General features: G+C 64.9%; 59 protein-coding genes (1 of these 59 cut by a window edge). 33 read left to right on the top strand and 26 right to left on the bottom strand.

The annotated features are described in order from the left end of the window. The 5 genes from pstA to purE form a co-directional block, all read right to left on the bottom strand. Positions 1-209 carry the 5' end (the start) of a phosphate ABC transporter permease PstA gene (gene pstA, locus ABMA59_RS15460; protein ID WP_349006259.1) on the bottom strand. Its footprint begins 1,108 nt before the window's first position, so only the first 209 of its 1,317 coding nucleotides appear in the window; its start codon is at positions 207-209; its stop codon lies beyond the left edge, outside the window. Beyond that, positions 206-1,666, bottom strand: a complete 1,461-nt coding sequence (pstC, locus tag ABMA59_RS15455; RefSeq protein WP_349006403.1) for a phosphate ABC transporter permease subunit PstC — start codon at positions 1,664-1,666, stop codon at positions 206-208. The genes pstA and pstC overlap by 4 nt, the downstream gene beginning before the upstream one ends. Positions 1,667-1,769: 103 nt before the next feature. Beyond that, positions 1,770-2,795 carry a PstS family phosphate ABC transporter substrate-binding protein gene (locus tag ABMA59_RS15450; RefSeq protein WP_349006258.1) on the bottom strand — a complete coding sequence of 342 codons (1,026 nt, stop codon included), beginning with the start codon at positions 2,793-2,795 and terminating at the stop codon, positions 1,770-1,772. 264 nt (positions 2,796-3,059) lie between these two features. Beyond that, entirely contained in the window at positions 3,060-4,136 is a 1,077-nt protein-coding gene (locus ABMA59_RS15445) for a 5-(carboxyamino)imidazole ribonucleotide synthase (RefSeq protein ID WP_349006257.1), read from the bottom strand. Further along, complete coding sequence (purE, locus tag ABMA59_RS15440; RefSeq protein WP_349006256.1) at positions 4,133-4,627, bottom strand: 5-(carboxyamino)imidazole ribonucleotide mutase; 495 nt, start codon at positions 4,625-4,627, stop codon at positions 4,133-4,135. The genes ABMA59_RS15445 and purE overlap by 4 nt, the downstream gene beginning before the upstream one ends. 130 nt (positions 4,628-4,757) lie before the next feature. Between purE and ABMA59_RS15435 the strand changes: the two genes are divergently transcribed. Beyond that, positions 4,758-5,669 (top strand): acetamidase/formamidase family protein, encoded by a 912-nt coding sequence (locus ABMA59_RS15435; protein WP_349006255.1) that lies wholly within the window; start codon positions 4,758-4,760, stop codon positions 5,667-5,669. 74 nt (positions 5,670-5,743) lie between these two features. Here the strand turns inward: ABMA59_RS15435 and ABMA59_RS15430 are convergent, their stop codons facing one another. Further along, the gene (locus tag ABMA59_RS15430; protein WP_349006254.1) at positions 5,744-5,947 is read right to left on the bottom strand and encodes a YdcH family protein; all 204 of its coding nucleotides are present in this window, start codon (positions 5,945-5,947) and stop codon (positions 5,744-5,746) included. Between the two features lie 234 nt (positions 5,948-6,181). On the opposite strand from ABMA59_RS15430, the gene ABMA59_RS15425 reads away from it, so the two are divergent. Beyond that, on the top strand, positions 6,182-6,355 hold the full coding sequence (locus ABMA59_RS15425; protein WP_349006253.1) for a YdcH family protein: 174 nt from the start codon (positions 6,182-6,184) through the stop codon (positions 6,353-6,355). Positions 6,356-6,516: 161 nt separating this feature from the next. On the opposite strand, the gene ABMA59_RS15420 is transcribed toward ABMA59_RS15425, so the two are convergent. The 3 genes from ABMA59_RS15420 to ABMA59_RS15410 all read right to left on the bottom strand — a co-directional run bounded on the left by ABMA59_RS15420 (position 6,517) and on the right by ABMA59_RS15410 (position 8,337). Then, positions 6,517-6,777 carry an ArsR/SmtB family transcription factor gene (locus ABMA59_RS15420; protein ID WP_349006402.1) on the bottom strand — a complete coding sequence of 87 codons (261 nt, stop codon included), beginning with the start codon at positions 6,775-6,777 and terminating at the stop codon, positions 6,517-6,519. 31 nt (positions 6,778-6,808) lie between these two features. Next, on the bottom strand, positions 6,809-8,056 hold the full coding sequence (locus ABMA59_RS15415) for an MFS transporter (protein WP_349006252.1): 1,248 nt from the start codon (positions 8,054-8,056) through the stop codon (positions 6,809-6,811). An 89-nt stretch (positions 8,057-8,145) separates the two neighbouring features. Next, the gene (locus tag ABMA59_RS15410) at positions 8,146-8,337 is read right to left on the bottom strand and encodes a DUF1192 family protein (RefSeq protein ID WP_349006251.1); all 192 of its coding nucleotides are present in this window, start codon (positions 8,335-8,337) and stop codon (positions 8,146-8,148) included. Between the two features lie 91 nt (positions 8,338-8,428). Here ABMA59_RS15410 and ABMA59_RS15405 point away from each other — a divergent pair, with 91 nt between their 5' ends. Continuing rightward, on the top strand, positions 8,429-9,439 hold the full coding sequence (locus ABMA59_RS15405; RefSeq protein WP_349006250.1) for an NAD(P)H-quinone oxidoreductase: 1,011 nt from the start codon (positions 8,429-8,431) through the stop codon (positions 9,437-9,439). A gap of 92 nt (positions 9,440-9,531) precedes the next feature. On the opposite strand, the gene ABMA59_RS15400 is transcribed toward ABMA59_RS15405, so the two are convergent. The 3 genes from ABMA59_RS15400 to ABMA59_RS15390 form a co-directional block, all read right to left on the bottom strand. Continuing rightward, positions 9,532-9,792 carry a DUF2312 domain-containing protein gene (locus tag ABMA59_RS15400; RefSeq protein WP_308060297.1) on the bottom strand — a complete coding sequence of 87 codons (261 nt, stop codon included), beginning with the start codon at positions 9,790-9,792 and terminating at the stop codon, positions 9,532-9,534. Positions 9,793-9,994: 202 nt separating this feature from the next. After that, a complete protein-coding gene (locus ABMA59_RS15395; protein ID WP_349006249.1) occupies positions 9,995-10,303 on the bottom strand; it encodes a DUF1244 domain-containing protein in 309 nt (102 codons plus the stop codon). 65 nt (positions 10,304-10,368) lie between these two features. After that, complete coding sequence (locus ABMA59_RS15390; RefSeq protein ID WP_349006248.1) at positions 10,369-11,166, bottom strand: N-formylglutamate amidohydrolase; 798 nt, start codon at positions 11,164-11,166, stop codon at positions 10,369-10,371. Positions 11,167-11,402: 236 nt separating this feature from the next. Between ABMA59_RS15390 and ABMA59_RS15385 the strand changes: the two genes are divergently transcribed. After that, complete coding sequence (locus ABMA59_RS15385; protein WP_349006247.1) at positions 11,403-11,882, top strand: DUF1036 domain-containing protein; 480 nt, start codon at positions 11,403-11,405, stop codon at positions 11,880-11,882. Continuing rightward, positions 11,879-13,309, top strand: coding sequence for a pyruvate kinase (gene pyk / locus ABMA59_RS15380; RefSeq protein ID WP_349006246.1), 1,431 nt, complete (start codon positions 11,879-11,881; stop codon positions 13,307-13,309). The genes ABMA59_RS15385 and pyk overlap by 4 nt, the downstream gene beginning before the upstream one ends. 77 nt (positions 13,310-13,386) lie before the next feature. On the opposite strand, the gene ABMA59_RS15375 is transcribed toward pyk, so the two are convergent. The 4 genes from ABMA59_RS15375 to ABMA59_RS15360 all read right to left on the bottom strand — a co-directional run bounded on the left by ABMA59_RS15375 (position 13,387) and on the right by ABMA59_RS15360 (position 15,826). Beyond that, entirely contained in the window at positions 13,387-14,451 is a 1,065-nt protein-coding gene (locus ABMA59_RS15375) for an alpha/beta fold hydrolase (RefSeq protein WP_349006245.1), read from the bottom strand. Positions 14,452-14,503: 52 nt separating this feature from the next. After that, positions 14,504-15,106 carry a tetratricopeptide repeat protein gene (locus ABMA59_RS15370; protein WP_349006244.1) on the bottom strand — a complete coding sequence of 201 codons (603 nt, stop codon included), beginning with the start codon at positions 15,104-15,106 and terminating at the stop codon, positions 14,504-14,506. A gap of 98 nt (positions 15,107-15,204) precedes the next feature. Next, positions 15,205-15,330: a type B 50S ribosomal protein L36 gene (gene ykgO / locus ABMA59_RS15365; RefSeq protein ID WP_188824503.1), complete on the bottom strand. Its 126-nt coding sequence runs from the start codon at positions 15,328-15,330 to the stop codon at positions 15,205-15,207. Between the two features lie 196 nt (positions 15,331-15,526). Further along, the gene (locus ABMA59_RS15360) at positions 15,527-15,826 is read right to left on the bottom strand and encodes a DUF1905 domain-containing protein (RefSeq protein ID WP_349006243.1); all 300 of its coding nucleotides are present in this window, start codon (positions 15,824-15,826) and stop codon (positions 15,527-15,529) included. A 96-nt stretch (positions 15,827-15,922) separates the two neighbouring features. Between ABMA59_RS15360 and hmgA the strand changes: the two genes are divergently transcribed. After that, positions 15,923-17,239: a homogentisate 1,2-dioxygenase gene (gene hmgA, locus ABMA59_RS15355; protein WP_349006242.1), complete on the top strand. Its 1,317-nt coding sequence runs from the start codon at positions 15,923-15,925 to the stop codon at positions 17,237-17,239. Between the two features lie 35 nt (positions 17,240-17,274). Here the strand turns inward: hmgA and ABMA59_RS15350 are convergent, their stop codons facing one another. From ABMA59_RS15350 to hemC, 6 genes are all read right to left on the bottom strand, one after another. After that, entirely contained in the window at positions 17,275-17,994 is a 720-nt protein-coding gene (locus tag ABMA59_RS15350) for a glutamine amidotransferase (RefSeq protein ID WP_349006241.1), read from the bottom strand. After that, on the bottom strand, positions 17,987-18,466 hold the full coding sequence (locus ABMA59_RS15345; protein WP_349006240.1) for a tellurite resistance TerB family protein: 480 nt from the start codon (positions 18,464-18,466) through the stop codon (positions 17,987-17,989). The genes ABMA59_RS15350 and ABMA59_RS15345 overlap by 8 nt, the downstream gene beginning before the upstream one ends. Positions 18,467-18,490: 24 nt before the next feature. Beyond that, a complete protein-coding gene (locus ABMA59_RS15340; RefSeq protein ID WP_349006239.1) occupies positions 18,491-20,116 on the bottom strand; it encodes a heme biosynthesis protein HemY in 1,626 nt (541 codons plus the stop codon). A gap of 9 nt (positions 20,117-20,125) precedes the next feature. After that, complete coding sequence (locus ABMA59_RS15335; RefSeq protein WP_349006238.1) at positions 20,126-21,589, bottom strand: COG4223 family protein; 1,464 nt, start codon at positions 21,587-21,589, stop codon at positions 20,126-20,128. A 92-nt stretch (positions 21,590-21,681) separates the two neighbouring features. Further along, entirely contained in the window at positions 21,682-22,401 is a 720-nt protein-coding gene (locus ABMA59_RS15330; protein ID WP_349006401.1) for a uroporphyrinogen-III synthase, read from the bottom strand. 10 nt (positions 22,402-22,411) lie between these two features. Then, positions 22,412-23,341, bottom strand: coding sequence for a hydroxymethylbilane synthase (gene hemC / locus ABMA59_RS15325; RefSeq protein ID WP_349006237.1), 930 nt, complete (start codon positions 23,339-23,341; stop codon positions 22,412-22,414). 105 nt (positions 23,342-23,446) lie between these two features. Between hemC and tsaD the strand changes: the two genes are divergently transcribed. From tsaD to ruvB, 15 genes are all read left to right on the top strand, one after another. Continuing rightward, positions 23,447-24,532, top strand: coding sequence for a tRNA (adenosine(37)-N6)-threonylcarbamoyltransferase complex transferase subunit TsaD (gene tsaD / locus ABMA59_RS15320; RefSeq protein WP_349006400.1), 1,086 nt, complete (start codon positions 23,447-23,449; stop codon positions 24,530-24,532). Beyond that, positions 24,529-25,506, top strand: a complete 978-nt coding sequence (locus tag ABMA59_RS15315) for an NAD(P)H-dependent glycerol-3-phosphate dehydrogenase (protein ID WP_349006236.1) — start codon at positions 24,529-24,531, stop codon at positions 25,504-25,506. The genes tsaD and ABMA59_RS15315 overlap by 4 nt, the downstream gene beginning before the upstream one ends. 68 nt (positions 25,507-25,574) lie before the next feature. Further along, a complete protein-coding gene (locus ABMA59_RS15310; RefSeq protein ID WP_349006235.1) occupies positions 25,575-25,868 on the top strand; it encodes a YciI-like protein in 294 nt (97 codons plus the stop codon). A 28-nt stretch (positions 25,869-25,896) separates the two neighbouring features. Beyond that, a complete protein-coding gene (locus ABMA59_RS15305; RefSeq protein ID WP_349006234.1) occupies positions 25,897-26,322 on the top strand; it encodes an EVE domain-containing protein in 426 nt (141 codons plus the stop codon). Between the two features lie 65 nt (positions 26,323-26,387). After that, positions 26,388-26,987, top strand: a complete 600-nt coding sequence (locus tag ABMA59_RS15300) for a class I SAM-dependent methyltransferase (RefSeq protein WP_349006399.1) — start codon at positions 26,388-26,390, stop codon at positions 26,985-26,987. Between the two features lie 185 nt (positions 26,988-27,172). Beyond that, positions 27,173-28,357, top strand: coding sequence for an OpgC family protein (locus ABMA59_RS15295; RefSeq protein ID WP_349006233.1), 1,185 nt, complete (start codon positions 27,173-27,175; stop codon positions 28,355-28,357). Between the two features lie 112 nt (positions 28,358-28,469). Continuing rightward, positions 28,470-30,128 carry an acyl-CoA synthetase gene (locus ABMA59_RS15290; protein ID WP_349006232.1) on the top strand — a complete coding sequence of 553 codons (1,659 nt, stop codon included), beginning with the start codon at positions 28,470-28,472 and terminating at the stop codon, positions 30,126-30,128. A gap of 209 nt (positions 30,129-30,337) precedes the next feature. Beyond that, the gene (locus ABMA59_RS15285; RefSeq protein WP_349006231.1) at positions 30,338-30,739 is read left to right on the top strand and encodes a hypothetical protein; all 402 of its coding nucleotides are present in this window, start codon (positions 30,338-30,340) and stop codon (positions 30,737-30,739) included. 346 nt (positions 30,740-31,085) lie between these two features. Next, positions 31,086-31,604, top strand: a complete 519-nt coding sequence (gene rcdA / locus ABMA59_RS15280) for a protease adaptor protein RcdA (protein ID WP_349006230.1) — start codon at positions 31,086-31,088, stop codon at positions 31,602-31,604. 194 nt (positions 31,605-31,798) lie between these two features. Then, a complete protein-coding gene (gene ruvC / locus ABMA59_RS15275) occupies positions 31,799-32,311 on the top strand; it encodes a crossover junction endodeoxyribonuclease RuvC (protein ID WP_349006229.1) in 513 nt (170 codons plus the stop codon). Positions 32,312-32,444: 133 nt separating this feature from the next. Continuing rightward, positions 32,445-33,818: an RtcB family protein gene (locus ABMA59_RS15270; RefSeq protein ID WP_349006228.1), complete on the top strand. Its 1,374-nt coding sequence runs from the start codon at positions 32,445-32,447 to the stop codon at positions 33,816-33,818. Positions 33,819-33,922: 104 nt separating this feature from the next. Further along, complete coding sequence (locus tag ABMA59_RS15265; RefSeq protein WP_349006227.1) at positions 33,923-34,192, top strand: AbrB/MazE/SpoVT family DNA-binding domain-containing protein; 270 nt, start codon at positions 33,923-33,925, stop codon at positions 34,190-34,192. Next, on the top strand, positions 34,170-34,589 hold the full coding sequence (locus ABMA59_RS15260) for a type II toxin-antitoxin system VapC family toxin (RefSeq protein ID WP_349006226.1): 420 nt from the start codon (positions 34,170-34,172) through the stop codon (positions 34,587-34,589). Before ABMA59_RS15265 ends, ABMA59_RS15260 begins: the two co-directional genes overlap by 23 nt. Next, positions 34,586-35,206, top strand: coding sequence for a Holliday junction branch migration protein RuvA (gene ruvA / locus ABMA59_RS15255; RefSeq protein ID WP_349006225.1), 621 nt, complete (start codon positions 34,586-34,588; stop codon positions 35,204-35,206). The genes ABMA59_RS15260 and ruvA overlap by 4 nt, the downstream gene beginning before the upstream one ends. A 126-nt stretch (positions 35,207-35,332) precedes the next feature. Next, on the top strand, positions 35,333-36,373 hold the full coding sequence (gene ruvB, locus ABMA59_RS15250; protein ID WP_349006224.1) for a Holliday junction branch migration DNA helicase RuvB: 1,041 nt from the start codon (positions 35,333-35,335) through the stop codon (positions 36,371-36,373). Between the two features lie 125 nt (positions 36,374-36,498). Here ruvB and ABMA59_RS15245 read toward each other — a convergent pair whose 3' ends face one another. After that, positions 36,499-37,413: a hypothetical protein gene (locus ABMA59_RS15245; protein WP_349006223.1), complete on the bottom strand. Its 915-nt coding sequence runs from the start codon at positions 37,411-37,413 to the stop codon at positions 36,499-36,501. Between the two features lie 554 nt (positions 37,414-37,967). On the opposite strand from ABMA59_RS15245, the gene ABMA59_RS15240 reads away from it, so the two are divergent. Beyond that, positions 37,968-38,888: a metallophosphoesterase gene (locus ABMA59_RS15240; RefSeq protein WP_349006222.1), complete on the top strand. Its 921-nt coding sequence runs from the start codon at positions 37,968-37,970 to the stop codon at positions 38,886-38,888. Between the two features lie 184 nt (positions 38,889-39,072). Here ABMA59_RS15240 and ABMA59_RS15235 read toward each other — a convergent pair whose 3' ends face one another. After that, a complete protein-coding gene (locus tag ABMA59_RS15235; RefSeq protein ID WP_425475925.1) occupies positions 39,073-40,323 on the bottom strand; it encodes a glycoside hydrolase family 5 protein in 1,251 nt (416 codons plus the stop codon). Positions 40,324-40,374: 51 nt separating this feature from the next. On the opposite strand from ABMA59_RS15235, the gene ybgC reads away from it, so the two are divergent. Next, positions 40,375-40,860, top strand: a complete 486-nt coding sequence (ybgC, locus tag ABMA59_RS15230; protein ID WP_349006221.1) for a tol-pal system-associated acyl-CoA thioesterase — start codon at positions 40,375-40,377, stop codon at positions 40,858-40,860. Here the strand turns inward: ybgC and ABMA59_RS15225 are convergent. After that, positions 40,857-41,324 (bottom strand): acyltransferase, encoded by a 468-nt coding sequence (locus tag ABMA59_RS15225; protein ID WP_349006220.1) that lies wholly within the window; start codon positions 41,322-41,324, stop codon positions 40,857-40,859. The genes ybgC and ABMA59_RS15225 overlap by 4 nt on opposite strands. Before the next feature lie 567 nt (positions 41,325-41,891). Here ABMA59_RS15225 and tolQ point away from each other — a divergent pair. The 9 genes from tolQ to ftsH all read left to right on the top strand — a co-directional run bounded on the left by tolQ (position 41,892) and on the right by ftsH (position 51,397). Continuing rightward, positions 41,892-42,608 (top strand): protein TolQ, encoded by a 717-nt coding sequence (tolQ, locus tag ABMA59_RS15220; protein WP_349006219.1) that lies wholly within the window; start codon positions 41,892-41,894, stop codon positions 42,606-42,608. A gap of 10 nt (positions 42,609-42,618) precedes the next feature. Continuing rightward, the gene (gene tolR / locus ABMA59_RS15215) at positions 42,619-43,077 is read left to right on the top strand and encodes a protein TolR (RefSeq protein ID WP_349006218.1); all 459 of its coding nucleotides are present in this window, start codon (positions 42,619-42,621) and stop codon (positions 43,075-43,077) included. Between the two features lie 7 nt (positions 43,078-43,084). After that, positions 43,085-44,302 carry a hypothetical protein gene (locus tag ABMA59_RS15210; protein ID WP_349006217.1) on the top strand — a complete coding sequence of 406 codons (1,218 nt, stop codon included), beginning with the start codon at positions 43,085-43,087 and terminating at the stop codon, positions 44,300-44,302. A gap of 35 nt (positions 44,303-44,337) precedes the next feature. Next, positions 44,338-45,654: a Tol-Pal system beta propeller repeat protein TolB gene (gene tolB, locus ABMA59_RS15205; RefSeq protein WP_349006216.1), complete on the top strand. Its 1,317-nt coding sequence runs from the start codon at positions 44,338-44,340 to the stop codon at positions 45,652-45,654. A 223-nt stretch (positions 45,655-45,877) separates the two neighbouring features. Continuing rightward, positions 45,878-46,381: a peptidoglycan-associated lipoprotein Pal gene (gene pal, locus ABMA59_RS15200; protein WP_349006215.1), complete on the top strand. Its 504-nt coding sequence runs from the start codon at positions 45,878-45,880 to the stop codon at positions 46,379-46,381. Between the two features lie 87 nt (positions 46,382-46,468). Next, complete coding sequence (locus ABMA59_RS15195; protein WP_349006214.1) at positions 46,469-46,819, top strand: hypothetical protein; 351 nt, start codon at positions 46,469-46,471, stop codon at positions 46,817-46,819. Between the two features lie 158 nt (positions 46,820-46,977). Next, positions 46,978-47,982, top strand: coding sequence for a tol-pal system protein YbgF (ybgF, locus tag ABMA59_RS15190; RefSeq protein WP_349006213.1), 1,005 nt, complete (start codon positions 46,978-46,980; stop codon positions 47,980-47,982). Continuing rightward, positions 47,976-49,346 (top strand): tRNA lysidine(34) synthetase TilS, encoded by a 1,371-nt coding sequence (gene tilS / locus ABMA59_RS15185; RefSeq protein ID WP_349006212.1) that lies wholly within the window; start codon positions 47,976-47,978, stop codon positions 49,344-49,346. The genes ybgF and tilS overlap by 7 nt, the downstream gene beginning before the upstream one ends. 107 nt (positions 49,347-49,453) lie before the next feature. Continuing rightward, complete coding sequence (gene ftsH, locus ABMA59_RS15180; protein WP_349006211.1) at positions 49,454-51,397, top strand: ATP-dependent zinc metalloprotease FtsH; 1,944 nt, start codon at positions 49,454-49,456, stop codon at positions 51,395-51,397. A gap of 520 nt (positions 51,398-51,917) precedes the next feature. Here ftsH and ABMA59_RS37220 read toward each other — a convergent pair. Next, positions 51,918-52,661, bottom strand: a complete 744-nt coding sequence (locus ABMA59_RS37220) for a hypothetical protein (RefSeq protein WP_425475924.1) — start codon at positions 52,659-52,661, stop codon at positions 51,918-51,920. 1,380 nt (positions 52,662-54,041) lie between these two features. Between ABMA59_RS37220 and glmM the strand changes: the two genes are divergently transcribed. Next, positions 54,042-55,394: a phosphoglucosamine mutase gene (gene glmM / locus ABMA59_RS15170; RefSeq protein WP_349006209.1), complete on the top strand. Its 1,353-nt coding sequence runs from the start codon at positions 54,042-54,044 to the stop codon at positions 55,392-55,394. Positions 55,395-55,406: the final 12 nt, after the last annotated feature.

Here is a 55,406-nt window from a genome sequence, read left to right as displayed (position 1 = left end):
GGCAGCAGCACCGAGGTCTGGAAGAACGAGGTGTAGCCCTTGGAGACGATCGAGACCAGCATCACCGCCAGGAAGATGATGCCGACGGAGATGGCGACGCGGCCGTACCAGCGGAAGCGGGTCTCGGCGGCATAGCGCCGCTTCAGGCCGATGTCGCGGCGTGGCGGGGCCTTGGCAACCGGAAGAGTGCCGAGCGTGGCGGCGGTCATTCGTACTGCTCCCGATATTTGCGCACGATGTAGAGCGCGACGATGTTCATGATCAGCGTCACCACGAAGAGCGTGATGCCGAGCGCGAAGGCCACGAGCGTCTGCGGCGAGTTGAACTCGAGGTCGCCGGTGAGCTGGTTGACGATCTTGACGGTGATGGTGGTCATCGCCTCGAACGGGTTGAGCGTCAGGTTCGCGGCGACGCCCGCCGCCAGCACGACGATCATCGTTTCGCCGATGGCGCGCGAGGCAGTCAGCAGGATGGCGCCGACGATACCCGGAAGCGCGGCCGGCAGGATCACCCGCTTGATCGTCTCGGAGCGCGTGGCGCCGAGGCCGAGCGAACCGTCGCGCATGGCGCGCGGCACCGCCGTGATGATGTCATCCGAAAGCGACGAGACCACCGGGATCAGCATGATGCCCATGACCAGGCCTGCGGTGAAGATCGACTGCGCCTGGATGAAAGGCGTGCCGCCCGTGAGCGCGGCGCTGAGGTCGCGCAGGAACGGCCCGAGCGTCACCAGCGCGAAGATGCCGTAGACGATGGTCGGGATGCCGGCCAGCAGCTCCAGCGTCGGCTTGACGATCGAGCGCACCCGGCGGGAAGCGTATTCGGCCATATAGACCGCCGACAGCAAGCCGATCGGAACCGCGACCAGCAGAGCCACCAAGGCGATGTAGAGCGTGCCGGCGAGCAGCGGGATCAGGCCGAACTGACCGGCGGAGGCGCCCGCTCCGGCCGCTGCGAAGCGCGGATCCCAGACGATGCCGAAGAAGAAATTGGTGAGCGGCACCGCGGCGAAGAAGTGGAAGGTCTCGAACAGCATCGACAGCACGATACCGACGGTTGTCAGGATCGCGATGGTCGACGACCCCAGCAAGGCCCACAGCACGATGCGCTCGACATTGTTGCGGGCCCGCGTCCTCGGCTGAATGCCACGGATGGCGAGGGCCGCGCCGGCGAGCGACAGGATCAGGCCAAGGATGCCGCCCGTCAGCCTCAGGCTGTCGCTGGCGCGGTTGGTCTCCACCGCGATGGGGATCATGTAATCCTGGGTGTCGGGCGCCAGCGCCACACCCTTGGCGACCAGAAGCGGCTGCAATTCGGCGAATGTCGCGGGAAGCTTGTCGAGGGTGGCCGCGTCGAGCCGGCGCAGGCCGTTTGCGAGGCTCCTGACCAGGCCGAGTTCGAGGCTGCGGTTGGGCACCGCGCTTTCGGCCGTGTGTGGCGGAAGCTGTGCTTCGACATGGCGTTCGAGATAGACGGAGGAGCCGACGCTCCAGACGATGAGCAGGAGCAGCGCCGGCATCGTTGCCAGCAGAAATGCCCACCAGGCATGATAGTGCGGACGAGAATGCTGCTTGACGGCACCGCCGGTATGCATTGCGGCACGCTGGCGGCCGATGAAGTAGGCGACCACACCGATCACAAGGATGATGGCGATAAAATAGGTCATCGGCATGCGCGAGACTCCCGGCGCCTGTGGCCTGAAAGGGAGAACAAATTCAACAACAGAAAATCGCCGCGCGGCCGGATGGCCGCGCGGCGGATACTTTAAATTACATGGTCTTGCCGGCGGCGAAGTCGTCGCGCTGCTGCTGACGCTCGGCGTCCGGCGCGGCAACCAGGCCGTACTCGGCCAGCGGGCTCTCCGGGCCGACCATCTGGTCGTCGAGGAAGAACTCGACATATTCCTTCAGGCCGGGAACGACGCCGAGATGCGCCTTCTTCACGTAGAAGAAGAGCGGACGCGACACCGGATACTCGCCCTTGGCGATGGTCTCGGTCGACGGCACGATACCGTCGACGGTCGCGACCTTCAGCTTGTCGGCGTTGTTCTCGTAGAAGGCGAGGCCGAACACGCCGACGCCGGTCTTGTTGGCGTCGATGCGGGCCAGCGTCTCGGAATAGTCGCCGTCGATGTCCACGGCCTTGCCGTCCTTGCGGACCGCGACGCAGGCCTTGGTGACTTCCTTCTCGGCAACACCGGCGGCCTTCACGGCATCCTTGTCGCAGCCATGAGCCATCAGCTTCTCTTCGAACACTTCGCGGGTGCCGTGCTTTTCGCCGGGGATGTAGGCGACGATATCCCAGTCCGGCAGGGCCGGATTGACCTGGTTCCACTTGGTGTTCGGGTTGGCGACGAGCTTGCCGTCGACGACGAGCTGCGCGGCCAGCGCCTTGTAGATGTCGGCCGGGGTCAGCGCCCAGTCCGGACCCTTGATGTCGGTGGCGAAGACGATGCCGTCATAGCCGATCTTGACTTCCTGCACGTCCTTGACGCCGGCTGCGACGCAGGACTTGAACTCGTCTTCCTTCATCTTGCGCGAGGAATTGGCGATGTCGATCGTGGCCTCGCCGACGCCCTTGCAGAATTCCTTGATGCCGGCGCCCGAACCGCCGGACTCGACGACGGGGGTCTTGAAGTTGGTGAAGGTCTCGCCGAAGGATTCAGCGACGATCTTCGCATAGGGAAGAACGGTGGACGAACCAGCGATCTGGACCTGGTCGCGGGCGGCGGCATAGCCGGCCGAGGCGGCAAGCGCCAGGACCGCGGCCGACGCTGTGAGAATAGCTTTTTTCATGGGGCCTGCTCCTGTCGGGAATTTTGGCTTCGGACACCTTCTGCGGCGTCACGCGGAGAGGCCTTAACGAGGCTATGTAACAGTTGCATGACAGTTTCGTGTCGAATGGGTAAACCGGCCATTCATCATGGCCGCGACACTTTGCCGGCGGGTATCGCGCTCTTTTCCGCGGATGGAATGCGCGGCCTCGGCACAGCCGAACCGACGAGCGGTCACGATCACGTGTCCGTCACATCAAGTATGAGAAAATGATTAGCCGGCTTCTTAACGGCTCAGCAGCCGCGTGAAATGGCCCATCTTGCGGCCCGGCCGGGCTTCCGCCTTGCCGTAGAGATGCAGCACGAGATCGGGCTCGGACAGAAGCGCCGGCGCGCGGAAAATGTCGTCGCCGATGAGATTTTCCATCACGCAGCCGGAATGCCGGCTGAGGTCGCCCAGCGGCAGGCCGGCAACGGCGCGGATATGCTGCTCGAACTGCGACACAGCGCAGGCGGCTTCGGTCCAGTGCCCGGAATTGTGGACGCGCGGCGCGATCTCGTTGGCGAGCAGGCCGCCGCCGGGCAGCACGAAGAACTCGACGCCGATAACGCCGACATAGTCCAGCGCGGCGAGGATGGAGAAGGCGGCATCCGTCGCGGCATCCGCCGTCGTCCGCGCAACCGATGCCGGCAGCGTCGACGTATGCAGGATGCCGTTCCGATGGACGTTTTCCGCCGGATCGTAGGCAGAGAGTTGGCCGTCAAGACCGCGTGCGGCGATCACCGAGATTTCCCGCTCGAACGGCACGAAACTTTCGAGGATCAGCGGCACGCCGCCCATCGCCGCGAAGCTGCCGGTCACGCCGCCCGAATGATCCCGGAAGACGCGCTGTCCCTTGCCGTCATAACCCATCCGCCGGGTCTTCAGGATGCCGCTGCGCCCGAACGCCGCAAGGCCCGCTTCGAGATCGGCATCGCCGTCGACCGCCCGGAAGTCGGCCGTCTTGACGCCGATGCCGTTGAGGAACGTCTTTTCCACCAGCCGGTCCTGCGACACCTCTAGCGCCCGCGCCGGCGGATAGACGTGCACGGACACCGCCAGCCGCTCGGCCGCGCGGACGGGAACGTTCTCGAACTCATAGGTGACGACGGCCGAAACCTTCGCCAGTTCGTCGAGCGCCGCCGGATTGTCATAGGCCGCGACGATCTGCCGGTTGGCGACCTGCGCGGCCGGACAATCCGCCTGCGGCTCCAGAATGACCGTGCGATAGCCCAGCCGGGCCGCCGCCATCGCCAGCATGCGCCCCAGCTGGCCGCCGCCGATGATGCCGATCGTCGAATTCTGCGGAAGCGGCGCTGTCATGCGTCTGACGGCCTATCCGCGACGGCGGCGGTTTGCCGCGAGCGCCAGTCGTCCAGCCGCGCCGCCAACCGTTCGTCACCCAGAGCCAGCACGGCGGCGGCGAGCAAAGCGGCGTTCACCGCGCCGGCCCGGCCGATTGCCAGCGTACCCACGGGAATGCCCGCCGGCATCTGGACGATCGAAAGCAGCGAATCCTCGCCGGACAGCGCCTTGGATTCGACCGGAACGCCGAACACGGGCAACGGGGTCATGGCCGCCGCCATGCCGGGCAGGTGCGCCGCGCCGCCCGCCCCGGCGATGATCACCTTGTAGCCGGCGGCCTTGGCGCCCGTCGCGAAATCATAAAGCCGCTTCGGGGTGCGGTGGGCCGAGACGATGCGGTCGTCATGCGACACGCCGAGCGCATCCAGCGTCTCGGCGGCATGTTTCATGGTCGCCCAGTCGGACTGGCTGCCCATGATGATTGCAACGTCGGCTGTGCTGTCGGCCACGCGATCGTCCCCGGTCGAACGGAATGCGGCGCATAACGGAATTCCGGGAAGCTCGCAAGGATGGTCGACGCCAAACGACTTCCTCCCGGCCGGCTTGCCGCTGTCGCGAGCTTCGGCTACGCCTTCGGCCATGACAACGCACCGGTTTACCGCCACAAGCTGGCACAATGTGCTGGGCACCTTGCCTGCCGCCCTGACCGTCTCGTCGGGCGATACGGTAATCACCGAAACGATCGACGCCCACGGCATCGACAAAGACGGTGTGCAACGCGCCCCGGAGCCGAACCCGATGAACGGCCCGATCTTCGTGACCGGCGCCGAGCCGGGCGATGCGCTGAAGGTCGAAATCCTGCGCATGACGCCGATCCGCGCCACGGGATGGACGCGGGCATCGCTGGCGGGCAACGTCGTCGACCCGGAATTCGTGCGAAACCTGCCGCCCCGCGACAAGACGAACTGGCGGATCGACCGGCAGGCGCTGACCGCCACACCGGAACCCGCCGTGCCGGGCCTCGAGCATCTCGTGCTGCCGCTGGAGCCGATGATCGGCTGCTTCGGCGTGGCACCCGGCGGCGGGCAGGCGTTTTCCACCGCGACCAGCGCCGAGAACGGCGGCAACATGGATTACCGGGGTTTCGGCCCTGGCGCGACTGTGTGGTTTCCTGTCGCCGTGCCCGGCGCGCTGTTCTTCCTTGGCGATTGCCACGCGACGCAGGGCGACGGGGAGATCGTCGGCACCGGCATCGAGACCTGCTTCGACGTCGAGGTTCGCCTGACGGTGGAAAAGAGCCGCAACCTCGTCTGGCCGCGCGGCGAGAGCGCCACCGATATCTTTTCGGTGGGCAACGCCCGGCCGCTCGACCAGGCATTGCAGCATGCAACGACCGATATGTTCAACTGGCTGACCGGCGACTACGGACTGAGTCCCACGGCCGCCAGCCATCTGATGGGCCAGGTCGTCCGCTACGATGTGGGCAACGTCTTCGATCCGGCCTTCACCATGGTCTGCCGCATCGAAAAGAAATGGCTGCCGAAGCGCTGAGGGCCAGCCGGCGATAATTCCGGGCTGCCCGGAACGACGCCCGGCGGATAACCAGTTCACGCGACGCCGGGCGCTCACGCAATGATATCGGGGATAATCCGGTCTTCCAGCGTCACAAGCCGGTCCTTGATCGCCAGTTTTTTCTTTTTCATGCGCTGGATTTGCAGCGGGTCGCTGCCGGTCGCGATCATGGCGTTTATGGCTGCGTCGAAATCGGCGTGTTCCTGCTTGAGCTTTGCGAACTCAAGGCGAATCTCGGTCTGATCCTGGTCGGACATTTCTTTCCGTCAGCAGAAAACCGGCGCCGCTGGCGCCAACAGGGCGGGTCCGGGCGTGCTAGCCCACCCGGCGGCAAGCCATTATCACATTTTGCTGTTCCAGGAAATCCTACCACATCGCATTCGACATTGCCGCAATCTGGTGGCAGAGTGTCACCGTACCGTCACACGGCGGCATGGGCGGTAGCCGCGGTATGGCGTGCGATCGAGGAAACCATGAAGGGAGAAGCAAGTATGGCTCTTGCCAACCACCTTGACGAACTTCAGCGCAAGCACGGCGACATCGAACGCCAGATCGATGAGGCGATGACCCACCCCTCGGTGGACGATCTCGAAATCGTGATGCTCAAGAGACGCAAGTTGGCAATCAAGGACGAGATGGAGAAGTTGCGACACACCACGCACTGACCGCCACGAAATTCCAATCCTGTTTGAAGAACCGGCGGCGTACGCCGCCGGGCAAAGGCTGTATAATCGAACTTCGCCCGCGAGGTGGGCGATGTCGGTCGTATTCTTGTAATCCGGGACCTACGGGGTGATCTGGGCTGGCGCTCGATTTCCGTCCGGGGCTATGCCGTCCAGAACTGATCCAGCCAGATGTTCAGCTTGAGAAAACCGTTTTCGCTGACGGCATAGACGCGCCGCGTCCCCTCGGCCTTGGCGCTGACCAGCCCCGCATCCAGCAGGACCTTGAGATGCTGCGACACCGCGGGCCTCGACACCGGCAGGCCGGAGGCCAGTTCGCCCACCGTTTTCGGCCCGCGCCGGAGCTCTTCCAGCAGGTGCCGCCGGTGAGGGTCTGCAATTGCCGCGAACGCGTCAGTGAGCATGACCGGATGGTGCGGCAAATGCCGAAGAATCTCAACCGTCTTGTTCGGGTTTGATTCGCGGATCGAGCCGCGCCGCTTCTGGCGTCGCGCCACGCTCGGAGGGCATGGTCTTGAATGCCTCGCGAGCATCGACGGGCACCGGCGCGCGTTTCGAGATTCGCAGCAGCGTGTAGGCCGCAAGCGCGATGTGGGCCAGGGCAGTGGCAAGGAACAGGCTCTCCGGACGCATCCAGCTCATCAGCAGCGAGCCCAGCAGCGGGCCGATCATCGTACCAAAACCGTAGAGCAGCAGCAGGCCGCCGGAAACTTTCACGAAGTCTTCCGGGCTCGCATGGTCATTGGCATGCGCCACCGCCAGCGAATAAAGCGTGTAGGCGAGCGCGCCGTAACAGGCGGTCATCACGATGACCGTTACGCCGGAACGTGGCGTAACGAAAAACACCAGCAGGCCGAACAGCGCCGCGCCCAGCGAGGCGGCGGCAAGCACATAGCGCCGGTCGGTGCGGTCGGAGACGCGGCCGACCGGCAGCTGCATGGCGGCGCCCGCCACGACAACGAGGCTCATCATCAGCGCAATCTCCGCTGTGGTGATGCCGATGCGCGCGCCGTATACCGCCCCCAGCGTGCCCCAGGCACCGTTGGCGACGCCGACCAGCAGGCAACCGAAAAAAGCGACCGGCGAATTGGCGTAGAGGCCCCTCACGTCGAGCGCCACGTCCTGCAGAGGCTTCGGCGTCGCCGCCGTCGACATGGCGGTCGGCAGCAACGCCAGGCAGAAGAAGATGCCGGCCACCATGAACAGCGAATCGGTATGCACGTCGCCGGCAGCGACGATCATCTGGCCCGCCATGATCGAGGCGTAGGTGACCATCATGTAGAGGCCGAAGACGGTGCCGCGATTCTCGTTGGTCGCCTTCTCGTTCAGCCAGCTTTCGATCACCATGAAGGCGCCGGCCATGGTGAAGCCCGTGGCGGCGCGCAGGATGATCCAGGCGACGGGATGGATCATCAGCCCGGTGAGCAGCGCTATGATGGCGCCGGACGCGGCAAACGCACCAAAAGCGCGAACATGCCCGGCGCGGCGCACCAGACGGGGCGCCAGAAAACAACCGCCGACAAAGCCGCCTGCCCAGGCCGTGCCGAGCAGGCCGAGCACGGTCGTCGAGAATCCTTCCTCCTGGCCGCGCAAGGGCAACAGCAGACCATGCAAGCCCGATGCCGCCAGGAGGAAGGCGGTTCCGCGCAACAGGGACAAGATCGGCCGGTAGGTCGCGAACATCATTCAATCCGGATCGACTGCGGAAACGGTGATTGCAGGATAGACCAACTTAGGCGTTATGGAGGCCGGGAAACGACATGATGCCAGTTCTACCGCCGGAAAAGCGCCTCGGCCGCCGATTTCGTCGCACCGCGTCTGGCGCGTTCTTCCTCCAGCCGTTCGATCTCGGCCTTGAGCTTGGCTATGCGTTCGGACAGTTCATCGACGGACATCAGGGAAATGTCCTGGCCGACCACATGGGCACTTGCCGGCTTGCGTGGTTCGTCGTCGAATATGGCCATCGTCGACCTCCGGTTTGCCAGATCGGCCGACACCCTACATAAGAGCTGTCCCAATAGGCAATCGCGGCGGGGGGACCGATCGGAGCGAATCATGGCGAACGATACCAATATTCCGGCGCGGATGACGGCGGTGGCGATCTCGCAGCCCGGGGGTCCGCTGGTGCTCAAGGCCGAAAAACGCGCCGTTCCCGAACCCGAGGAGCGGGAGATTCTGATCCGCGTCAGCGCCGCCGGCGTCAACCGGCCTGACGTTCTTCAGCGCAAGGGCGCCTATCCGCCGCCGCCCGGCGCCTCGGACCTGCCGGGCTTGGAAGTGGCCGGCACGGTCGCTGCCGTCGGCCCGGGTGTGAAGCGCTGGCGGGTCGGCGACGCCGTCTGCGCTCTGACGCCGGGCGGCGGCTATGCGGAATTCTGCAAGGTCCACGAGACCAACGCCTTGCCGGTGCCGGCGGGCTTTACCATGACCGAGGCTGCCGCCCTGCCGGAAACCTTCTTCACCGTCTGGCATAATGTGTTCGAGCGCGGCGGCCTGAAAGCCGGCGAGACGTTCCTCGTCCATGGCGGCAGTTCGGGCATCGGCACGACCGCTATCCAGTTGGCAAAGGCGTTTGGCGCGACCGTGATCGCCACCGCCGGGTCGGCGGAGAAATGCGAGGCCTGCCGCAAGCTCGGCGCCGATCTCGCTATCGACTACAAGCACGAGGATTTCGTCGCCGCGGTGAAGGACTTCACATCGGGCAAGGGCGCCAACGTCATCCTCGACATGGTCGGCGGCAACTATGTCGACCGCAACTATTCCGCCGCGGCGGTCGAGGGCCGCATCGTGCAGATTGCTACGCAGATGGGGGCGACGGCGAGCGCCGACGTGTCGAAGATCATGGTCAAGCGACTGGTGCACACCGGCTCGACGCTCAGGCCGCGGACCACCGAATTCAAGGGCGCGGTGGCAGCGGCCCTGGAGGCTCAGGTCTGGCCGCTGCTGGCCGCGCGGCGCGTCGCGCCGGTCATGGACATGATCTTCCCGTTCAAGGAAGCCTGGCGCGCCCATGAGCGGATGGAAGAGGGCGAGCATATCGGCAAGATCGTGCTGGACGTCGCCTGATAAGGTCTTCGGGCGCCGGTTCGCCCCGGCGTCCGCGTGATCGCAATTGCTTTGACTGCCCTGGCGGCAAAAAACGGTTGGCCGCCGGAAACTCAAGCCATACCGAGCGCGGCCATGTAGAGGTCGAGGATCGCTTCCTCTTCCTGGCGCTCGTTGGCGTCCTTCTTGCGCAGGCGGATGATGGTGCGCACCGCCTTGGTGTCGAAACCAGTGCCCTTCATCTCGGCGTAAACGTCCTTGATGTCGTCGGCGATGGTCTGCTTTTCCTCTTCCAGCCGCTCGATGCGCTCGATGAAAGCCTTGAGCTGGCCTGCCGCGACGGTCTGGCTGGTTTCGGTGATGTCTTCGGCCATGTCTGTCTCCGGAACGGCGGTTTTTCTGGGCCGCGACTCGGAAGCGCGGCAAGGACGCGGTTCGATGCCCGAACCCGGCTGGAGGGTCAAGGCCCGCGTGGTCTGCCGCATGGGAATGCGATGCCTGAGCGGACAAGCGGACGGCTGACGCCTTGTCCGGCGAAAGGACGGCGATCCGGAAACTTGGGAAAAGGGCTACCGGTCAATGGTCCTTCGGGCGGTTCTTCTCGAAGGCAGCCTTCTTGTCGTCCGACGCCTCGGTCTGGTGGCGCGCCTGCCACTCGGCGTAAGGCATGCCGTAGACGATTTCGCGCGACGCTTCCTTGGACAATTCCGTGCCCGACGCCTCAGCCGCCTCGCGATACCAGTTCGACAGGCAATTGCGGCAGAAGCCGGCAAGGTTCATCAGGTCGATGTTCTGCACGTCGCCGCGTTCGCGAAGGTGCGCGACCAGGCGGCGGAAAGCCGCCGCTTCGAAATCGCGCTTCTGGTCGTCGCTCAGTTCGGACATGTCGGCCTCCACCAGTCGCATTTGCAGTCGCATCGCAGCCTGCCATCCGGCAGACATCTCGGTCCCTAGAGTGGCCCCGTGCGCGACCCGTACTGCTTCACAACATGTATATCGGATCGCCGGTTGATAGCGTCAACGATCGGCGCCAGCCGCTCGGCCCAGGCGTCCGCACCCGCCGCATCCGCGATCAGATCCTGCCGGATCTCCAGCAGCGCATGGGCAAAACCGTTGACGATGGCGTGCTTGTACATGGTGTCGCCCTTCAGCGCCCCGTCATAGGGTTCGTTGTCGCCGATCGTCAGCAGCGGGTCGGCGGCGAGCATCTCGATCAGCGGCTTGGCGACGCGGTCGTCAAGGTCCCACAACACCCCGGCATGCCACGGACGCGCCCGGCCCTGCATGACCGGCGTGAAGGAATGGATCGAGAAGATCAGCGGCGGCGCGCCGCTTTCCCGCGCCACCGAGGCGATCATCGCCCACACGGCGTCATGGTAGGGACGGTAGAACATGTCCAGACGCCGCTCGCGCTCCGCATCCGCCATCGGATAGTTCGCGGGGACGATCGTGCCGTCATAGAGCTGGCGGATCAGCGTCGGGTCATCCTCGCCCCGGTTCGGGTCGATCAGCAGCCGCGAGAAACCGGCGAACACCGCCGGCACGCCGAGGCGAGCGGCAAGCCCCCGGATCACCTGTTCGACGCCGATGTCGTAAGCGATGTGGCGGTCGAACTCGGTTCGTGGCAGACCGAGGTCGCCATATTCGTCAGGCAGGTCGCGGCGCGCATGGTCGGCGACCAGTAGGATGCCGCGGCGCCGATCGCCCTCGATCATTACGACAGGGGCGAAAAGTGCCGAGCGTGTCATGAACATTCCATATGGGTCGTTGCATTCTGCGGACGACGGGTCTTTCCACGAAGCGAAGGACTGCGCAATGCCGTTGTTTCGCCAATCTTGGGGCGGAAGTCGGAAGCGGGAATCACGAATTGACGCGCCGCGACTTAAATCGATTGGATCGACGGGCCGCGCGCGTTGACATGTGCGCGCAGTTTTCCGAAAAGGGGTGCCCGGGAATGATTTCGTCAGCTTCGAGAGGTTTGGAAATGGTCCTTGCCGCCGGCCAGCGCAGCCGTTGCGCCGTCGCGGTTGCGGCGGCCTTCACGGCGCTCCTTGCCTTCGGCGCCACCGAGGCGCGCGCCGATTTCCGGGTCTGCAACGCCACCCAGAACCTCGTCGGCGTCGGCATAGGCTACCGCGCCAAGGCCGGCTGGGTCACCGAGGGTTGGTGGCATGTCGAGGGTTCGAGTTGCAAGACGCTGATCGAGGGGCCGCTGGCGTCACGCTTCTACTACCTCTACGCCGAGGATGCCGAGCGCGGCGGCCGCTGGGACGGTCCGATCACCATGTGCGTGGCGGAAAAGGAATTCAAGATCGCCGGCGTGACCGACTGCGTGGCCAGAGGTTTCCAGCGCGCCGGCTTCCAGGAATACGACACGGGCGAACAGGCAAGCTGGATGGTCCAGCTCATCGACCAGCCCGCGACCGGCGGAGATGCCGCCGCGACGGGGACGCCTACACCATGAGACGCAGCCGCAAGGTCAAGATCCTCGCCACCATCGGGCCGGCCTCCTCGTCGGCGGAGATGATCCGCAAGCTGTTCGAGGCCGGCGCCGACGTCTTCCGCATCAATATGAGCCATACCGACCATGCGCAGATGCGCACGCTGGTCGAGCGTATCCGGTCGGTCGAGGAGGCGATTGGCAGGCCGATCGGCATTCTGGCCGATCTGCAGGGACCAAAGCTGCGCGTCGGCAAATTCGCGGACGGCAAGGTTGCGCTCAAGCTCGGCCAGACCTTCACGCTGGACAACGATCTGGCGCCCGGCAATGCCGATCGCGTGCATTTGCCGCACCCGGAGATTCTGCGCTCGGTCCAGCCGGGCCACCGGTTGCTGATCGACGATGGAAAGCTGGAACTCAGGGCGGTCCGCTGCGACGGCAATTCGATCGAGACGATCGTCGTCGCCGGCGACAAGATTTCCGACAAGAAGGGCGTGAGCCTTCCCGACACCGAGCTTCCGGTCGGTGCGCTGACCGAGAAGGACCGCGCCGATTTGGACGCAGTGCTGGCCACCGGCGTCGACTGGATCGCGCTGTCCTTCGTCCAGCGCCCGGACGATCTGGCCGAGGCGCGCAAGATCGCCCGCGGCCGCGCCCTGCTGATGTCGAAGATCGAGAAGCCGCAGGCGGTTGCCCGGCTGCCCGAGATCATCGAGCTTTCGGACGCGATCATGGTGGCGCGTGGCGACCTCGGCGTCGAAATGCCGCTGGAGGCCGTGCCCGGCATCCAGAAGCAGATCACGCGCGCCGCGCGGCGTGCCGGCAAGCCGGTGGTCGTCGCCACGCAGATGCTGGAATCGATGATCACGGCGCCCGTGCCGACCCGCGCGGAAGTATCGGACGTCTCGATTGCGGTTTTCGAAGGCGCAGACGCCATCATGCTGTCAGCCGAATCCGCTGCCGGCGCCTATCCGGTCGAAGCGGTGGCGATGATGAACCGCATCGCGGAGCAGGTCGAGCAGGATCCGTTCTATCCCGGCATCATCAACGCCCAGCGCTCCGAGCCCGAAGCCACGGGCGCGGACGCCGTGTCGCTGGCGGCGCGGCAGATTGCCGAAACGCTGAACCTTTCGGCCATCGTCACTTATACGGCCTCCGGCACCACCGGCCTGCGCGCCGCCCGCGAGAGGCCGCGTGTGCCAATCATCGCGCTTTCGCCGGTCGTGGCGACGGCGCGCCGGCTATCGCTGCTGTGGGGCACGCATTGCGTGGTAACGCCCGACGCCGCCGATCTCGACGACATGGTGGAGCGCGCCTGCCGGATTGCCAGGGTGGAGGAATTCGGCAAGCAGGGCGACCGGGTCATCATCACCGCCGGCGTGCCCTTGCGCACCCCCGGCTCCACCAACATGCTCCGCATCGCCTATATCGAGGCCGACAAGCGCGCCTGAGTGCTTCGAGAGCCGGCCGGTCTCTCCCGTCCAACCAGCGCAACCCGATAGATAGACAGGCAGAACGCGGGACGATACTACTGCGGCGCGAGTTCGGCGCCGGCCGGCTTCTCATCCACGCAGACGCCTTCGCCCTGCCGGTCGCCGGCGATCCGGGCTTCGGCAGCCCTCGCCATTCCATCGAGATCGACCGGCTTGCCGGCAAGCTTTTCTACCGCTGCCACGATCAGTTCCGGCGTGATCCAGTCCGGCTTGTGGCCGAGGTTCTTCACCCAGACGAGTTTCGCGCCGACAATGTCGCGCGCCAGGCCGAGTGAATGGAGTTCCTCGTAGACCACCGTGTCGCGGTCGCCGGAGATCACGACCGTCGGCGCCGAAATGTTGGGGTAGCGCTGCGCGTTGGCCAGCGCGAAGGCATAGAGGCCCCGGACGTCGATGGCGTTGGCGCGGAACGTTGCCGGACGCAGCACCAGCTCTATCGAGGCACGGGCCAGATAGTTTTCGGGCGTAGGGTTGGGCGCGAACACACAGTCCGTCGCGGCGGCCATGCGCAGCATGCCTGCCGGATAGGCGAGCGTTTCGGAAAACAACCTGCCGATCACCGGCACGGGGGCCAGTTCGTAATACCAGGAAGTGCCGCCGCCCGGCCACGGATGGGTCGCTGCCGACACGAAGACCAAGCCGGCCACCCTGTCGGGATATTCAAGCACGAAAGCCGCCGTCACCGCGCCGCCGAAGGAATGGCCGACGACGATCGCCCTCGCAATGCCGAGCTTGTCCAGAAGTGCCGCCAGCGTCCTCGCCTGACCTTCCGGCGTCTCGTTGCCGCTGCCGCGCTCCGACCAACCATGTCCGGGACGGTCGAAGAACAGCATCTCGGCGCGACCTTCCAGCAGGGGCCGCAACGGCACCATCTGGTCGTTGAGATTGGCGCTGGCGCCGTGGATGAACACCAGCGGCGGTAAATCCGCACCAGCTGGCGCCGGCACGTGCACGTAGTGGATATCAGCTCCGTCGATCTCGACGAACTGACCGACGGGCGGGTTGCGGCGGTCGATCAGCCACACGCCGATGCGCGTCACCCCGATCAGCACGAGGACGAGGGCAAGTACGAAAGCGACTGCGGCTGTAAGGAGATTCAAGACGGGCTGCCGGCGGGGATGATCGTTTTATACGCGCGGCATCGGACGCGGATCAGATGCCTTCGCCGGTCAGCTCCTCGGACAGTGTGGCGACCTCGTTCTGGGCGTTTCGCATCATCGGATAGATGACCAGCACCCGCTGGTAGGCGTCGAGCGCCAATTCCTTGCGATCTGTTTCCTTCATGATCTGGGCGAGGCCGGAGAGCGCCCCGAAATGTCGCGGCTCGAGCTCCAGCGTGCGCTCGATGTCGGCCATCGACTTCGCATAATTGTGCATCATGAAATGCACGGTCGCCCTGCGGTTCCAACCTTCCGCATAATCCGGGGACAGAGTGACGACCTGATCGAGGAAATCCAGCGCGACGTCGAATTTTTTCTTTTCGACCGCCTGCTGCGACCACTGCATCATCAGGTCGACGATGGCGCTGTCGGAGCGGTTCCACTCTTCCCAGATGCGCGAGGCGATGCGCTCGGCCGCCTTCTCGTTGCGCTCACGCTTGAGATTGGCGAACAGTTCATCGAGCCGCTCGGCCTTGGTCTTAGGGGCGGTGGCTTCGGGTTTTTCGGTCGGAGGCGGAGAAGCGGCACCGGCGGCGAATGCGGGAGCGGCGCCGAAAAGCGCCAATGCCGTCAGGAAAGCAAAACGATTCCGCATCCGGGGGACTCTAGGGCCCCGGAGCGGAACGTCAAACTGAAATTCGCGTGATGCCCGCGCGGATGGATCCGCTGCCGGGATCGTCGGCGAGCCGGGGCTCAGCCCTGGCGCGCCTTGTAGCGCGGAGCCGTCTTGTTGATGATGTAGATGCGGCCCTTGCGGCGAACCATACGGTTGTCGCGGTGGCGGCCCTTCAGGGCCTTGAGCGAATTCTTGATCTTCATTGGTCTGGCCTGTCGAACGGGGCCCCGGCAGGGCCTAACGGAAAGGCGCGCCCGAGAGCGCGCCCGAAAGTGTTGCTGGCTCATAAGGGGAAAGGCGACCGGCTGTCAAGCTTGCGCTGCGTGAGAGATCGGTTTCACCGGGCTCCGCGACATGGGGCAGCGAAAGCGATGATCGCTGCCGGACGCCAGGGGCGGTCTATCGCTGGGCAGGCCGAATTGTCATGTCGACGCAAACCGGATCGCCCGCCGTTATGTTGGTTTTCCGCCTGACGTCCACCTTGAGAGGCAACAAATATATCTCGTCCTTGGGGAACAGTGATGTGCGGAAAACCACACCGCCGATCTGGGCCTCGACGGGTATCACGCCCCATCCATAAGTTACGAGTTTCGATACCCGTCGGATTTCTTCGCTATGATACGCCGGTATGGGTGCGAAGAAGAAGGGCGACGGACCCCGCCAATGAATCACTTCCGCCTCGAACCTGAACTGCAACATGGGCTCTCTCCCGGTGCTCACCCGCATTGATGGTTACATTCCGGCTGGTTAGGCTTGCAACACGTCGCATGGATCGGAGCGAGCAGGAGAAATGCCATGACCCATTCCTACATGCCGGGTTTCGGCAACGATTTCGAGACCGAGACCCTGCCGGGCTCGCTGCCGCAGGGCCGCAACTCGCCGCAGCGTCCGGCCTACGGGCTCTACGCCGAACAACTTTCCGGCTCGCCCTTCACCGCGCCGCGCGGCACCAACGAGCGCTCGTGGCTCTACCGCATCCGCCCGAGCGTCAGACATCACGGCCGCTTCAAGACGGCCCCCTATCCGCGGTGGAAAACCGCGCCGAGCGCCGAAAACCATGCGCTGGCGCTCGGCCAGTACCGCTGGGACCCGATGCCCATGCCGGAGGAACCGACCGACTTCATATCCGGCATGCGCACCATGACCACGGCAGGCGACGCGCTCGGCCAGTCGGGCATGGCCGCCCATGTCTACGGCGCCAATGTCTCGATGGTGGACGACCATTTCTTCAATGCCGACGGCGAGATGCTGGTGGTCGCGCAGGTCGGCACCCTGCGCTTCGTCACCGAGATGGGCGTCATCGAGATCAAACCCGGCGAGATCGCCGTGCTGCCGCGCGGCCTCACCTTCAAGGTCGAGATCCCCGGCGGCCCGGCGCGCGGCTATGTCTGCGAAAACTACGGCGCGAAATTCACGCTGCCGGACCGCGGCCCGATCGGTGCCAACTGCCTCGCCAATCCGCGCGACTTCAAGACGCCGGTAGCGTGGTTCGAGGAAAAGGAGACGCCCTGCCGGCTGATCGTCAAATGGTGCGGCCAGTTCCACGTCACCGAACTCGGCCATTCGCCTCTGGATGTCGTCGCCTGGCACGGCAACTACGCGCCCTACAAATACGACCTCGCCACCTTCTCGCCGGTCGGCGCCATCCTGTTCGACCATCCCGATCCGTCGATCTTCACGGTGCTGACCGCGCCCTCCGGCGAGGAGGGAACGGCCAATGTCGACTTCGTCATCTTCCCGCCGCGCTGGCTGGTGGCCGAGGACACGTTCCGCCCGCCCTGGTATCACCGCAACATCATGAGCGAGTTCATGGGCCTGATCCACGGCCAGTACGACGCCAAGGAGAAGGGTTTTGTGCCGGGCGGCGTCAGCCTCCACAACATGATGCTGGCGCACGGGCCGGACGCCTTCGGCTTCGAAAAAGCCTCGCGCGCCGAGCTCAAGCCGGCAAAACTCGAAAACACCATGGCCTTCATGTTCGAGACGCGCTTTCCCCAGATGCTCACCAGCTTCGCCGCTGAACTGAAGACCTTGCAGGAGGACTACATCGACTGCTGGGCGGGCCTGAAGAAACGCTTCAACGGGACCCCGGAGGGCGATTGGAGCGATTGAGCCAATCGCAGTCGCCCACCGCCGCCGGAGATTCGTCAGGCCGCTTCGGGCCGGCCGAACACGGTCGCAAGAAACTCCGTCAGCCAGCGCTTCAAATGCATGTCCCAGATCATGCGGCCGCCGAGATGGTCGCGGCCGGGCTGGGCGCCGGGCAGTTCGAAGCGATGTGCCCCGCGCACCACCCAGCGCTGCATCATCACCCGCGTCAGTTCGGCATGGAACTGGATGCCCCAGGCATTGTCGCCGTAGCGGAACGCCTGGTTGGGATAATGATCGGCGGTGGCGAGCAGGGTCGCGTCGCTCGGCAGTGAAAAACCTTCTCGATGAAACTGATAAACCATCTCCGGCCAATGCATCAGCTTCTTGCCGTCCTCGGTCGCCTTCAGCGGATACCAGCCGATCTCGACGATGCCGTCGTCGCGGCTGCCGACACTGCCGCCGAGGTGGTTGGCCAGCATCTGCGCGCCGAGACAGATGCCGAGGAAGGGCCGGTTCTCGACCAGCGGCACGGCCAGCCACTCGGTCTCGCGCTTGACGAACTCGTCGCCGTCATTGGCGCTCATCGGCCCGCCGAACACCACGGCACCCGCGTGCCCGGCGAGCGTATCCGGCAGCGGATCGCCGAGCGGCGGGCGTCTTATGTCGAGGTCGAAGCCGCTTTCGACCAGCAGATGGCCGACGCGGCCGGGGCTGGACAGTTCCTGATGAAGCACGGTGAGGATGCGCGGCCGCTTGCCGGCCGTCACTCTACTCATCGGATGGCACGCCCTTTGCGTCCGGAACTTTTTTCGCCGCCTCCTGGCGGGCCAGCACGCGCTCCCGGCGGTCGACGCCGATCAGATCAGCGACCCGCCATAAAGTGTTGTCCTCCAGTTCATGCAACACACCATCGGCATAGACCACGTCCCACATCAGCCTGATGAAGGCGATACGGCCCGCCTCGTCGAGATGACGGCCGAGCACGCTGGTGAAGGCATAGAGGTCGACGGATTCCTGCTCGGCCTTCTCGCCTGCCTTCACAAGCTCGTCGAGTTCCCGGCCCCTGATATGATAGTACTCCCCTAGGATCTGCTTGATCCTGTCCCACTCCGCATCTTGGCGGACGCCGTCGGCATCCATGACATGGTACATCAGCGCGGCGGCGGCCACGCGCGGATCGTCCCGGCTTATGCCGCTCCCGCCGGCGCCGGGCAGGTCCTTGAAGAAGGACATCATCCGTTCAAGCATAGTCGACAACCCCGCGCCCGCCCGTCAGAACAATCCGAAGCGTCGCGGCGCCTTGGCCGGAGCGTCTGGATCGACGCCGGGATCATCGGGCAAAGGCGGCGCAATGACAACCGCCTGCCCGACCGGCTCCTCCGACGCATGATCCGCCTCGATGAGTTCGGCCGTGACGGCCACCTTCGGCTCCACCACCGGGCTCGCGGGCTTGTAGTCATTGGCCGGCTCCGGAAGCGCCTGGACGACCGCCGGCGCCGGCTCGGCGACGGGTTCAGGCGCGGCAACTTCAACCGGCTCCTCGGCCACCGCCGGAGCCGGCGCGGCGAGCACCGGCGTCTCGTCCGGCACGTCCTCGATCACCCGACCCAGGCGCTCGACGGGAATGCGCCACTCGAACGCATCGAGATGGCCGGTGACCGGCGAGATCGGCGCCCATGTCTCCGATTCGATGCCGTCCGCCACCCAGGCCGGATCGCGCGGCGCGCGCACCGCCTTGCCGAGAAGCTGCCGCACCTTGCCGACGTCGCCTGTATCCGCTTCCTCGATGTCCGCCAGCAGCAGCCAAGCGCCTTCGCGCGGCTGCATGCGGATCGCCGATTCGGCTTCCTTGCGCGCCAGCGCGAAATCGCCGGCATCGAGCGCGGCCCGTGCCACCGCCAGCGACGATTCAGGATGGTTCTGCTTGATCGACTGGAGCCTCTTCGCCCGCGCCAGCCGGTCGTTCACCGCATCGCCATGACGGGCGTGGACATAGAGGTCGGCGACATCCGGATGCGGATTGGCTCTCCAGGCGGCTTCGAGGATCTTCGCGCCCTTGCGGGTATCGTCCCCACGGAACAGCGCCTTGGCGGCGGCGACTGCCGCCGGCACGAAATGCGGCTGCAGCCGGTTGGCCTCCAGCGCCGCTGTTTTGGCCGCCGCGAACCCCGTCTCGAACAACGCCTGCGCCTTGGCCGTCAGCAGCACCGCCCGCTTGCGGTTCGCCTGATCGCGCTCGATCTGCCGCGTCGCCTTCTGCGCGTCGATGATCTTGATCGCGCCGTCCCAGTCGCCGCGCGCGGTCTTCTCCTCCAGCGTCGAATCCGCCGCCCAGCCGAGCTGCGGTGCAAGGTCGATGGCGCGTCCAGCGTAGTGCCGCGCCGCCGCGCTGTCTCCCAGCCGCTCGGCTTCCAGATAGAGCCCGCGCAGGCCGAGCAGCCGCGTCTCGGGATCGTCGAGCATGGCCTCGAACTTCTGGCGGGCTCCGTCGTGGTCACCTTCCAGCAGCGACGCCTGCGCGTCGAGCAGCAGGATTAGCGGCTCCTGGTCGGAGCGGATCAGCTTTGCCGCCTCCTTATTCTTCTTGCGGGCAAGTGCCGCGTCGCCCGCGCCGGCGGCAATCATGCCGGTCGACAACGCCTGGTAGCCGCGATCCCGTTGCCGCACCCGGAAATAGCGTGAAATCGTATAGGGGCTGTTCCAGATCGACTTGATGAGCCACCACAGGATCATGACCGCCGCGACCACAGCGACGACGCCGACGGCCGCGACCATGAGGGTGACGCGATACTGGTAGCCGTCGAGGGTGATCACCATGTCACCGGGACGGTCTGCAAGCCACGCGAAGCCGAGCCCGAGCAGGAAAACGACGAGGAGGAAGATCAGGATACGGATCATCTATCGTCCTCAGGCCTTCATCGCACCGGCAATCGCCTGGTCGACCAGCCGCTCGACATCGCGGCGCGCTTTCAGACTCTCGCCGAAAGAGCCGGCAGCGGCCTTCGCCGTATCCGGAAGCGCGTCGAACTCGGTCACCGCCTTGTCGAGGTCGCCCGCCTTCAGCGCAACTTCCATGCGCGCCACGATTTCCGGCACGCCGGTGCCTTCGACCTCGCCGATAGGCCGCACCGAAACCAGCGACTCGGCGCTGCTGAGCAGCCGGTCGAAATAGCCAGCATTGGGATCGACGGGTTTTGCCGCCGCGATCATCGCTGCCGCCGCCGGTTCGGCCTCGGCAAGCAAGGTCTCGCGCGTCGGAACACCCTTTTCCGCATAGGCGCGCAGTGTTGCAAGCTCCGGCGCGTTCGGCACGATCGCCGCAAAGGTCTCCAGTTCGGCCTGAAACGGTGCGCCACGGTCGACCGCCGATTTCAGCGCCGCAGTGGCGATGGCCAGCGCGATCTTCGGCTGCTGCGCCTGCGTGTCGACGCGGCCGGTCAGCGCGGTCACGGACTGTTCCAACGCAGCCAGCCTGCCTTCGACGCCCGTCACCGATTCGCCCGCCGACTTGACCAGCCCCTCGACCGACGCGATCCGCTCTCCGAGTTGCGAGAGCGCGGCCTCGTCCGGCGCGCCGGCCTGGCCGAGGGCCGAAAGTGCGGTTTCGAGTTCCTTCATGCGGTCGCCCAGCGCCTGGACGGCCGCCGCATCGCCGCCGGCTCCGGAGGACATGGCATCCTTCAGCGCGGCGACGTCAGCCTTCACCGCATCCAGTCCGCTGACCAGCGCCGTGACGTCGCCCGACGAATCTCCGCCGCCAGCATCGCTCTTCAGCGCGGCGATTTCCTGCTTCAGGCCTTCGATTTCGGCGCCGAGCGGGCCGCCGCCGGACTGCGCAGCCGGCGTGCCAAGCAGGCCAGCGTACTGAAGCCCGCCGGCCGCTGCCAGGGCGACGACACCGCCGATGACGCCTGCCGCGATACGCGAAAATCCGTCGCGGCGTGGCGGTGGAGGCGGGGCGGCTGCCTTGGCAGGTTCCGACACGCCGGGCTTGGCCGGTTCCTCGAATGCGGGCCGATCAGTGTCCTTCGCTTCCGGCTCGTCGAAACGGTAGCCGGCCGGCTCCTGCGCCGCCTCCGCCGGCTGGTACTCCTGCTCGGGCTGGGCGGCAGTGCCGGTTTCGGTGGAGAACGTCGTGTCCGTATCGGCTTTGACCGGATCGGTCTCGTCGGCGGCTGTTTCCGCCGGGGCTTCGGCCGTGGGCTCCTTCGGGGCGTCGGCTTCAACCATCGGCTCCACAGCATCCGTCGCCAGGGAGGACTCGCCCTGCGGCTCGGCCTCGGCCACGCGCGACACATCGGCCGGATCGAGTTCGATGGTCAGCGGCTCGCGCCGCGTCTTGGAATGCCGGGTTCTCGGCGTCTTGACCATGCGCTGGTCTCCGCTCTGTTGTCGTTCGCGAGCCGGCGGGCCGGACCTCGGTCGATACCTATCACATCAGCCAAGGCTGAAAAGAGGCCGGCTCATGGCCGCCCGGCCACATGTTCCAGAAGTCCAAGCAAGGCCGCTTCCGACGGCTCCGGTGCGACAAGAATACGCGCTTTCGTCTGCTTCGCGAGCCTGTCGGCGACACGCGATGACATGCATAGATACGCTGCCCGCGCCATCAAATCCTCAAAACCCTCCGGCCTGCGCAACCTCGAAAAACAGCCGGCTGCATTGGCCGAATAAAGCAGCACGGCATCGATCGGTTCCGCGCCAAATATCTCGGCGAGACGTTGCGGCGGATAGTCGATATCCTGCGTATCGTAGGTTTCGGCCACGACGAAGTTCATGCCGGCATCTACTGCCCGCACCTCGAAGTCGCCGAGGCGGACCTTTCCGGTCAGGTAGGCGACCGTCGCGCCGGAACGAACACGCTCTTCGATCAGCCCGGCGAGAGACGCTGCATCGCCGGCGGCAGCCGTCACTTTCCGGAACCCGCGTTCCCGCGCCTCGGCGGCGGTACGCTCGCCCACGGCAAAACAGGGGCGGTCGGCGAGACGTGCGAGCAGGGAGGCCGGTGCGTGCCGCAGCGCGTTTGCGCTGGTCACCGCCACGGCGTCGGCCGCAGGGCCAAGCGAGGTTTCGTCCACGGGCAAGGCAACGGTTTTTGTCAGCGGCAGTTCGACCGGCCGATGCCCTAGTTCGGCAAGGCGCCGGGCGGTGCGCGCTGCACCCGGCTGCGGTCGGGTCACCAGCACCTTTGCCAAGTCAGGTCCAGCTTTCGAAGAAGCGTGTTCCGGCCTTGTCGCGCGCGATTTCCCCGGCGCGGCGGCCTAGGGTTTCGGTTCCCCCGATACTGCCGTTCAATTCGACGTCGAACGCCATCCGGCCGTCGGGCGACAGGATCAGCCCTGAAAAATGCATATCGTCACCGTCCACCGTCGCGTAACCGGCGATGGGTGTTCGGCAGGAACCATCGAGCGCGGCAAGGAAGGCACGTTCGCAAAGCAAAGCCACGCAGGTCGGACCATCGTTGATCGGCATGACCAATCGATCCACCCGAGCATCCCCGATGCGACTCTCGATGCAGATGGCCCCCTGCCCCGGCGCCGGCGGAAACTTTTCCAACGGCATCAGGTCGGTGATCACGTCGGCCATGCCGAGCCGCTTCAGGCCGGCATTGGCGAGGATCGTCCCATGCACCTGCCCCTCCTCCAGCTTGCGCAGCCGCGTCTGCACGTTGCCGCGAAACGTCACCACCGAAATGTCCGGCCGCATCCTCCGGATCAGCGCCTGACGGCGCAGCGAGGAAGAGCCGACCGTCGCGCCATGTGGCAGCGCCTCGATCGCATCGGCCGCCTTGCCGATGAAGGCGTCGCGCGGGTCCTCGCGTGGCAGAAAGGCGGAGAGCCGCAAGCCGTCTGGAAGCTGCGTCGGCATGTCCTTCGACGAATGCACGGCGATGTCGATGCGGCCGGCGAGCAGCGCCTCCTCGATCTCCTTGGTGAACAGCCCCTTGCCGCCGGCCTCCGACAGCGGCCGGTCCTGAATACGGTCGCCGCTGGTGGCGATCACCTCGATGGCGAAGGCTTCTTCCGGCAGGCCGTGCGCGGCCATCAGCCGCGACCGCGTCTCGTGTGCCTGGGCAAGCGCCAGCGGGCTTCCGCGTGTTCCAATCCTGAGGGTAGCAGTTTGCATCAAGCCCGGTCCGTGATAGGCAGCCGGCAAGGGAGCCCGGCCGGGCCTCTCCTAACGGGGAATTCCCCGCCGGACAATCATAGACGCTTTTTCAAGGGACAGATGATCCGCGTTCTGGGCATCGAGACCAGTTGCGATGAGACCGCCGCGAGCGTTGTGGCGCTCGACGATTCGGGGCATGCCCGCATCCTGTCCAACGCCGTGCTCAGCCAGATCGAGGAACACGCGGCCTTCGGCGGCGTGGTTCCGGAGATCGCGGCGCGTGCCCATGTCGAGGCGCTGGACGGGTTGATCGAGGCGGCACTCGCCGACGCCGATACAAGTCTTGGCGAGGTCGACGCGGTCGCCGCCACCGCCGGGCCGGGGTTGGTCGGCGGCCTGATCGTCGGGCTGATGACCGCAAAAGCAATCGCTTCTGCAGCCGGAAAACCGCTGCTGGCGATCAACCATCTCGAGGGCCATGCCCTGACGCCGCGCCTGACCGACGGGCTGGCGTTTCCCTATCTCCTGCTGCTCGTCTCCGGCGGCCATACCCAGATCGTGCTGGTGCGCGGCGTCGGCGACTACCAGCGCTGGGCCACGACCATCGACGACGCGCTCGGTGAAGCCTTCGACAAGACGGCCAAGATGCTGGGCCTGCCCTATCCCGGCGGACCCAATGTCGAGAAGGCTGCGAGAGACGGCGATGCCGGCCGTTTTGCTTTCCCCCGTCCGATGAAGGGCGAGGCGCGCCCGGACTTTTCCTTTTCGGGTCTGAAGACGGCGGTGCGCCAGGCGGCTACGGCAATCGCGCCGCTGAGCGGGCGGGACGTCGCCGATGTCTGCGCCTCGTTCCAGGCCGCGGTGACCGACGCGCTGGCCGACCGGGTCGGCCGGGCGCTGGCGCGTTTCAGGGTGGAATTCCCAAGCGTTGCCGCGCCCACCCTGGTGGTCGCCGGCGGCGTCGCCGCCAACCGCACGATCCGCGACGTTTTGCTCGCGCTTTGCGCCGAACACGGTTTCGGTTTTGTCGCCCCGCCGCTGGCGCTCTGCACCGACAATGCGGCGATGATCGCCTGGGCCGGCATCGAGCGGCTCCGCGCCGGTCTCGCCGGTGAGGACGGCATGGATTTTGTGCCGCGTTCGCGCTGGCCGCTGGACAGCGTATCCGCACCGGTGATCGGAGCCGGACGCAGGGGCGCCAAGGCATGAGACAGATCGCGGTACTCGGCGGCGGCGCCTGGGGCACGGCGCTAGCGCTGACAGCACTACGTGCTGGCAGGGAAGTCGCACTGTGGGCGCGCGAGCCAGACGCGGCAGATGCAATCGGCGCGGGGAAAAATCCGCGCTACCTGCCGGACATTTCTTTCGAAGCCGGCATTGCGGCCAGCACTGATGTCGCGCGGTCGCTAGCCGGGGCCGACGCAGTACTTGCCGTCGTCCCGGCCCAGTCATTGCGCGCGGTACTGGCGCAGGCTGCGCCGCATCTTCCGGCTGGTGTCCCGGTGGTGCTGTGCGCAAAAGGCATCGAGAGCGGCAGCGGAAAACTTCTATCGGAAATCGCTGGCGAAGCCTGCCCCGGCAATCCGACCGCAACCCTCTCCGGTCCGAGTTTCGCGACCGACGTGGCGCGCGGCATGCCAACGGCCGTCGTCGTCGCGACGCAATCGGAAGGCATGGCGGCCGATCTGGCGGCGGCGCTGTCGTCCGCCGCCTTCCGCTGCTATTCGACCACGGACCAGACCGGCGTCGAGATCGGCGGCGCGCTGAAGAACGTTCTGGCGATTGCCGCCGGCGCGACGCTTGGCGCAAAACTCGGCGCCAGCGCGCAGGCAGCCCTTGTGACGCGCGGCTTCGTCGAGTTGCGGCGCATCGGCGCGGCGTTCGGCGCACAGCCGGAGACGCTGATGGGCCTGTCCGGATTGGGCGACCTGCTGCTCACCTGCGCCTCGGCGCAGTCGCGCAATTTCGCCTACGGGCTGGCGCTCGGTCGCGGCGAGGCGCTTGCCGGCCGCCCGCTGGCGGAAGGCGTCGCCACCGCCGGCATTGCCGCGCGCATCGCTACCGAAAAGGGCGTGGAGGCTCCGATCATCGCCGCCACCGCGCTCATCCTGGCGGGCAAACTCACCATTGCTCAGGCGGTTGAAAACCTGATGTCGCGGCCGTTGAAATCCGAGGCCGATTGAATCGCGGCGGCTGGTCTTTCCCGCCGGCCGCGCCTTGCGCTAGAAAGCGCCTAACTGAGGAGCAAGCCATGATTTTCGTCTTCACCTGCAAGGATAAGCCCGGCCATCTCCAGACGCGGGTCGACAACCGCCCGACCCATGTCGAATATCTGAACAAGCTCAACGCCGAGGGCACGCTTAAATTCGCCGGCCCGTTCCTTGATAGCGACGGCAAGCCGTGCGGCAGCCTGGTCGCTGTCGAAGCGGCCGACCTTGCCGCAGCAAAGGAGATCGCCGCCAACGATCCGTTCTCGAAAGTCGGCCTGTTCGAGAGCGTCACCGTGCAGCCCTGGAACTGGGTGTTCAACAACCCGGCCGCCTGAGGCCGCAGCAGCGACGAGGGCAAACGCCGTGCAGTATTGGCTTTTCAAATCCGAACCGAGCGCCTTTTCCTGGGAGATGCTGAAGTCCAAGGGCAAGGCTGGTCAGGAATGGGACGGCGTGCGCAACTACCAGGCGCGCAACAACATGCGCGCCATGCAGATCGGCGACCTAGGCTTCTTCTACCATTCGAATGAGGGACTTGCGGTGGTCGGCATCGCCGAGGTCTGCAAGCTGGCGCATCCCGACAGCACCACGGAGGACGCGCGCTGGGAGTGCGTGGATATCCGCGCCGTCAAGGATGTGCCGAAGCCGGTGACGCTGGACGACTGCAAGGCCAATCCGAAGCTGAAGGACATGGTGCTGGTCAACAATTCGCGCCTGTCGGTGCAGCCGGTTTCGGCGGACGAGTGGCAGGAAATCTGCCGCGTCGGCGGGATCGACCCGGCGCCGTGACCGCGCCCGATCCGGCGCCGCAATCCAGGGACAAGACCGCCTTCATCCTCGCCAACACGGTGCTGATGGCGCCGCCGCATGTGCCGGAGATTGCGCTCTATCTCGCCGACGAGGCGCACGACCTCTGGCATCGGACGGAGGAGGAACTGGAGGCGATCGGCCTGCCGCCGCCTTTCTGGGCCTTTGCCTGGGCCGGCGGCCAGGGACTGGCGCGCCATATCCTGGACAATCCGAACATCGTGCAAGGCCGGACGATTCTCGACTTCGCGACCGGCTCCGGCCTTGTGGCGATTGCCGCCGCAAAGGCAGGCGCCGCCAGCGTGACTGCCGTCGACATAGATCCCTTCTGCGGGGCGGCGATCGCGCTGAATGCCGCGGCCAACGGCGTATCTGTCCGGTTTTCCGATGACGATCTGATGGGACGCGACGAGAGCTGGGACATCGTTCTGGCTGGCGACGTCTTCTACGACCGCGCCCTTACGGATCGCATTGTCCCCTGGTTTTCAGCACTGGCGGCGCGCGGCGCATCCGTGCTGGTCGGCGATCCCGGCCGATCGTATCTGCCCAAGGACCGTGTGCAGCCGCTCGCCGTCTATCAGGTCCAGGTAACCCGCGCCCTGGAAGACGCCGAGGTGAAGCGCACGACGGTGTGGCGTTTCGGCTAAGCAGCCAGGAAAATCCGCCGGAATCGATATTTGCTGGCTGCGATGCGACCGGGTTCGGACTCTCGTTCCTGCCGATTCCCACAAGCTTTCGCGAGCCTTGCCACATCGTTGCCGCATCGCGCCGCCAGTTGTGGATTCGGGCAGCGTGGCGGGAACTTTATCGGGACGAGGAACTTTACGCCGCGATGACGACAAGTGCGACCACACAGCGGGACACCCGTATCGACGTTTTCAGGGCGCTGGCCCTGCTGACGATCTTCGTCAACCATGTGCCCGGCACGATCTTCGAACATCTCACCCACAAGAATTTCGGGTTCTCCGATTCGGCCGAAGCCTTCGTGCTGATTTCGGGCATCGCGCTCGGCCTCGCCTACGGGCTGAAATTCGAGCCGGGCAACCGGCTGCTGCTGACGCTGAAGGCGTTTCGGCGTGCCGGCACGCTCTACGTCGCCCATATCGTGACCAGCGTCGCCACGCTCGCCATCTTCTCGGCCGCTGCCCTCTGGTTCGCGCGGCCGAAGCTCTTGGAAATGATCAACATCGGCTCGCTGGTCGAGGACACGCCGCGTGCGCTGGTCGGCCTCGCCACGCTCGGCCATCAGGTCGGCTACAACAACATATTGTCGATGTATGCCGTGGTTCTGCTGATGCTGCCGCTTTTTCTGCTGCTCAGCCGCATCAATCTCTTGCTCATGCTAACGGTGTCCGGCCTGGTCTGGTTCGCCGCCGGATACTGGCAGGTTGCGCCGGAAAATTATCCGACCGAAGGCTTCTGGTTCCTCAACCCGCTGTCGTGGCAGTTCCTGTTCGTCATCGGCATGGCCGCGGTGATGCACGTTCGGCGTGGCGGCACGATCTGCTACAGCGCGCCGCTGGCCTTGATCTCGCTGGGTTACATCCTGCTGTCCCTGGTCTGGGTGCGCTGGTCGCTATGGGGACTGGAGGCGAAGGTGCATCTGCCGCTGGTGCTGTCCGGCTTCGACAAGACGTTTCTTTCGCTGCCCCGCCTGTTGCATGTTCTGGCGCTGGCCTATCTGATCGTGGCGATCCCGTCTTTGTCCAACCTGGCGCGCACCAGCACCGACAATCCGCTGGCCATCCTCGGGAAACACTCGCTGCCGGTGTTCATCGCGGGAACCTTGCTGGCCATGGCCGGCCAGGTGTTGAAGGCCGTCTATGGCGGCGGGGTCGTCTTCGACACCAGCCTCATCGCTGCCGGCATTGCGCTGCAGTTCGCGCTGGCCTATTGGCTGGAGTGGCTGCCGACGATCGGCTGGGGAGGGAAGCGTCCGGCCAAGCCGCGCACGCCGCAGGCCGAGGCGCCGGTCGCGGTTGGCGCGCAGCGCCCGGCCTATGTGCCGGTGCGCTGACCGACAGCACACCGGCCGCGCTCTCCCACGATCGTCCATCCCTGGAATCGAATTGCTTCCTCCTCTGCCCTGCCCGCATTAGGATGGCGGGCAAATCGCCAAGGGGGACAAATTGACCAATATCTATGAGGCAGGGTTGGACCGGAACGCGGCCAACCACCAGCCGCTGACGCCGCTGACCCTGCTGGAGCGCGCGGCAAAGACCTATCCCGATCACACCGCGATCATCCACGGCAGCGCGAAAACCAGCTATCGCGATTTCTGGCGCCGATCGTTGCGGCTCGCCTCCGCACTTGAAGCAAAAGGCATCGGCAAGGGCGACACGGTCACCGTCATGCTTTCCAACACGCCGGCGATGCTTGAGGCGCATTTCGGCGTGCCGATGGTCAAGGCCGTGCTGCATTCGCTGAACACCCGGCTCGACGCGGCGGTGATCGCCTTCCAGCTCGACCATGCCGAATCGAGGATCGTCATTGTCGACCGCGAGTTCTCCGGCGTGATGAAGCAGGCCCTGGCACTGGCCGAGGTAAAGCCGCTGGTGATCGATTACGACGACCCCGAATATCCCCAGGACGCGCCCTATCCGAAGGGCGAGCGCATCGGCACTCTCGACTATGAGGCGTTCTTGCAATCCGGCGATCCGGATTTTGCCTGGAAGATGCCGGACGACGAGTGGGATGCGATCTCGCTGAACTACACCTCCGGCACCACCGGCAATCCCAAGGGCGTGGTCTATCACCATCGCGGCGCCGCCCTGATGGCGCACACCAACACCATCCACGCCGGCATGGCCAAGCACGCCGTCTATCTATGGACGCTGCCAATGTTCCATTGCAACGGCTGGTGCTTTCCGTGGACGCTTGCCGTGCAGGCCGGCACGCATGTGTGCCTGCGATGGGTTCGGGCAAAGGCGATGTATGTCGCCATTGCCGACCACGGCGTCACCCACCTTTGTGGCGCGCCCATCGTCATGGCGACGCTGATCAACGCCGAGGAGAAGGACAAGCGCGCCTTCTCGCAGCAGGTGACCTTCAACACCGCCGCCGCCCCCCCGCCGGAATCGGTTCTGTCCGGCATGGCGGATGCCGGCTTCGTGGTGAACCACCTTTACGGGTTGACGGAAACCTATGGGCCGGCCGTGGTCAACGAATGGCACGGCGAATGGGACAGCCTCGACCGCGCCGGCCGCGCCGCCAAGAAGGCGCGGCAGGGCGTGCGCTATGCCTCGCTCGAAGGCCTGACGGTGATGGACGCGGAAACGATGGCGGAAACACCCGCCGACGGCGAGACGATCGGCGAGGTGATGTTCCGCGGCAACATCGTCATGAAAGGCTATCTGAAGAACCGCAAGGCGACCGACGAGGCCTTCGCCGGCGGCTGGTTCCACTCCGGCGACCTCGGTGTCATGCATCCGGACGGCTACATCCAGCTAAAAGACCGTTCCAAGGACATCATCATTTCCGGCGGTGAGAACATTTCCTCCATCGAGGTCGAGGAAGCGCTCTACAAGCATCCTTCCGTCGCTTCCTGTGGAGTGGTGGCCCGCGCCGACGACAAGTGGGGCGAGGTGCCGGTGGCCTATGTCGAGCTCAAACCGGGCAAGGCCGCGACGGAAGCCGAGATCGTCGAGCACTGCCGAAAGCTGCTTGCACGTTTCAAGGTTCCGAAGAGTGTGACATTCGCCGAAATCCCCAAGACTTCCACGGGAAAGATCCAGAAGTTCAGGCTGCGCGAGATGGCCAGGGAAGCGGATATCGTATCCGTACGGTAACCAGCCGTTTCCTTCCCGTTTCATGCCCGGCATGCATCCGAAACAGGCCGGGTGTCTAACGGACCCGCCGAAATTCTTCGGTGGCGGCGTGCTCCCGGCGTTCTTAAGCCGGTTCGCAACGGGTTATGAAAGGCCGCCGATCAACGACCGGTCCGCGCGGGGCGGACGGCGTATTTCCCTCGGTATCTGGATCTGAAAAGGACAAAGCAATGCACGGCGTTGCACGCAATTTCTTTACGCTGGCCATCCTCTACGCGGTCTGCGGTATGGCGCTCGGCCTGCACATGTCGATCACCCACGATCACTCGCAGATGCCGGTCCATGCGCACGCCATGGTGGCGGGCTGGCTGATGTCGGCGGTGTTCGCCTTCTTCTACCACCTTGTTCCGGCAGCGAGTGCCTCGCGGCTGGCGATGGTGCATTTCTGGCTGACGGCAGTCAGCGGCGTGATGCTGATCGTCGGACTGTACTTCCTGCTGGCCGGCAACGAGGCGGTCGAACCGGTGGTGGCGATCGGCTCCATGGCTTTCTACGCCGGTATCCTGCTGTTCGCCTGGATCGCGCTGTCGGCTATGCGTAGCCCGCTTCGGGCGCAAACTGTCTCTCGATGAAACAGTTTTGGTCCGGCCGGTAAAAGAATCTCCGGCGCGTTAAGCGTCTGTTAAGCATTCCAGGCCATACCTGTGTGTATCCAGTTATCTGGATTCTTACCGAGTGGTTGGAGCCACTTCGTTTGACGCCTCCCTGTTAACTCTCGAGAGCCGCTTCCCGCGGCTCTTTTTTTGCCTGGAACGTGGATAACCGCGCCGTTAACCCTTTATTAAACATGTCCTTGCCTTCGCCGGCGCGTGGGAGCATCTTTCGCGCAAGAGGGAAATCGGCAAGAAGCGCCACGTCCGGCAAAGCGCGCCGGATCGAATTTCCTCCGCCGGGGCAAGGATGACGGGCGAGTTGTTGATGGGAAGCGGACAACCGATCAAGCTGGCGGAACGCCGGGTATTCTCGGATTCCTTCAAGCCGCTTTACAACGAGGGCATGGGCCTGGTTGAGCGCGCCGCCGAATATCTCGACGGTCCCGGCCGTACCGAGGCGAAAAAACTGTCGCGGTTGGCTGCGACGCTCTACGCCGCCGAATCGATGCGGCTCACCACGAGGCTGATGCAGATCGCCTCCTGGCTGCTTTTGCAGCGTGCCGCCAACTCCGGCGAAATGACACGCGACCAGGTGGCCTCGGAAAAATCCAAAGTCCGGCTGGACACTGCTTCGGCGCCCGACCATGCCATTGGCTGGAACGAGTTGCCGGAAGCCTTCATGCATCTGGTCCACAGTTCGCTCAGCCTGCAGAACCTTGTCCGGCTGATGGACGAGGAGATCTATGGTCGCGACGCGGCCGCCCTGGGGCCGCCGCCGGCGCGCCGCAGCAACCCGGTCTCCGACCAGATCAGCCTGCTCAACACGGCGTTCGCGCGCGGCTGACAAGATTCAGGTGAGGCTGGCCCGCACATGGTGGCTAGCTGCGCTTCCGCTGCTCACATGCCCTAAGTACGTTCCGCTCGTCGCTTCACGACCCCGCCATTTTCGACTCAGCCTGACCCGATTCTCTCCGCGGTCTGTTTTCGTTTCGTTCACATTTTCCTGACAAGGATGCCCGAAACGGGTAGGTTGTGGGCATGCGGGAAACGATTCGAATCATCGGCATCGATCCGGGCCTGCGGCGCACCGGCTGGGGCCTCGTCGAGGCGCAGGGCAACAGCCTGCGCTTCGTGGCGTCCGGCACGGTGACGTCTGACGACAAAGCCGACCTCGCCTCGCGTCTTTGCCAGCTCCACGACGGGCTGTGCGCCGTGCTGGAGACACATGCGCCCGAGGAGGCGGCGGTCGAGGCGACCTTCGTCAACAAGGATGCGACGGCGACCCTAAAACTCGGCCAGGCGCGCGGCATCGCCATGCTGGTTCCGGCCCGTGCCGGGCTGCCGGTTTCCGAATACGCGCCGAACGCCGTTAAGAAAGCGGTGATCGGCGTCGGCCATGGCGACAAGAGGCAGATCCACATGATGGTGAAGGTGCTGTTGCCCAAGGCGACATTTTCGGGCGACGACGCGGCCGACGGGCTTGCCATCGCCATCTGCCACGCACATCACCGGCAGAGCATCGGCTATCGGCTGGCGGCGCTGGCGGGTTGAGGCCCAGATAGCAGTCCGCTAAATTTCCGCTACAGCCGTATTCATGACAAATTGCAGGCGCACCCGCGCCGGCCCTTCGCGCTGACGCAAGGGATGGTTCAACCATGAGGCAAGAGAAGATCTTGGATTAGCGATGATCACCGGCAAGGAATTGATCGAATGGGGATTCAAGCCCGGCAAGTGGTTCGCCGGGGCAATCGAGACCGCGCAGAACATGGAACGCGACGGCCAGTCCGCCGATGCGATCTTCACGTATCTGCAGACATTGCAGCCGGTCGAGATCATGCCGCGGACCAACCGGCTGCCCTTCTCGGTCTTCCTCGAGCCGGAAAGCGACATCGAGCGCGAAAACCTCGCGCTGGTGACCGGCGCGATGGATGCGCTGATGCGCGTGCCGACGGTGCAGGCCGGCGTGGTCATGCCGGACGCCTGCCCGGCCGGCACGATCCCGGTCGGCGGCGTGGTTGCGACCAAGGACGCAATTCATCCGGGCTTCCACTCGGCCGACATCTGCTGCTCGATGGCGATCACCGTGTTCAAGCGCAAGGACGACCCGAAGCGCATCATGGACGTCGCCGAGAAGATCACGCACTTCGGACCGGTGGTCGGCGACCATCGGAACGGCCGCGTCATGCCCGGCGCGATAGCCGCCGCGTTCGAGGCGAACCCGTTCCTCGCGGACATCGTCGGGTCCGGCCACGCCAACACCGGCACGCAGGGCGACGGCAACCACTTCCTCTTCGTCGGCCATCTGCGCTCGACCGGCCAACCGGCCATCGTCACCCATCACGGGTCGCGCGGTCCGGGCGCGCTGCTCTACAAGCGCGGCATGGCAGCGGCGAAGCGGCATACCAAGATCGTCTCGCCACGCACGCCGGAAGGCGCCGCGTGGCTTGACGCCGAGAGCAAGGCCGGACGCGAATACTGGGACGCGCTGCAGACGATCCGCCTGTGGACCAGGAACAACCATCTCGGCATCCACGACCGGATCGCGGCCGCACTCGGCAACGCCATCGTCGACCGCTTCTGGAACGAGCACAATTTCGTGTTCCGCCGCAGCGACGGGCTGTTCTACCACGCCAAGGGCGCAACGCCGTCCTTCGCCGGCTTCTCGCCGGACGATGACGGCCGCACCCTGATCCCGATGAACATGAGCGAGCCGATCCTGATCGCCCGCCACAAGGACCGCAAGGAGGCGCTGGGCTTCTCGCCTCATGGCGCCGGGCGCAACATGAGCCGCACCCGGTACATGCGCGAAATGATCGGCGCCCGCGCCGTCAAAGACGTGATGAGGCAAGAGACCGCCGGGCTCGACGTGCGCTTCTGGTGCGGCAAGCCGGACCTCTCCGAACTGCCCGGCGGCTACAAGAGCGCCGCCCAGGTGGTTGGCCAAATCGGCAAGCAGAAGCTGGCCGAGATCGTCGACCATGTCGATCCCTACGGATCGATCATGGCGGGCGACTGGGAGCAGGACGCGCCGTGGCGGAAGAAGAAGGCCGGCAAGTGACGACGAGCGGCCGCCGGGAAAAACTTCCGGCGGCCGAATCTCCCGGACATATGTTCTTGACTTGTTCACGCCTGAATTCTAAGTAATACCAACGAGGTATTACCATGCGTGTCACCGAAAAAGGCCAGGTCACTATTCCGAAGGAGATTCGGGACCTATTGGGAATCGGCCCCGGTTCCGAGGTAGAATTCATTTCCACGGAGAATGGAGTCCGGCTCGTCACGGTCAATGAGAATCTGTCGAAGGAGGACATAGCTGTCCGGTTCAGGGAGAAACTCGGCCGCATGGCCGGAACGCTCGATCTCGGCGGAATGACGACCGATCAGTATCTCGACTGGATTAGAGGGCCGCGTGAAGACCTCGACCCTCGTTGACTCCAACATTCTGATCGACGTGTGGGGACCGCCTGGACAGGCGAGCGAATGGTCCGGTATCGCGCTGACGCTGTGCCACGGCGAGGGTACCCTCGTGATCAACGCCGTCATCTGGTCAGAGCTGGCGCCGCTCGTGTCCGATGAATCCTCACTTGAGATCGCATCCACCCGGCTTGGTGTTGCCCGAGAGCCGCTTCCGTGGGGGGCCGCATTCCTGGCGGGCATCGCGCACGCCCAATACCGCCGGAGTGGAGGTACGCGTGAGCGAACTCTTCCCGATTTCCTGATCGGTGCGCACGCTTCGGTTGGGGGCCACAGACTGCTTACCCGCGATGCGGCCCGTTATCGGTCTTATTTCCCCTCTGTCGAGATCATCTGTCCGGAAACGCATCCATGATCGGCAAGCTCAAGGGTGTGGTCGACGAGATCGGCGAGGACAGTTGCACCGTCGACGTGCATGGCGTGGGTTACGTCGCGCATTGCTCGACGCGCACGCTGGCCGCGCTGCCGGGCGCCGGCGAGGCGGTGGTGCTGTTCATCGAGACCTATGTGCGCGAGGACATGATCCGCCTCTATGGATTCCGCACGGCTCTGGAGCGGGAATGGTTCCGTCTGCTGATGGGCAATGTGCAGGGTGTTGGCGCAAAAGTGGCGCTGTCGGTGCTGTCGACGCTGGAGCCGGCCGACCTCGCCAACGCGATTGCGCTGCGCGACATCGCCATGGTCTCGCGCGCCCCTGGCGTCGGCAAGAAGGTGGCAGAGCGGATCGTCACCGAACTCCGCACCAAGGCGCCGGCCTTCGCGGGCGCCGCGACAGGCACGATCGGGCTGAAGCAGGAGCTCGGCGAAGGCGTTGCCCCGGCGCCCGTGGCTGACGCTGTGTCGGCGCTGACCAATCTCGGCTACTCCCGCGACACGGCCGCCAACGCGGTCGCGGCAGCGCTGAAGGCGGCGGGCGAAGGCGCGGATTCGGCAAAACTGATCCGGCTGGGGCTCAAGGAACTGGCGCGGTGAGGTGGCTGGGCAGCGCCACACCAGCTCGGGCGACCGCGCCTTGCTCCGTGAAGAACAGTCGAGAAGCTTGCGCTTCGAAAGTCGGATGATTCGCATGTATGACATCGCAACCGGGACGGGCGAAGCGTGAGCCAGCCCGCCCGCCTGATCTCCTCGGAAAAGCGCGGCGAGGACGCCGATGCGACGCTGCGTCCGCAGACACTGGACGAGTTCGTCGGCCAGGCGGCGGCGCGCGCCAATCTGAAGGTGTTCATCGAGGCGGCGAAGGCGCGCGGCGAGGCGCTGGACCACGTGCTGTTCGTCGGGCCGCCGGGATTGGGCAAGACGACGCTGGCGCAGATCATGGCGCGCGAACTCGGTGTCAATTTCCGCTCGACCTCGGGACCGGTCATCGCCAAGGCGGGCGACCTGGCCGCACTTCTGACCAATCTCGAGGACCGCGACGTTCTGTTCATCGACGAGATCCACCGGCTGAACCCGGCGGTGGAGGAAATTCTGTATCCCGCCATGGAGGATTTCCAACTCGACCTGATCATCGGCGAGGGGCCGGCGGCGCGCTCGGTGAAGATCGAGCTGGCGAAATTCACGCTGGTCGCCGCGACGACGCGGCTGGGTCTGCTGACCAACCCGCTGCGCGACCGTTTCGGCATTCCGGTGCGGCTCAATTTTTACACCGTCGAGGAACTCGAATTGATCGTGCGGCGCGGTGCGCGCATCCTCCAGATGCCGATTGCCGACGACGGCGCGCTGGAGATTGCGCGGCGGGCGCGCGGCACGCCGCGTATCGCAGGCCGGCTTCTTCGGCGCGTGCGCGACTTCGCCAGCGTCGAGGGCGCCGAAAGAGTATCGCGAAAAGTGGCAGACGAGGCGCTGCGGCGGCTCGACGTCGATGCGCTTGGGCTGGACCAGCTCGACCGCAGGTATCTGACCATGATCGCCGGCAATTTCGGTGGTGGCCCGGTCGGCATCGAGACGATCTCGGCCGGCCTGTCGGAGCCGCGCGACGCCATCGAGGACATCATCGAACCCTATTTGATCCAGCAGGGTTTTATCCAGCGCACGCCGCGCGGCCGGGTGCTGACGGCCAATGCCTGGAAACATCTTGGGCTGGAGCCGCCGCGCAATCTGGCGGCAATCCAGGCGAGCCTGTTCGAGGACGACGCCTGAGAAGGGTCGGCCGGCTTTCGACAGCCGGTGGACAACTTCATGACAGCATGGATCGCCGCCAGGCCGCGGAAAAACCCGCGCCGGCTTTTGGTTTCCAGCTTTTCGTGTCCGGCAGGGCGGCGGCGTCATGACGTGTCGGGGCGATCCAGCGCGTGGACGGCCAGCGCATGGGCATGCGCCAAAATTTCGTCGACCTCGCGGATTTTTCGCGGAAGGGTCGCGACAGGATCATAGTTGGACAGCCGGCCGCCGGGCGGACGCCCGCGCCGCAGCGGCGACCGCTGGAACCTGGCCGTACCTCCTCTCTGGCTGTTTTGCGCGAGTGCTGCGTGGCGCCGCGCCTTCCAGCGGGCGAAGCGTTGTGCCTGGCCCGGCAGGTCGTCGAGCGCGGCGGTGAGCGCGGCAAGGCGCTGGCCGAGACGTGAGGCGTCGATCGGATCGTTCGGCGAGGGAGGTGGCGGCAGCGGGCGATACGTCGCGCCGAAATCGAGGCCCAGGATGCGCGGGGCGGCGTGGGCGGGAACAGCGCGGCGCGGAACGTGGAACAGCCGTCGCGGCGGATCGAGCAGCGACAGCGAGAGGGTGCGCGGGGTGGGCTTGGCACGCTTCTTCGGCCCTTTTGGCAGGAAGGCGCGGGGACCTCGCAATGTTGCAGGCTTCGGCTTGCGCGGACGTAGCGGCGGCAGGGTTACGACGATCCCACGTGCGGCCGCGATGATGAGGCGTCGCGCGGCGGCTTCGGCCGGACGCAACAGCCGCAGGATGGCGAGGTAGAGATGGCGGGGGAGGGTAAGTGCCGGGGACAGTTTACTTTTTTCCGCCCGCACCTGCCCTGAAGCGGCTGCGCCTTTCCGCGGAAAGAAAGTAAACAGTCCCCCAGCGCCGACACCCTCAGCGCCGGGCATCCCGGCGCCTGGCCTCCCAGCGTCAAGATCGCCAGCGCCCGGCCTACCGGCGCCCATTTCGGCCATGGCGACAAGCATGACGAGGATGCGCTTCAGTGCTTCCCAGTTTCGCTCGATTGCCGCTGTCCCGTCCATCGCCGCTTCCTTCGCTGCCTCCGCTCACCCGACGTGAAGCCGCCGCCCTTCGGGTTCCGGCCATCTTTCGGCGGGAACCCACCGAGCCGGCTTCCGCGCGCGACCGCCGCAAGAGCGGCGTTTTCGCTGGGAGCCGGTGGCGAGTATGAGGCGGGTTTTCGGAAGGGGGATAAGAATCGTGTTCGACGATGTTTCGTGGACGGGGCGGAAGAAGGCGAGCCAAGCAAAAACAAAGACTTGGCAGCGCCTACAGCTCGACATTCGGGGAAAATATTCTGGCGGACGAAAATTCCATCCCCTTATTGGCGCACGGGCCGCTTTGCCCGATCCAGCCTGCAATCGTCTCCGAACTGCGTTTGCAACGCCCTGCCCGGCAGATGCCGTTGAATTGCATGGGCTGGACCGGTGCACGCCAGCCACGCAGATCAGGACCTTCTCGCGGATCGTGCGAGGCATCGCTTCCTGCACCAAATCTCCTGAATCGGGCCGGCATGCAGGCGCATTGGCAGGACATGCTGTCTCGACAAGAGTATCCTTGCGAGGGCGACCTTCCGATGTTCACCAGACGCGGTTTCCTGAAACTTGCCGGCGGTTCGCTGCTGGCGACCTTGGCGCTGGGCGGTTATGCCTTCGGCGTCGAGCCGCAACTGATGACGCGGGTGAAGCGGTATTCCCTGAAGCCGCCGGGCTGGCCCGGCGACCTCCGGCTTCGCATCGTTGCGCTGGCGGACATCCATGCCTGCCGGCCATGGATGCCGCCGGAGCGCATCGAAAGGCTGGTCGAGCAAGCCAACGCGCTGGAGCCGCACGTCATTGTGCTGCTCGGCGACTATGTCGCCGGAAGCCGGATCGTCACCGATTGGGTGCCGGCCTCGGAATGGGCGCCGGCGCTGGGTGAACTAAAGGCGCCGCTCGGCGTTCATGCCGTGCTGGGTAATCATGACTGGTGGGAGGATCGCATCGCCCAGGACGCGGGACAGGGACCGACGGTCGCCCGTTCCGAACTGGAGAAAGCCGGCGTGCCGGTTCTGGAAAACGATGCCATCCGGCTGGAGAAGGACGGAAAGCCGTTCTGGATCGCCGGGCTGGGCGATCAACTGGCGCTGCGTCCCGGCAGGCGCTGGGGCCGCAAGGGATTTCGCGGGATGGACGACCTGGACGCGACGCTGGAGAAAATCACCGACCAGGCGCCGGCGATCCTGCTGGCCCATGAGCCGGACATTTTTCCAAAAGTGCGGCACCGCATTTCGCTGACCCTGTCGGGACACACCCATGGCGGGCAGGTGCGGCTGCTCGGCTACGCGCCGGTGGTGCCGTCGCGCTTCGGCAACCGCTACGCCTACGGCCACGTCGTCGAGGACGGCCGCCACCTCATCGTCTCTGGCGGGCTGGGATGCAGCATCCTGCCGGTGCGTTTTGGAATGCCGCCGGAAATCGTGCAGATCGACCTCGGCGACCCTGCCGGGGTCGCGTAGGGCAGAGCTATCGAATATGAGAAACGACGACTGACTTCAGCGCGTTGTACCCCCACCCCTAACTTTCCGGGGCGAGCCGCTTGTCTCGCCCCGGAAAGTTAGGGGTGGGGATAGCCCATATGCGATTGCCCTGTCGCGCAGGGCGTGAATCGCGGCGGGTGCTATCGCATGCGAAAAATGCCGGCTAGGGAAGCTTCCGCACCATGTCCAGCACCGCCGGCTCGGCCTTCTTGCCTTCGAAGGATTCGACGACGCCGAAGGCTCCGCCGTAACCCCAGATGGACCAGGCGAAACCGTGCTGTTCGGCATGAGCTATCATGTCGCGATAGTAGGCGGCTCGCTGCTCGGGCGGGGCGATGTAGTCGCCCTTCCATTCCTGGCGGATCATGCCGAACTCGCCGAACAGGATGTCCGCCGGCGCGATGCCGTTCGTCTTCGCCCAGGCCGCGACCGTGGCGAACGGCTTTTCCATCACCGCCGCGAGTTTTTCCTTCGTGTCGATCTCGCCGAGCAGTTCGTCGAAGTAGCTCTTCATGCCGGCGCGCCGCGACCACGGCGCCTCCGCGTCGATCCTTGCCTTGACCTTGGCGACCGCCGCATCCAGTTCCTCGCGGGGCACCGCGTCGGGCGGATAGGGAATGCCGGTGACATAGTTGATGAAGTCTCCGGTCCAGGTCGCGCCCTGATGGGTCAGGACGAACGGGTCGTAGGAGTGAAAACCCCACATCAGATTGTCGTCCGGGAAGGTTTTTGGATCGAGCGCGGCAAGGCCCTCGGCGCTGCTCCAGCAGGCGCCGGTGAGGACAAGGGTCAGCCGGGTCGCGGAGGCCCGCGCCGCGGCGAACAGCCGGTGCAGCCGGTCGGCCCATGCCTTTGCCTCCGCGCCTTCGCAGCCCAGCGTCGGCTCGTTCATCAGTTCGAACGCCACCATGGACGGGTCTTCCATGGCCAGCGTGCTGGCCATGCGGCGCAGCAGCTCGACATAGCGGTCGAACGTCGCATCATCGTCCAGCACGTCCTTGGTACCGAGGCTGCGATTGCCGCCGGCCGGCACGATGTGCATGTCGACGACGACTTTCAGCCCGGCTGCGTTGACCAGCCGCGCCGAGTCACGCACCGACAGCAAAAGGTCGTCGGTGAGCGACGCCGAGCGCTCGGACAGGAACGGCACGGGATCGACCGGCATGCGCACGAAATCGAAGCCGTCGGCCTTCAACGCCTCCAGGTCGGCCGGCTTGAGAAACCTCCGCCACTCCGGAAAGGGCAGGATGACATCGCGCTCGCCCCATTTTTCTTCCGGCGGCCAGGTGGTCCAGATGTCGAGATTGATGCCGCGCTTGGCCGAAAAGCTGGCGGCAGCCGCCGGAGACGCCATCAAGGCGGCGAGCGTGGCCGCCAGCAGGCAGGCCTTGAACATCCCAAACATAAGTGCCATCCGGTTCATCGCGGCGATAGGTGTCAGCACGGTGGGCAAAAGGAAAGAGCGATGGGCGATCATGGTGAAGAATCCGCCCTTGCCGCCGGCCTGACGGGGATGCTCACGGAAACCGGCCACCGGCTGGCGGCGCGTGTCTATTATGCCGACACCGACTTTTCCGGCGTCGTCTATCACGCGCGATATCTGGAGTTTCTGGAGCGCGGGCGCTCCGATTATCTGCGCATGGCCGGCGTTCATCACACCGAACTCCTGGACGGAAAGCACGGCGAGCGCATTGTCTGGGTGCTGCGGCGCATGGAGATCGACTTCGTCGCGCCGGCCCGCATCGACGACATTTTGACCATCGACACCCGTACCGAGGATATTTCGGGCGCCCGCATCTTCATGGCCCAGACCCTTTCGCGCGGCGGCGAGGTGCTGGTCAAGGCACGGGTCGAGGCGGCGATCGTCGGCGAGAACGGACGGCCGCGACGGTTTCCGAAGGAGTGGCTGCCGGCGTTCATGCCGAAGCCCGAGCCGCGAAAAGCGCTTTAACGCTTCCAGCGGTCCATCTCCTTTTTGTCGAACACGGACTTTCGCACGCTGTTCCAGGTCACGCCGCGCTTCACGATCCGCGCCGGCGCGCCTGCCAGGATCACGCCCTGCTCCTCGAATTGGCCGTTCATGAAGGACATAGCCGCCACGACGCTGTCGGACGGAACAATTGCACCTTTGTTGACGATCGCCCGCATGCCCACCCAGACATGGTCGCCGATCTCAATCGAAGCCGGTGAATTCACACGCTTGCCGGTCTTGGGGTCGATTATCGAATGCGCGTCCGAAGTTCGGATTTCAATCTCGCGGGACAACATGCACCATTTCCCGATATGGACGTGGCAATCTTCGACACAGATAATATGGACGTCCTGAGCGGTGGATTGATCGCCGAATACGACGGTCTGGCCGCTTCCCTTCAGGGTGATCCTGCCGTTGAAAAAACAATTCTTGCCGATGAGCACCTTGTTGTTGTCGCCCATGAATTTGATGCTGCCGTGAAAACGGGCGCCTTTTCCGATCTCCACCAAATTGCCCGTGCCGGTCGGGACGATTGCCCGGCCGCGCAGCGATCGTGCTTCGGCGGCAACCAGGCGGCCCCTGGACCCCATCCGGTTGAAAAGCGGCCACGACAGCGCTCGGTTCAGCCTGTCCAGAACTGCAGAAATGTTGATTTTGACCGCCATGACCCGCCTATACCGCAACCCCTGTCGGCACGAACAGCGACCGCCGACATTTTTCGGTTCGGCGGGTGGGTCACATTCCTAGCAGCCCAGCGTCTCCGCGACGACCGGCACGACCGGTGAACCGCAGGCCCTTTCCCCTAACCTCTCGTTAACCATAACGGTCCATGAAGGACGGGTGAAAATCGTCGGCGTGCGCCGCCTTCCTTTCACCAAACTTTGCCCCGAAAAGGCCGGCATCGGCGTATTTCAGGGCAGGCGCGCGTAGAGCGCCGCGACACGAAACGGAATGCTGCCAAGGGGCTGGCCGGGGGCTGACGCCCGGATATCTTTAAGGACTGTCTGACGATGGAAAACCTACCTCTCGCCGAGCCGGGCGTGCAGTTGTCAGTTTGGGCGCTCTTCCTGCAAGCCGGCTGGGTGGTCAAGCTGGTCATGCTCGGCCTGCTCGCCGCCTCGATCTGGACCTGGGCGATCGTGATCGACAAGATCCTTGCCTATGCGCGCATGCGCCGCTCGCTGAGCCGCTTCGAGCAGGTGTTCTGGTCCGGGCAGTCGCTCGACGACCTCTACCGGACGCTGTCGGAGCGCAAGCCGACCGGCATGGGCTCGATCTTCGTCGCCGCCATGCGCGAATGGAAGAAGAGCTTCGAGAAGGGCGCGAAATCGCCGATCGGATTGCAAAACCGCATCGACAAGGCGATGGACCTGGCGCTGACCCGCGAGATGGAGCGGCTGGAGGGCCGGCTGGGTTTTCTCGCAACCATCGGTTCGGCAGCCCCCTTCATCGGCCTGTTCGGCACGGTGGTCGGCATCATGACCTCGTTCCAGGCCATCGCCGGCTCCAAGTCGACCAATCTGGCGGTGGTGGCGCCCGGCATCGCCGAGGCGCTGCTCGCCACCGCCATCGGCCTGCTCGCCGCCATCCCCGCCGTCATCGCCTACAACAAGCTGTCGTCGGACGCCGGTAAGCTGGGGGTGCGCATGGAGGGTTTTGCCGACGAGTTCTCGGCCATCCTCTCGCGCCAGATCGACGAGAAGATACCGCAGCAGCGGGCGGCGTGAGGATCAGACGATGGGAATGTCGGTAGGCGCGGCACGGTCTGGACGAGGCGGACGCGGCCATAGAAGGCGCGGACGCCATCACGGCCTGATGTCGGAAATCAACGTCACGCCCTTCGTCGACGTGATGCTGGTGCTGCTCATAATCTTCATGGTGGCCGCGCCCCTGCTCACCGTCGGCGTGCCGATCGACCTGCCGGAGACGCAGGCCAAGGCGATGAACGCCGACACGCAGCCGATCACAATTTCGGTGAATCAAACCGGTCAGATCCATCTTCAGGAGACCGAGATCCCGATGGAAGAGGTGGTGCCGAAGCTGCAGGCGATCGCCAAGACGGGTTATGAGGAACGCATCTTCATCCGCGGCGACAAGATGGCCGACTACGGCACGGTGATGAAGGTCATGGCGGTGATCAGCTCGGCCGGTTTCAAGAACATCGGCCTGGTCAGCCTGCCGGAACAAGGCACCTGAGTCTGGAATGAAGGCCGGCCTCACAACATCGGTTGTCCTGCACGCGGCGCTGCTCGGCTTCGGCCTGTTCGCGCTGTCGGCACCGGCGCCGCTCGAAGTCGCCGACGTCGAGGCGCTGCCCGTCGACATCGTGCCGCTTTCGGAGATGACGCAGATCCAGGAGGGCGACAAGAAGGCGCCGATGGCGGAGAAGGCCGCGCCGACGCCGACCACCCGCCCGGACGTCGTGGCCGACGCCCAGAAGATCGGCGACAACGACATAGATACCGAAAATCCGCCGACGCCCGACGGCAAGCCGACGCCGGTGAAGACCGCCGAGGCGGCCGCGCCCGCGCCAAAACCGGTCGAAAAGCCCAAGCCGGAAGAGACCCCGAAGCCGAAGGAGGAACCCAAACCGGTTCCCGCCACGGAGGTCGCTCCGGTCCCGGAACCCAAGGAAGAAGTAAAGCCCGAGCCGGTGAAGGAACCCGAGCCGAAACCGGAACCGGTCAAGCAGCCGGAGCCCGAACCGGTGAAGCCGCCGGAGCCAAAACCCGAGCCCGTGAAGCAGCCGGAGCCCAAGCCGGCCGAACAACCCGAGGAGACGGTTGCGGCCATCGAACCGTCCAAGCCCGACGCCATCGCGGAGGCCATAGCCGAGGAGAAGCCGGCACCGACGGAGGAGAGCGTCCAGCTACCGACGTCCGCCCCCGCGCCGCAGGCCCGGCCAAAACCCGCCGAGGCGCAGAGCGCCAAGGCGCCCGACCGCAAATCGTCGGAAAAGCCGGTCAAGGAGGCCTCTTCCAAGCCGCAGTCCGACGATACGGGATCGATCGAGAAGCAGGTCGAAGCGCTGCTCAACAAGGACAAGACCAAGGGCGGCGGCGCCAAGCGTTCGACGCAGACGGCGGCGCTCGGCGGCGAGAAAAATACCGGCGGCTCGAAACTGTCGCAGAGCGAAATGGACGCGCTGCGCGGCCAGGTCCAGCGCTGCTGGAACATTCCCGCCGGCGCGATGGATGGCGACAAGCTGCGCGTGTCCGTGAAGTTCAAGCTTGACCGCACGGGCGCTCTCGAAGGCAGCCCGGAAATCATTTCGGGCGGCGGCTCCAGCGGTGTCGAGCGCGCCGCCGCGGAAGCGGCGCGGCGTGCGGTGGCACGGTGCTCGCCCTACACGCTGCCGGTGGAGAAATATGAATCCTGGGCGGACGTGATCGTCAATTTCGATCCAAGCGAGATGTACTGACCGTCTCCGGGATCTTGCGAACGAGGTTCAATCGAATGAAGAAATTTCTGGCGTCATTTCTCACGGTGGTGACCATCGCCACGGGTTTTGCCGCGTTGGCGACCTTGCCGGCCCGGGCGCTCGTCGAGATCGACGTCAACAAGGGCGTAGTCGAGCCGCTGCCGATCGCCATCACCGACTTTTTGTCTGGCGATGGAACCGGCTCGGAAATCTCGCAGATCGTTGCCGCCGACCTTCAGCGCTCCGGCCTGTTCGCGCCGATCGACAAGGGCGCCTTCATCGAAAAGATATCGAATCCCGACGCGGCGCCCCGCTTCGAGGACTGGAAGGTGATCAATGCCCAGGCGCTCGTCACCGGGCGGGTCAGCCAGGAGGCCGATGGCCGGCTGAAGGCCGAGTTCCGGCTCTGGGATACTTTTGCCGGCCAGCAACTGGTGGGCGAGCAGTTCTTTTCGTCAAAGGCCAACATGCGCCGCGTCGCCCACATCATCGCCGACGCCATCTATGAGCGCCTGACCGGCGAGAAGGGCTATTTCGACACGCGCGTCGTTTTCATCGACGAATCCGGCGCCAAGAACGACCGCAAGAAGCGTCTCGCGATCATGGACCAGGACGGCGCCAATGTGCGCTACCTCTCCGACGGCCGCGCCATCGCGCTCACGCCGCGCTTCTCGCCAACGCGCCAGGAAATCACCTACATGTCCTATGAGGGAGGCCAGCCGCGCGTCTATCTCCTGCAGATCGAGACCGGGCAGCGCGAACTCGTCGGCAATTTCCCGGGCATGACCTTCGCGCCGCGCTTCTCGCCGGACGGGCAAAGGGTGATCATGAGCCTGCTGCGCGACGACGGCAATTCCAACATCTACGCCATGGACCTGCGCAGCCGCACGACGACCCGGCTCACCAGTTCCAACTCGATCGACACCTCGCCCTCCTATTCGCCGGACGGATCGAAGATCGTCTTCACGTCGGATCGCGGCGGCCAGCCGCAAATCTACGTCATGGGGGCCGACGGCTCGGGCCAGACCCGCGTCTCCTTCGGCGGCGGCTCCTATTCGACGCCGGTCTGGTCGCCGCGCGGCGACCTGATCGCGTTCACCAAGCAGACCGGCGGCGAGTTCCAGATCGGCGTGATGCGCACCGACGGTTCGGGCGAACGCATCCTGTCCTCCGGCTTCCAGCAGGAAGGCCCGACCTGGGCGCCGAACGGCCGTTACATCATGTTCTTCAAGGAAGCGGCGGGCTCAGGCGGGCCGCGCCTGTTCTCGATCGACCTGACCGGCCGCAACGAGCAGCCGATCCCGACCAAGAACTATGCGTCCGATCCGGCCTGGTCGCCATTGCTGGAATAGGCCGTCAACCACGACCGATATTGGTCTCGACGCGGCGAAGTTTCATGACCTCGCCGCGTTTTCGTCGCATTTCCGCCCAGCGTGCGGGCGACTTGTGACATTGGACGGCAGCCGTGGACGGCGGCATGCAAGAGAGCGTTAACCATGTCCGTTGAGCGGCGGTTAACCCAAACGTGGTTACTCAACGCTCAATGATTTCACTCACATATTAAGGAGAGGCGGGATGCGCCGCATCGCAAAGCTCACCACGAACCCTGTCATGATCGCGCTGGTCGCGACGCTCGCCATCGCCGGCTGCGCCTCCAAGAAGACGCCGAACAGCGCCGCCGATCTCGGGCTGGGCGCCGGCGCCGCGACGCCCGGTTCGGCGCAGGATTTCACGGTCAATGTCGGCGACCGCATCTTCTTCGACACCGATTCGTCCGCCATCCGCGCCGATGCGCAGCAGACGCTGGGCCGCCAGGCGCAGTGGCTGAACAAGTACCGCAACTATGCCATCGTCGTCGAAGGCCATGCCGACGAACGCGGCACGCGCGAATACAACCTTGCGCTGGGCGCCCGCCGCGCCGCCGCGACGCGCGACTATCTGATCTCCAGGGGCGTCGCCGGCGGCCGCCTGAAGACCATTTCCTACGGCAAGGAACGCCCGGTCGCCGTCTGCGACGACATTTCCTGCTGGTCGCAGAACCGCCGCGCGGTCACGACGCTGAGCGGCGCCGGAAGCTGATCACCTGAGAATCCCGGTCGATGAACACCCAACGGCGGCCCCCGGGCCGCCGTTTGCGCTTGCGCGGCAGTGTGGTATGAAAGCCACATGAGCGACGAACCCGACAGTCTCATCCTGCGCCTGCTGCGCGACATGCGCGCCGAGATGGCAACCCGGATTGACATATCCGACTTGCGATCAGAGATGGCAAGCCTGGGAGCGGACCTACGATCGGAGGTGCATTCGCTGCGCGCCGACGTTGCTTCCGACATCGCAACCTTGCAGGCCGAAGACAAGAAGACGCGCAAGGAGTTGGGCGAGCAGATCGTCGGGTTGCGCCGGGCCGTGATGGAATACCACAGCTCGGTGATCGGCCATGGCGTCCTGATCAGCGAACTCGAAGCCCGCATGCGTCGGGTCGAACAGCATTTGGACCTGCCCGCAATGGACCCGCACTGACCTCCGTTCGGGTCGAATTCGTCACCGACGTGAAACGCGAAACAAAATTTGGCCGAAGTCTCGCGGCCTGATAAAAGGCCGATGCGTGCCGCATCGGAAGTGTTTTGCGTCGTTGCCGCGGCCGCTGAACCGCAGCCTTCACCAATCATGAGACGCCCATGTATTTTCGATCGATCCTGAGCGGCACGCTTGCCGCGATGCTCCTTTCGGTTGCCGCCGTCGAGGCGCGCGACATCGCCGCCACCGACCATGGCATCGCCGTCCAGCGTCCCGCCGCCGGGCTGCCAGGGGTGTTCGATGCCTCTCCGGCCGACGGCAGCTACCGCGTGGCGCAGGCTTCCGACCCGCGCGTGGTGAACCTGGAGGAACAGATCCGCACCCTCAACGGCACCGTCGAGGAACTGAACTTCCAGATCCTGCAGTTGCAGGAGCAGATCCGGAAGATGCAGGAGGACAACGAATTCCGCTTCCAGGAACTCGAGAAGAAGTCCGACGCCTCCGGCAAGTCGAACCGTAAAGTCGCCGGCGATACGCCGGCGACCCAGGAGAAGCCCGCCGAGGACAGTGTCGCTGGCGTCATCGCCAACGACACGACCAATGCCACCGATCCCAATCTCGGCGCTCCGCAAAAGACCTTCGGAACGATCACAGTCGACAAGAACGGCAATGTGCGCTCGGTCGAAACCGCGCCGGCGAAGAATGCCGCGCCCAGCGCCGGATCAGATACGCCTGCTCCCAAGCAGAATGGCGGGTCGATCGTCGCCGCGCTGCCGCCGACCGATGACCCGGAGGAACTCTACCGGAATTCCTACCAGTTCATCCTCTCCGGCGACTATTCCACCGCCGAGACCGGTTTCCGCGACCATATCGAACGATTTCCGCAGAACGAGCGCGCCGCCGATGCGCATTTCTGGCTGGGCGAAGCGCTGCTTGGGCAGAAGAAATACCGCGACGCCGCCGAAACCTTCCTGGCCGCGAGCAAAGCCTATCCCAAGGCCAAGAAGGCCCCGGACATGCTGCTGAAGCTCGGCATCTCGCTTGTTGGGTTGAACCAGCGCGAAGTGGCCTGCGCCACTTTCGGCGAGGTCGGAAAGCGCTATCCGAACATCTCATCCGCGCTCAAGGAGCGCGTGAAGCAGGAACAGGCGCTGGCTGCGTGCTGAGCCCGCCGGGCGATCTGCTCGAAGCGATTTCCAGATACGGATTTGAAAACCGCTCCGTTGTCATTGCCGCGGTTTCCGGCGGCAGCGATTCGACGGCGCTGTTCCTGCTGCTGAAGGCTTTCATCGACCGCGCGGCCATTCCGACGCGCCTCGTCGCGGTTACGGTCGACCACGGGTTGCGCGTGGAATCCGCCGACGAAGCATCGGCCGTTGGGGAACTGGCTGCACGGCTGGGCGTCGAGCACCGGATTTTGCGCTGGAACGGGCCGAAACCAGCCACGGGCCTCGCCGCCGTGGCACGCGAGGCGCGTTATCGCCTTCTCGCGACGACCGCCGAGGAAATTGGCACCGACATGATCCTCACCGCGCACACCGCCGACGACCAGGCGGAGACGGTGTTCATGCGCCGGCAACGCGGCGACGGCATGGGTCTGGCGGGCATGGCGCCGGCCACGCTGTTCGACGGAAAGGTCTGGATTGCAAGGCCGCTTCTCGACACGCGCCGCGAAATGCTGCGAGACTTCCTGCGCCAAAATTCCATCGGCTGGATCGACGATCCGAGCAATGCCGACCGGCGATCCGAACGTGCCCGAATCCGGTCGGAACTGGCCGCCTCATACGATGCGGATGTCGGCACCGAGGCGCTTCTGGAGATTGCCCGCCAGAATGCGGCGCGGCGCGAGGAACTCGGCCATCGCGCTGCTTCTTTGATCTCAAGCTTCGCCCGGGAGGCCGAGGCCGGCTTGATCCAACTCGATGCAGGCTTTCTTGGCAACGCCGGTGAACCGGCGGCCATTCATGCACTGCGTGTCCTGCTGGCCGTCGCAGGCGGCGTGCCGCATCTGCCGGATGAGGAGCGGACCGCCGCCTTGGCGGCGCGCCTTTCCGACCCGCCATGTCGCGCCACTTTGTCGCGGACGTTCGTCGCCTCCCGGCGTGACGGTGTCTGGCTCTGCCGCGAACGGCGCGGATTGCCCGAACCGGAGCCTGCGTTCCCGGGCATGATCTGGGACGGGCGATTTCGCGTTTCGGCTGTCGGATCCCCGGCCGCGACGTCGATCGCGCCAACCGCCGGCGAGCTCGTCGGTGAAACCGAGGAAGAACGTGCCGCGCCTAAAAGTCTGATTCGTCTTGCGCGTCTGTCCCGGCCCGTACTTTTGAGCCAGGGTGTACGAGCAGCCGGCATGCCGCCCGATGCTGATGCAGATACGGTTGGAAGCTGGCAAGCAACGCCTGTCCTGTCGCTCTACGCGCGCTTCCTTCCATGCTTCGACATCGAGCTTGCGCGCGCCGTTTCGAGACTCGTCGGCGCACCCGCAATTCCCGGGCCGCCATGCCCCCGTCACAATGTCGGGCAAGCTTAACTGCTTAGAGGGGTTTTGCTTGGCAATATGGCCAGTCCTCCCTATGTTACTCGGGACGCATATTACTCTGGACGCATGCCCTAAGCCGGGTGTGAACGGGACACTTGATGAATCCGAATTATCGCAACCTCGCGCTGTGGGCGATCATCGCCGTGCTGCTCATCGCGCTGTTCAATCTGTTCCAGACCGGACCGGCAGCGCGTGGGGCTACTTCCGAGGTGGCCTATTCGGATTTCCTGAAAGACCTCTCGTCGGGCCGCATCAAGACCGTCACCATCGTCGGTGACCGGATCACCGGCTCCTATTCCGACAATTCCGCCGGTTTCCAGACCTACTCGCCGGGCGACCCGACCCTGGTTTCGCGGCTTGAGGAAAAGGGCGTCACCATCACCGCGCGTCCCGAGACCGAGGGTTCGGGCGGCATCGTCAGCATGCTGATCTCGTGGCTGCCGATGATCCTCATCCTCGGCGTCTGGATCTTCTTCATGCGCCAGATGCAGTCGGGGTCCGGCCGTGCCATGGGTTTCGGCAAGTCGAAGGCCAAGCTGCTGACAGAGGCGCATGGCCGCATCACCTTCCAGGACGTGGCGGGCGTCGACGAAGCCAAGCAGGATCTTGAGGAGATCGTCGAGTTCCTACGCGACCCGCAGAAGTTCCAGCGCCTCGGCGGCAAGATTCCGCGCGGCGTGCTGCTGGTCGGCCCTCCCGGCACCGGTAAGACGCTTCTCGCGCGCTCCGTCGCCGGCGAGGCCAACGTGCCGTTCTTCACCATTTCCGGTTCGGACTTCGTCGAGATGTTCGTCGGCGTCGGCGCGAGCCGCGTCCGCGACATGTTCGACCAGGCCAAGAAGAACGCGCCCTGCATCATCTTTATCGACGAGATCGACGCCGTCGGCCGCCATCGCGGCGCCGGCCTCGGCGGCGGCAATGACGAGCGCGAGCAGACGCTGAACCAGTTGCTGGTCGAGATGGACGGTTTCGAATCCAACGAATCGATCATCCTGATCGCCGCCACCAACCGGCCGGACGTGCTCGACCCGGCGCTGCTGCGTCCGGGCCGCTTCGACCGCCAGGTCGTCGTGCCGAACCCCGACATCATCGGCCGCGAGAAGATCCTCAAGGTCCATGTGCGCAACGTGCCGCTGGCGCCGAATGTCGACCTCAAGACCGTGGCACGCGGCACGCCGGGCTTCTCCGGCGCCGACCTGATGAACCTCGTCAACGAGGCGGCGCTGATGGCGGCGCGGCGCAACAAGCGCCTGGTCACCATGCAGGAGTTCGAGGACGCCAAGGACAAGATCATGATGGGGGCGGAGCGCCGCTCGACCGCCATGACGCAGGAAGAGAAGGAACTGACCGCCTATCATGAGGCCGGCCACGCCATCACCGCCCTGCAGGTCCCGGCCGCCGATCCGCTGCACAAGGCGACTATCATCCCGCGCGGCCGCGCGCTGGGCATGGTCATGCAGTTGCCGGAAGGCGACCGCTACTCGATGAGCTACAAGTGGATGACGTCGCGGCTGGTGATCATGATGGGCGGCCGCGTCGCCGAGGAGATCAAGTTCGGCAAGGAGAACATCACGTCCGGCGCCTCCTCCGACATCGAGCAGGCGACAAAACTCGCCCGCGCCATGGTGACCCGCTGGGGCTTCTCGGAGAAACTCGGTCAGGTCGCCTATGGCGAGAACCAGGAAGAGGTGTTCCTCGGCCATTCGGTGGCGCGCACGCAGAACGTGTCGGGCGAGACGGCCAAGATCATCGACGCCGAGGTGCGCCGCCTGATCGACGAGGCCTACAACGAAGCGACCCGTATCCTCACCGTCCACAGGGATGAGTGGATCGCCATCGCCGAGGGACTGCTGGAATACGAGACGCTGTCCGGCGACGAGATCAAGCAGTTGATCGCCGGCAAGAAGCCGTCGCGGGACCTTGGCGACGACACGCCGCCGAGCCGTGGTTCGGCCGTGCCGAAGGCCGGCGCTACCGGCGGCCGCCGCAAGAAGGGCGGCGAGGAATCCGAAGGCGGCATGGAGCCCCAACCGCAGGGGTGAGAAACCGGTTCGCGCAGCGAATTCAACGTGCCGGCGGCACGGTGAAAGGTTTCGAACGCCGGGGAGTTGCCGGAGGCAACGGGACCCCGGCGGGTAGAGCGGTCGGCCGAAGGCCGATCAATCGACAATGATTTGTCGATTGAAGCGACCAACGCACCAAGCGACACCGCGAGCAAGATCGGCGGCGTAGTGAATTCACCGTGGATCGGCACGACGAAAAACGATATCCGGCATCGCAACAATCCCGGACCCTGAAAATCCATTGAGCCCCTCAGGTCGATATTACCGGTCGGCCTGCCCCAAGCGCGGCGAAGGCGCGCCGCGTCGTGCGTGAAACCGGTTCGCGCCAGGTTACCATCCGCGTTTCAAGCTGCTTTCGCGATAAGCCGATGGAATGGCGTCATTTTTTGGAGTTGACGGGAGGTTGAGCACCACCGCCTGGGCCTACGCTTCCAGTTGAGAACGCAAAGAAAAGGCCGGCGAAGCTGGGCTTCGCCGGCCGAACGCCCAATCAAATCGCTCAGGAATTGGCCTTCAGCTTGGCGTTGCACAGGCTGTAGAAGCCGCCGCCCTTCTGGATCCAGCGCAGGCCACCCAGCGCATCGGCATCCTTGTTGGCATAATATTGCTCCAGGCAGGTGTGCATCCGGGCCTTGCCGGGGTTCTCGTTCGAGAATTTTCGCGAGATCGCGGTGGGGAATTTGACGCCACGTGGCGCGACGGTGGTCGGCGTTTCCGGCTCGCTGGTGTAGTTGGCTTCGTCGGCGGCCGGCACCGTTTCGTCATCCGAAGCATTCGCGCCGCATGACGATTTGCGGAAATCGTTCCATTTCATGCCGTTCAGCGAACCGCCGGCCTTGGCCGCCTGGTATTTTGCGCTGCACTCGGCCATTGTCAGGCCCTTGCCGGTGTCCGTAGCAGCGCTTGATTTTCCGGCTTTGGCCGGCGCGGCGGCAGCGGTCGCGCTCGCCCCAGGGCCGCATTCGGCCTTACGGAACTCGTTCCACTTCTGGCCGCCGAGCGTACCCGCCTCCTTGGCGGCATTATACTTGGCGCTGCATTCGGCCATGGTCAGGCCCTTGGCAGCCTCATCCGTGGTTTCGGACCCGGTTGCCTTGGTCGCCTTCTCCGTTTTCGCCGGAGCGGCTGCAGCCGTCGCGCTTGCGCCGGGGCCGCATTCGGCCTTGCGGAACTCGTTCCACTTCTGGCCGCCGAGCGTACCGGCCTCCTTGGCGGCATTATACTTGGCGCTGCATTCGGCCATGGTCAGGCCCTTTGCAGTCTCATCCGTGGTTTCGGACGCGGTTGCCTTGCTCGCCTTCTCCGTTTTCGCCGGAGCGGCGGCAGCCGTCGCGCTTGCACCGGGGCCGCATTGGGCCTTGCGGAACTCGTTCCACTTCTGGCCGCCGAGCGTACCCGCCTCCTTGGCGGCGTTATACTTGGCGCTGCATTCGGCCATGGTCAGGCCCTTTGCAGTCTCATCCGTGGTTTCGGACGCGGTTGCCTTGCTCGCCTTCTCCGTTTTCGCCGGAGCGGCGGCAGCCGTCGCACTCGCGCCAGGGCCGCATTCGGCCTTGCGGAAATCGTTCCATTTCAGGCCGCCAAGCGTGCCCGCCTCCTTGGCGGCGTTATACTTGGCGCTGCATTCGGCCCTGCTCAGGCCTTTGGCGGTTTCGCCCGAGGTCTCGGACGTAGCCGCCTTCTTCGCAGGTTTCGCGGGTTCAGGTTCCGCGACTGCGCTGGCGTCGCTGCCGCACTCCGCCTTGCGGAAATCATTCCACTTCATCGTACCGAGGGTGCCAGCCTCCTTGGCGGCGTTATATTTGGCGCTGCATTCGGCCATGGTCAGCGCGCTCGCCGGCGCGGCCATCAAGGATACGAACACAGCTAGGCAGGAAAGGGTGGTAAGTCGAGTGATGAGCATAGGTCGCCTCCTGCTCACAAAAGTCCCTTGCAGTTCATAGCGTGCAACGAACGGCTGGGCCAGTGAATTGCGCTACAACCGTAGGGTCTTTCGCCAAAGCGGCGGGACGATGACGATGCCATCCGGCATATGGGTGCGGCGTCCAACAGAGCCTAGGCATCGGCTGCGGGTGCTTCCGTATGCCGCTTGACGCAGGATGACGTGGATACGCAGTTGAAGGTCGACGGGTCATCCTCTTGGCCGCTAAACGCAACGGCCCTCTCCCCGATCTGCGCCATTCGGCGATACCGCGGGTATTTGCAGAGCCGAATTAAGGCCGATTGCCACGGACATGCCACATTCTGCTAAGATCAAATGCGACCTCACGCGGGGAAGGCATTTGGGCGACATCGCTGTTCTATGGGAAAGGACGTGCTTCACGGCGCGACAGTCGCCGACCGGCAGGTCGGATGTCTTAATCCTCGTGTCATCAAAAAATTAAACAAAAACAGTTTATTGGCTTGCCGGACCCAGATGTTCGGGACGAGCTTGACTTTCGACAGGGGCAGAGCGGCGACAAGCCGCAATCATGCAATCGCGAATCGACGGATGAAGTCAGAATTGGAATGTGGAAATGACTTCTAAGGGATTCGTAACACATACTCACACTTTGTGATGCAGGCCGGTTGCCCGATTTGTGGCAAAGGCTGCGTCATCGAGTTGGTTTGGGGACATACCTGAATGACGAGAAAGTATTTCGGAACGGATGGAATCCGGGGACGCGCCAACAAGCATCCAATGACCGCGGAAGTGGCCATGAAGGTGGGTATGGCCGCCGGTCTCTCCTTCCAGCGCGGCAAGCACCGCCACCGCGTCGTGCTCGGCAAGGATACGCGGCTGTCCGGTTACATGATCGAGAACGCCATGGTCGCGGGTTTCTGCGCGGCCGGCATGGACGTATTCCTTCTCGGCCCGATCCCGACGCCCGCGGTCGCCATGCTGGCGCGCTCGCTGCGCGCCGATATCGGCGTGATGATCTCCGCCTCCCACAACCCTTATTACGACAACGGCATAAAACTGTTCGGACCGGACGGCTACAAGCTCTCCGACGAGATCGAGATGCGCATCGAGAGCCTGCTGGACAGCGACGTCGACATCGCGTTGGCCGATGCGGAAGGATTGGGCCGCGCCAAGCGCGTCGACGGCGTGCATGACCGCTACATCGAGTTCGCCAAGCGGACGCTGCCGCGCTCCATGTCGCTGGCCGGCCTTCGCATCGTCATCGATTGCGCGCACGGCGCCGGCTACAAGGTGGCCCCCGCCGCTCTGTGGGAACTCGGCGCAGAAGTCTTCACGATCAACAACGAGCCCAACGGCTTCAACATCAACCAGGATTGCGGCTCGACGCATCCTGCCAGCCTCGCCAAGAAGGTGCACGAGGTCCGCGCCGACATCGGCATCGCGCTCGACGGCGACGCCGATCGCATGATCATCGTCGACGAGAACGGGACCGTCGTCGACGGGGACCAGATCATCGCCCTGATCGCTGAGGCGTGGCAGCAGAACGGCCGCCTGGCCGGCGGCGGTGTCGTCACCACCATCATGTCCAATCTGGGCCTTGAGCGCTTCCTGACGGATCGGGATCTTCAGCTCTTCCGCACCCAGGTCGGCGACCGCTACGTCGTCGAGCACATGCGCGCCCACGGCTTCAATGTCGGCGGCGAGCAGTCCGGCCACATCATCCTGTCCGACTTCTCGACCACCGGTGACGGGCTGGTGTCGGCGCTGCAGGTGCTGGCCTGCATCAAGCGCTCCAACAAGCCGGTCAGCGAGCTTTGCCGGAAATTCGAACCTGTGCCGCAACTGCTGAAAAACGTTCGGATCTCGGGAGGCAAGCCGCTCGAATCCACGACGGTGAAGGCCGCCATCGAGGACGCCCGCAGCCGCCTCGGCAAAGCCGGCAGGCTGGTTATCCGTCCGTCCGGAACCGAGCCGCTGATCCGCGTCATGGCGGAAGGCGACGACCGGGGCCTGGTCGAAGCGGTTGTGGACGATCTTGTCGGCGTGATTTCCGAACTGCGCTCGGCGGCCTGATTTCGCCTGCCC

The sequence above is a fragment of the Mesorhizobium yinganensis genome, from assembly GCF_040081985.1.
Lineage (GTDB): Bacteria > Pseudomonadota > Alphaproteobacteria > Rhizobiales > Rhizobiaceae > Kumtagia > Kumtagia yinganensis.
This window is presented reverse-complemented; position numbering and strand designations above follow the sequence as displayed.

Excerpts from the sequence above, each read along its gene's own strand:
- pstC (WP_349006403.1), bottom strand. The coding sequence starts at position 1,666 with ATGACCTATTTTATCGCCATCATCCTTGTGATCGGTGTGGTCGCCTAC.
- ABMA59_RS15450 (WP_349006258.1), bottom strand. The coding sequence starts at position 2,795 with ATGAAAAAAGCTATTCTCACAGCGTCGGCCGCGGTCCTGGCGCTTGCC.
- ABMA59_RS15445 (WP_349006257.1), bottom strand. The coding sequence starts at position 4,136 with ATGACAGCGCCGCTTCCGCAGAATTCGACGATCGGCATCATCGGCGGC.
- ABMA59_RS15435 (WP_349006255.1), top strand. The coding sequence starts at position 4,758 with ATGACAACGCACCGGTTTACCGCCACAAGCTGGCACAATGTGCTGGGC.
- ABMA59_RS15430 (WP_349006254.1), bottom strand. The coding sequence starts at position 5,947 with ATGTCCGACCAGGATCAGACCGAGATTCGCCTTGAGTTCGCAAAGCTC.
- ABMA59_RS15425 (WP_349006253.1), top strand. The coding sequence starts at position 6,182 with ATGGCTCTTGCCAACCACCTTGACGAACTTCAGCGCAAGCACGGCGAC.
- ABMA59_RS15420 (WP_349006402.1), bottom strand. The coding sequence starts at position 6,777 with ATGCTCACTGACGCGTTCGCGGCAATTGCAGACCCTCACCGGCGGCAC.
- ABMA59_RS15415 (WP_349006252.1), bottom strand. The coding sequence starts at position 8,056 with ATGTTCGCGACCTACCGGCCGATCTTGTCCCTGTTGCGCGGAACCGCC.
- ABMA59_RS15410 (WP_349006251.1), bottom strand. The coding sequence starts at position 8,337 with ATGGCCATATTCGACGACGAACCACGCAAGCCGGCAAGTGCCCATGTG.
- ABMA59_RS15405 (WP_349006250.1), top strand. The coding sequence starts at position 8,429 with ATGGCGAACGATACCAATATTCCGGCGCGGATGACGGCGGTGGCGATC.
- ABMA59_RS15400 (WP_308060297.1), bottom strand. The coding sequence starts at position 9,792 with ATGGCCGAAGACATCACCGAAACCAGCCAGACCGTCGCGGCAGGCCAG.
- ABMA59_RS15395 (WP_349006249.1), bottom strand. The coding sequence starts at position 10,303 with ATGTCCGAACTGAGCGACGACCAGAAGCGCGATTTCGAAGCGGCGGCT.
- ABMA59_RS15390 (WP_349006248.1), bottom strand. The coding sequence starts at position 11,166 with ATGACACGCTCGGCACTTTTCGCCCCTGTCGTAATGATCGAGGGCGAT.
- ABMA59_RS15385 (WP_349006247.1), top strand. The coding sequence starts at position 11,403 with ATGGTCCTTGCCGCCGGCCAGCGCAGCCGTTGCGCCGTCGCGGTTGCG.
- pyk (WP_349006246.1), top strand. The coding sequence starts at position 11,879 with ATGAGACGCAGCCGCAAGGTCAAGATCCTCGCCACCATCGGGCCGGCC.
- ABMA59_RS15370 (WP_349006244.1), bottom strand. The coding sequence starts at position 15,106 with ATGCGGAATCGTTTTGCTTTCCTGACGGCATTGGCGCTTTTCGGCGCC.
- ykgO (WP_188824503.1), bottom strand. The coding sequence starts at position 15,330 with ATGAAGATCAAGAATTCGCTCAAGGCCCTGAAGGGCCGCCACCGCGAC.
- ABMA59_RS15360 (WP_349006243.1), bottom strand. The coding sequence starts at position 15,826 with ATGTTGCAGTTCAGGTTCGAGGCGGAAGTGATTCATTGGCGGGGTCCG.
- hmgA (WP_349006242.1), top strand. The coding sequence starts at position 15,923 with ATGACCCATTCCTACATGCCGGGTTTCGGCAACGATTTCGAGACCGAG.
- ABMA59_RS15350 (WP_349006241.1), bottom strand. The coding sequence starts at position 17,994 with ATGAGTAGAGTGACGGCCGGCAAGCGGCCGCGCATCCTCACCGTGCTT.
- ABMA59_RS15345 (WP_349006240.1), bottom strand. The coding sequence starts at position 18,466 with ATGCTTGAACGGATGATGTCCTTCTTCAAGGACCTGCCCGGCGCCGGC.
- ABMA59_RS15340 (WP_349006239.1), bottom strand. The coding sequence starts at position 20,116 with ATGATCCGTATCCTGATCTTCCTCCTCGTCGTTTTCCTGCTCGGGCTC.
- ABMA59_RS15335 (WP_349006238.1), bottom strand. The coding sequence starts at position 21,589 with ATGGTCAAGACGCCGAGAACCCGGCATTCCAAGACGCGGCGCGAGCCG.
- hemC (WP_349006237.1), bottom strand. The coding sequence starts at position 23,341 with ATGCAAACTGCTACCCTCAGGATTGGAACACGCGGAAGCCCGCTGGCG.
- ABMA59_RS15315 (WP_349006236.1), top strand. The coding sequence starts at position 24,529 with ATGAGACAGATCGCGGTACTCGGCGGCGGCGCCTGGGGCACGGCGCTA.
- ABMA59_RS15310 (WP_349006235.1), top strand. The coding sequence starts at position 25,575 with ATGATTTTCGTCTTCACCTGCAAGGATAAGCCCGGCCATCTCCAGACG.
- ABMA59_RS15300 (WP_349006399.1), top strand. The coding sequence starts at position 26,388 with ATGGCGCCGCCGCATGTGCCGGAGATTGCGCTCTATCTCGCCGACGAG.
- ABMA59_RS15295 (WP_349006233.1), top strand. The coding sequence starts at position 27,173 with ATGACGACAAGTGCGACCACACAGCGGGACACCCGTATCGACGTTTTC.
- ABMA59_RS15285 (WP_349006231.1), top strand. The coding sequence starts at position 30,338 with ATGCACGGCGTTGCACGCAATTTCTTTACGCTGGCCATCCTCTACGCG.
- rcdA (WP_349006230.1), top strand. The coding sequence starts at position 31,086 with ATGGGAAGCGGACAACCGATCAAGCTGGCGGAACGCCGGGTATTCTCG.
- ruvC (WP_349006229.1), top strand. The coding sequence starts at position 31,799 with ATGCGGGAAACGATTCGAATCATCGGCATCGATCCGGGCCTGCGGCGC.
- ABMA59_RS15270 (WP_349006228.1), top strand. The coding sequence starts at position 32,445 with ATGATCACCGGCAAGGAATTGATCGAATGGGGATTCAAGCCCGGCAAG.
- ABMA59_RS15265 (WP_349006227.1), top strand. The coding sequence starts at position 33,923 with ATGCGTGTCACCGAAAAAGGCCAGGTCACTATTCCGAAGGAGATTCGG.
- ruvA (WP_349006225.1), top strand. The coding sequence starts at position 34,586 with ATGATCGGCAAGCTCAAGGGTGTGGTCGACGAGATCGGCGAGGACAGT.
- ABMA59_RS15245 (WP_349006223.1), bottom strand. The coding sequence starts at position 37,413 with ATGGACGGGACAGCGGCAATCGAGCGAAACTGGGAAGCACTGAAGCGC.
- ABMA59_RS15240 (WP_349006222.1), top strand. The coding sequence starts at position 37,968 with ATGTTCACCAGACGCGGTTTCCTGAAACTTGCCGGCGGTTCGCTGCTG.
- ABMA59_RS15235 (WP_425475925.1), bottom strand. The coding sequence starts at position 40,323 with ATGGCACTTATGTTTGGGATGTTCAAGGCCTGCCTGCTGGCGGCCACG.
- ybgC (WP_349006221.1), top strand. The coding sequence starts at position 40,375 with ATGGGCGATCATGGTGAAGAATCCGCCCTTGCCGCCGGCCTGACGGGG.
- tolQ (WP_349006219.1), top strand. The coding sequence starts at position 41,892 with ATGGAAAACCTACCTCTCGCCGAGCCGGGCGTGCAGTTGTCAGTTTGG.
- tolR (WP_349006218.1), top strand. The coding sequence starts at position 42,619 with ATGGGAATGTCGGTAGGCGCGGCACGGTCTGGACGAGGCGGACGCGGC.
- ABMA59_RS15210 (WP_349006217.1), top strand. The coding sequence starts at position 43,085 with ATGAAGGCCGGCCTCACAACATCGGTTGTCCTGCACGCGGCGCTGCTC.
- tolB (WP_349006216.1), top strand. The coding sequence starts at position 44,338 with ATGAAGAAATTTCTGGCGTCATTTCTCACGGTGGTGACCATCGCCACG.
- pal (WP_349006215.1), top strand. The coding sequence starts at position 45,878 with ATGCGCCGCATCGCAAAGCTCACCACGAACCCTGTCATGATCGCGCTG.
- ABMA59_RS15195 (WP_349006214.1), top strand. The coding sequence starts at position 46,469 with ATGAGCGACGAACCCGACAGTCTCATCCTGCGCCTGCTGCGCGACATG.
- ybgF (WP_349006213.1), top strand. The coding sequence starts at position 46,978 with ATGTATTTTCGATCGATCCTGAGCGGCACGCTTGCCGCGATGCTCCTT.
- ftsH (WP_349006211.1), top strand. The coding sequence starts at position 49,454 with ATGAATCCGAATTATCGCAACCTCGCGCTGTGGGCGATCATCGCCGTG.
- ABMA59_RS37220 (WP_425475924.1), bottom strand. The coding sequence starts at position 52,661 with ATGGCCGAATGCAGCGCCAAGTATAATGCCGCCAAGGAGGCCGGTACG.
- glmM (WP_349006209.1), top strand. The coding sequence starts at position 54,042 with ATGACGAGAAAGTATTTCGGAACGGATGGAATCCGGGGACGCGCCAAC.